The sequence below is a fragment of the Rhodococcus chondri genome (assembly GCF_036327435.1).
In the GTDB taxonomy this organism is placed as follows: Bacteria; Actinomycetota; Actinomycetes; order Mycobacteriales; family Mycobacteriaceae; genus Rhodococcus; species Rhodococcus chondri.
Genome location: NZ_JAUZMZ010000020.1, coordinates 1 through 45,445 on the forward strand (window position 1 = coordinate 1; position 45,445 = coordinate 45,445).

37 protein-coding genes, 1 tRNA gene and 1 pseudogene are annotated in these 45,445 nt (G+C 67.4%); 16 read left to right on the top strand and 23 right to left on the bottom strand.

The features are described from left to right. Positions 1-260, top strand: a 260-nt coding sequence (locus tag Q8814_RS05685; RefSeq protein ID WP_330151048.1) for an enoyl-CoA hydratase/isomerase family protein, incomplete at its 5' end; no start/stop codon positions are given. A gap of 7 nt (positions 261-267) precedes the next feature. Here Q8814_RS05685 and Q8814_RS05690 read toward each other — a convergent pair. Both Q8814_RS05690 and Q8814_RS05695 read right to left on the bottom strand, forming a co-directional pair. After that, positions 268-849 carry a hypothetical protein gene (locus Q8814_RS05690; RefSeq protein WP_330151049.1) on the bottom strand — a complete coding sequence of 194 codons (582 nt, stop codon included), beginning with the start codon at positions 847-849 and terminating at the stop codon, positions 268-270. Positions 850-959: 110 nt separating this feature from the next. Continuing rightward, positions 960-2,660 carry a peptide chain release factor 3 gene (locus tag Q8814_RS05695; protein WP_330151050.1) on the bottom strand — a complete coding sequence of 567 codons (1,701 nt, stop codon included), beginning with the start codon at positions 2,658-2,660 and terminating at the stop codon, positions 960-962. A 180-nt stretch (positions 2,661-2,840) separates the two neighbouring features. Between Q8814_RS05695 and Q8814_RS05700 the strand changes: the two genes are divergently transcribed. Then, positions 2,841-4,475, top strand: coding sequence for a fatty acyl-AMP ligase (locus Q8814_RS05700; RefSeq protein WP_330151051.1), 1,635 nt, complete (start codon positions 2,841-2,843; stop codon positions 4,473-4,475). Positions 4,476-4,538: 63 nt separating this feature from the next. Here Q8814_RS05700 and pth read toward each other — a convergent pair whose 3' ends face one another. From pth to Q8814_RS05715, 3 genes are all read right to left on the bottom strand, one after another. Beyond that, a complete protein-coding gene (pth, locus tag Q8814_RS05705) occupies positions 4,539-5,111 on the bottom strand; it encodes an aminoacyl-tRNA hydrolase (RefSeq protein ID WP_330151052.1) in 573 nt (190 codons plus the stop codon). Between the two features lie 86 nt (positions 5,112-5,197). Then, positions 5,198-5,809 carry a 50S ribosomal protein L25/general stress protein Ctc gene (locus Q8814_RS05710; protein WP_330151053.1) on the bottom strand — a complete coding sequence of 204 codons (612 nt, stop codon included), beginning with the start codon at positions 5,807-5,809 and terminating at the stop codon, positions 5,198-5,200. A gap of 217 nt (positions 5,810-6,026) precedes the next feature. Next, positions 6,027-7,205: an aminotransferase class V-fold PLP-dependent enzyme gene (locus Q8814_RS05715; RefSeq protein ID WP_330151054.1), complete on the bottom strand. Its 1,179-nt coding sequence runs from the start codon at positions 7,203-7,205 to the stop codon at positions 6,027-6,029. A gap of 164 nt (positions 7,206-7,369) precedes the next feature. Here Q8814_RS05715 and egtA point away from each other — a divergent pair, with 164 nt between their 5' ends. The 5 genes from egtA (at position 7,370) to Q8814_RS05740 (ending at position 12,925) form a co-directional block, all read left to right on the top strand. Continuing rightward, positions 7,370-8,596: an ergothioneine biosynthesis glutamate--cysteine ligase EgtA gene (gene egtA / locus Q8814_RS05720; protein ID WP_330151055.1), complete on the top strand. Its 1,227-nt coding sequence runs from the start codon at positions 7,370-7,372 to the stop codon at positions 8,594-8,596. Continuing rightward, positions 8,557-9,906, top strand: a complete 1,350-nt coding sequence (egtB, locus tag Q8814_RS05725) for an ergothioneine biosynthesis protein EgtB (protein WP_330151056.1) — start codon at positions 8,557-8,559, stop codon at positions 9,904-9,906. Before egtA ends, egtB begins: the two co-directional genes overlap by 40 nt. Next, positions 9,899-10,648 carry an ergothioneine biosynthesis protein EgtC gene (egtC, locus tag Q8814_RS05730; RefSeq protein WP_330151057.1) on the top strand — a complete coding sequence of 250 codons (750 nt, stop codon included), beginning with the start codon at positions 9,899-9,901 and terminating at the stop codon, positions 10,646-10,648. Before egtB ends, egtC begins: the two co-directional genes overlap by 8 nt. Continuing rightward, positions 10,645-11,631: an L-histidine N(alpha)-methyltransferase gene (gene egtD, locus Q8814_RS05735; RefSeq protein ID WP_330151058.1), complete on the top strand. Its 987-nt coding sequence runs from the start codon at positions 10,645-10,647 to the stop codon at positions 11,629-11,631. Before egtC ends, egtD begins: the two co-directional genes overlap by 4 nt. A gap of 67 nt (positions 11,632-11,698) precedes the next feature. Then, positions 11,699-12,925, top strand: a complete 1,227-nt coding sequence (locus Q8814_RS05740; RefSeq protein WP_330151059.1) for an MFS transporter — start codon at positions 11,699-11,701, stop codon at positions 12,923-12,925. A gap of 62 nt (positions 12,926-12,987) precedes the next feature. Here the strand turns inward: Q8814_RS05740 and Q8814_RS05745 are convergent, their stop codons facing one another. Further along, the gene (locus Q8814_RS05745) at positions 12,988-13,953 is read right to left on the bottom strand and encodes a TIGR03557 family F420-dependent LLM class oxidoreductase (protein WP_330151060.1); all 966 of its coding nucleotides are present in this window, start codon (positions 13,951-13,953) and stop codon (positions 12,988-12,990) included. A 223-nt stretch (positions 13,954-14,176) separates the two neighbouring features. On the opposite strand from Q8814_RS05745, the gene Q8814_RS05750 reads away from it, so the two are divergent. After that, complete coding sequence (locus Q8814_RS05750) at positions 14,177-15,208, top strand: hypothetical protein (protein ID WP_330151061.1); 1,032 nt, start codon at positions 14,177-14,179, stop codon at positions 15,206-15,208. 13 nt (positions 15,209-15,221) lie between these two features. On the opposite strand, the gene Q8814_RS05755 is transcribed toward Q8814_RS05750, so the two are convergent. The 5 genes from Q8814_RS05755 to Q8814_RS05775 form a co-directional block, all read right to left on the bottom strand. Then, positions 15,222-15,893: a hypothetical protein gene (locus Q8814_RS05755; RefSeq protein WP_330151062.1), complete on the bottom strand. Its 672-nt coding sequence runs from the start codon at positions 15,891-15,893 to the stop codon at positions 15,222-15,224. Between the two features lie 177 nt (positions 15,894-16,070). Next, positions 16,071-16,700 (bottom strand): DUF2461 domain-containing protein, encoded by a 630-nt coding sequence (locus tag Q8814_RS05760; protein ID WP_330151063.1) that lies wholly within the window; start codon positions 16,698-16,700, stop codon positions 16,071-16,073. A gap of 27 nt (positions 16,701-16,727) precedes the next feature. After that, positions 16,728-17,705: a ribose-phosphate diphosphokinase gene (locus Q8814_RS05765; protein WP_330151064.1), complete on the bottom strand. Its 978-nt coding sequence runs from the start codon at positions 17,703-17,705 to the stop codon at positions 16,728-16,730. Beyond that, complete coding sequence (glmU, locus tag Q8814_RS05770; protein ID WP_330151065.1) at positions 17,702-19,177, bottom strand: bifunctional UDP-N-acetylglucosamine diphosphorylase/glucosamine-1-phosphate N-acetyltransferase GlmU; 1,476 nt, start codon at positions 19,175-19,177, stop codon at positions 17,702-17,704. The genes Q8814_RS05765 and glmU overlap by 4 nt, the downstream gene beginning before the upstream one ends. Positions 19,178-19,251: 74 nt before the next feature. Continuing rightward, positions 19,252-19,323: transfer RNA gene (locus tag Q8814_RS05775), tRNA-Gln, on the bottom strand. A 234-nt stretch (positions 19,324-19,557) separates the two neighbouring features. On the opposite strand from Q8814_RS05775, the gene Q8814_RS05780 reads away from it, so the two are divergent. The 6 genes from Q8814_RS05780 to Q8814_RS05805 all read left to right on the top strand — a co-directional run bounded on the left by Q8814_RS05780 (position 19,558) and on the right by Q8814_RS05805 (position 26,475). Further along, positions 19,558-20,151, top strand: a complete 594-nt coding sequence (locus Q8814_RS05780; protein WP_330151083.1) for a TetR/AcrR family transcriptional regulator — start codon at positions 19,558-19,560, stop codon at positions 20,149-20,151. Between the two features lie 188 nt (positions 20,152-20,339). Beyond that, positions 20,340-20,975: a ScbR family autoregulator-binding transcription factor gene (locus Q8814_RS05785; RefSeq protein ID WP_330151066.1), complete on the top strand. Its 636-nt coding sequence runs from the start codon at positions 20,340-20,342 to the stop codon at positions 20,973-20,975. A 78-nt stretch (positions 20,976-21,053) separates the two neighbouring features. Next, positions 21,054-21,407: a helix-turn-helix domain-containing protein gene (locus Q8814_RS05790; protein ID WP_330151067.1), complete on the top strand. Its 354-nt coding sequence runs from the start codon at positions 21,054-21,056 to the stop codon at positions 21,405-21,407. Positions 21,408-21,444: 37 nt separating this feature from the next. After that, entirely contained in the window at positions 21,445-22,029 is a 585-nt protein-coding gene (locus Q8814_RS05795) for a PIN domain-containing protein (RefSeq protein WP_330151068.1), read from the top strand. 93 nt (positions 22,030-22,122) lie between these two features. Then, complete coding sequence (mfd, locus tag Q8814_RS05800) at positions 22,123-25,776, top strand: transcription-repair coupling factor (protein WP_330151069.1); 3,654 nt, start codon at positions 22,123-22,125, stop codon at positions 25,774-25,776. Between the two features lie 24 nt (positions 25,777-25,800). Beyond that, the gene (locus tag Q8814_RS05805; protein ID WP_330151070.1) at positions 25,801-26,475 is read left to right on the top strand and encodes a MazG family protein; all 675 of its coding nucleotides are present in this window, start codon (positions 25,801-25,803) and stop codon (positions 26,473-26,475) included. Here Q8814_RS05805 and Q8814_RS05810 read toward each other — a convergent pair. The 12 genes from Q8814_RS05810 to Q8814_RS05865 form a co-directional block, all read right to left on the bottom strand. Continuing rightward, positions 26,459-29,170: an HAD hydrolase family protein gene (locus Q8814_RS05810; RefSeq protein ID WP_330151071.1), complete on the bottom strand. Its 2,712-nt coding sequence runs from the start codon at positions 29,168-29,170 to the stop codon at positions 26,459-26,461. The two genes, Q8814_RS05805 and Q8814_RS05810, sit on opposite strands and share 17 nt — an antisense overlap. Beyond that, positions 29,167-30,279: a GNAT family N-acetyltransferase gene (locus Q8814_RS05815; RefSeq protein WP_330151072.1), complete on the bottom strand. Its 1,113-nt coding sequence runs from the start codon at positions 30,277-30,279 to the stop codon at positions 29,167-29,169. Before Q8814_RS05815 ends, Q8814_RS05810 begins: the two co-directional genes overlap by 4 nt. Before the next feature lie 80 nt (positions 30,280-30,359). Beyond that, the gene (locus Q8814_RS05820; RefSeq protein WP_330151073.1) at positions 30,360-31,259 is read right to left on the bottom strand and encodes a glycoside hydrolase family 16 protein; all 900 of its coding nucleotides are present in this window, start codon (positions 31,257-31,259) and stop codon (positions 30,360-30,362) included. Positions 31,260-31,269: 10 nt separating this feature from the next. After that, positions 31,270-32,283 carry a beta-propeller fold lactonase family protein gene (locus Q8814_RS05825; protein ID WP_330151074.1) on the bottom strand — a complete coding sequence of 338 codons (1,014 nt, stop codon included), beginning with the start codon at positions 32,281-32,283 and terminating at the stop codon, positions 31,270-31,272. Beyond that, positions 32,273-33,355, bottom strand: coding sequence for a GNAT family N-acetyltransferase (locus Q8814_RS05830; protein WP_330151075.1), 1,083 nt, complete (start codon positions 33,353-33,355; stop codon positions 32,273-32,275). Before Q8814_RS05830 ends, Q8814_RS05825 begins: the two co-directional genes overlap by 11 nt. Next, positions 33,352-34,347 carry an NAD-dependent epimerase/dehydratase family protein gene (locus Q8814_RS05835; protein WP_330151084.1) on the bottom strand — a complete coding sequence of 332 codons (996 nt, stop codon included), beginning with the start codon at positions 34,345-34,347 and terminating at the stop codon, positions 33,352-33,354. Before Q8814_RS05835 ends, Q8814_RS05830 begins: the two co-directional genes overlap by 4 nt. Before the next feature lie 2 nt (positions 34,348-34,349). Then, on the bottom strand, positions 34,350-35,195 hold the full coding sequence (locus Q8814_RS05840; RefSeq protein ID WP_330151076.1) for a polysaccharide deacetylase family protein: 846 nt from the start codon (positions 35,193-35,195) through the stop codon (positions 34,350-34,352). Beyond that, entirely contained in the window at positions 35,192-35,629 is a 438-nt protein-coding gene (locus tag Q8814_RS05845; RefSeq protein ID WP_330151077.1) for a hypothetical protein, read from the bottom strand. The genes Q8814_RS05840 and Q8814_RS05845 overlap by 4 nt, the downstream gene beginning before the upstream one ends. Further along, positions 35,626-40,971, bottom strand: a complete 5,346-nt coding sequence (locus Q8814_RS05850) for a glycosyltransferase (RefSeq protein ID WP_330151078.1) — start codon at positions 40,969-40,971, stop codon at positions 35,626-35,628. The genes Q8814_RS05845 and Q8814_RS05850 overlap by 4 nt, the downstream gene beginning before the upstream one ends. After that, complete coding sequence (locus tag Q8814_RS05855) at positions 40,968-42,371, bottom strand: glycosyltransferase (RefSeq protein WP_330151079.1); 1,404 nt, start codon at positions 42,369-42,371, stop codon at positions 40,968-40,970. The genes Q8814_RS05850 and Q8814_RS05855 overlap by 4 nt, the downstream gene beginning before the upstream one ends. Then, positions 42,368-43,102: a glycosyltransferase family 2 protein gene (locus Q8814_RS05860; protein WP_330151080.1), complete on the bottom strand. Its 735-nt coding sequence runs from the start codon at positions 43,100-43,102 to the stop codon at positions 42,368-42,370. The genes Q8814_RS05855 and Q8814_RS05860 overlap by 4 nt, the downstream gene beginning before the upstream one ends. Positions 43,103-43,269: 167 nt before the next feature. Beyond that, positions 43,270-44,523: a class I SAM-dependent methyltransferase gene (locus tag Q8814_RS05865; RefSeq protein WP_330151081.1), complete on the bottom strand. Its 1,254-nt coding sequence runs from the start codon at positions 44,521-44,523 to the stop codon at positions 43,270-43,272. A gap of 243 nt (positions 44,524-44,766) precedes the next feature. Between Q8814_RS05865 and Q8814_RS05870 the strand changes: the two genes are divergently transcribed. Further along, positions 44,767-45,225, top strand: coding sequence for a GyrI-like domain-containing protein (locus Q8814_RS05870; protein ID WP_330151082.1), 459 nt, complete (start codon positions 44,767-44,769; stop codon positions 45,223-45,225). After that, positions 45,222-45,445, top strand: a pseudogene (locus tag Q8814_RS05875) (hypothetical protein); the annotation flags it as partial. The gene Q8814_RS05870 and the pseudogene Q8814_RS05875, both read left to right, overlap by 4 nt.

Here is a 45,445-nt window from a genome sequence, read left to right on the forward strand (position 1 = left end):
CACAGACCCGGGACGTGTTGCGGGCATCGTCGCCGACGAGTGTGCTGGCGACCGCGGAACTGCTTCGGCGCGGCGCCGAGAGCACGGTCCGCGAGTGCTTCGCGCGGGAACTCGAGGTGGCGGTGGGCATCAGCGCCACGCCCGATTTCGTCGAGGGTGTGCGGGCGGTGCTCGTCGACAAGGACCGCAGTCCGCAGTGGTCGCCGGCCCGCATCGAGGACGTGGATCCGGCGACCGTGGCGGCGTTGTTCGACGCCTGAGCGGCCGTCAGCGGTTGAAGCGCTGCGGGGCCTGCAGGTCGACGACGATCGGCTGGCCCCCGAGCGAGGCATGGATCTCGGGCTTCTCGAGGCCACCGGCGAGGAGGTATTCGCCGAGCAGCGTGAGCAGTTCGTCGTTGTCGATGGTCGGGTCGGCGTGTGATCCGGGGCCGCGTGAGGCGCGGGTGCTCATCTCGGTGTGTGCGAGACGGGCAGCGATGCGGACCGACGCCACACCCATCGAGTTGCGGCGCGACGGCGTCCCCGCTGCGGGCGTACCGAGTCCGGGCGTCACCGCGCCGAGTGGGTCGCTCGTGGCGCTGCCGGTTGTGGTGCCGTTGGTGCTGGTGCTGCTCACCAGGGAGGTCCCTTCGTTCGTGGTGCCGGCGCCCACCCCGCCGGCCGGGCTCACGTCGATCGCGGACTCACCCGCGGTGCTCGCCAGCGGTGTACTGCTCGGGAGCGGAGTGCTCGGCAGCGGGTAGATGAAGGTGCCCGACCGTTTCGGCGTGCCGCCTTTTGCGGCAGCATCGGTCTTCTTACCCGACGGCAACCCGTCCGTGGGTGAGGCCGATGAGTCGTCGTTCATTCTTGGGGCTCCCTGCTCCGCTCGAGCGTGCGTCGGCTCGACGGCAGCAAGGTACCAGCAATAGCCGCGGCCGTCACTACCCGGTATGTCCGGAATGCCCTCGCCGGTGCTCAGTCGGTTGCCGCGACCAACGGTTCGAGGGTGAGGTCGGGCAATTCCTTCTGGATGTACTGGAGCCGCCACTTGTCGCTGACGAGGGCGAGCAGCACTCCGTCGGACCGGGTGAACACCTCGACACCACGCTGGCGGTTGAGTTCGACCTCCGATGCGGGGTCGGTGCGGCGCGCGAGCGCGTATCCGAGCGGCTCGATCTTCGGGTCGACGTTGTACTCGGCCTTCATGCGTGCCGCGACCACCTCGAACTGCATCGGGCCGACCGCCGCCATCACCGGCGACGCGTCGCCGCGGATGTCGTTGCGCAGGATCTGCACGACACCCTCGGAGTCGAGCTGGTCGACGGCCTTGCGGAACTGCTTGTATTTCGAGGCGCTTTCGGCCCGCAGAATCGCGAAGTGCTCCGGCGCGAACGACGGGATCGGCGGGAACTCCACCTTCGGCTCCACGTACAGGGTGTGACCGGGGGCGAGCGCCGTCGCGTTGACCAAACCCACCACGTCGCCCGGATACGCGTTCTCGACCGTGGTGCGTTCGCGTCCGAACACGGTCAGCGCGTACTTGGTCGCGAACGGCTTGCCGGTCTGCGCGTGCGTGACGACCATGCCGCGCTCGAAGACACCCGACACGACGCGCATGAACGCGAGCCGGTCGCGGTGCGCGGTGTCCATTCCGGCCTGCACCTTGAACACGACGGCGCTGAACGCGTCGTCGACGTTGCGTGGTTTGTCGGCGATGTCGAGGCGCGCACCCGGCGGGGGTGCGAGTGCGACGAGGGTGTCGAGGATCTGCCGCACGCCGAAGTTGAGCATCGCGGACGCGAAGATCACCGGCGAGGTCTGGCCCGCGAGGAACATCTCCTGGTCGTGGTCCTGCCCGCTGGCCGAGAGCAGTTCCGCCTCCTCGGCGGCTTCGGTCCAGGTGTCGCCCTCCCGCTCGAGTGCCTCGTCGGGGGACAGGTTCTCCTCGGGGGCGATCTTCGCGCCGCCGGCGGTGCGGGTGAACCGGATGTACTCGACCGCTTCACCGGCCGCGTCGCCGGTGCCGCGACGCAGCAGACCGCGGAAGTCACCCGCGATGCCGACGGGCCAGAACAGGGGAGTGGGGGTGAGGCCGATGCGCTCGTCGATCTCGTCGAGCAGTTCGAGGGGGGCGCGTCCCGGCCGGTCCCACTTGTTGATGACTGTGATGACGGGGATGCCGCGGTGCCGGCACACCTGGAACAGCTTGAGGGTCTGCGGCTCGAGGCCCTTGGCCGCATCGATGAGCATCACCGCCGCATCGACCGCGGTGAGCACCCGGTAGGTGTCTTCGGAGAAGTCGGAGTGGCCGGGGGTGTCCACGAGGTTGATGACGTTGACGATGTCTGCGTCGCCGTCGGCTCCCGGCTCACCGGACTCGGGCGAGGAGTAGTTGAACTGGAGGGCGGTGGAGCTGACCGAGATACCGCGGGCCTTCTCCATCTCCATCCAGTCCGACACGGTGGATTTGCGTCCGGCCTTGCCGTGTACCGCCCCGGCCTCCGAGATCACCTTGGCGTGCAGCGCCAGCGCTTCGGTGAGCGTGGACTTGCCGGCGTCGGGATGCGAGATCACCGCGAAGGTGCGGCGTCGTCGCGCCTCGGCGAGGACCTCCCGCGAGGAGGCCGGTTTGCCGGCGTCGGTGGGACTGGCGGCCGGAGCCTGCGGGGTACTCAACGCGGGAAAACCTCTCGAAAATGGGGGTGTAAGGCCGGTCTATCGCTGACAACTCGTCTATGTTACTCGGCAATTCGGTGTCGTTTTCCGTGAGATTCGATCACGTTTACCGGCAAAGGCATTGCCAACGGCTCGTGCTGGCGCACTCTGGATTGCGACCACCGGATCGAGGAGTGTTTCGTGAGCAGATTCACCGACGAGATGTACGCGACGGCGCAGAGCAGCAAGCGGGCGCTTGTCACCGGCGAGCCGGATGTGCCGCTGCGACAGACCTGGGGGGAAATCCACGCGCAGGCCCGTTGCATGGCGGGAGCGCTCGCCGATGCCGGGATCGGCCACGGCGACGCGGTCGGAGTGCTGGCCGGTCTGCCCGTCGACATCGCCCCGGTATGCCAGGGGGTGTGGATGCGCGGGGGCAGCGTCACCATGCTGCACCAGCCCACGCCGCGCACCGACCTGGAGGTCTGGACCCGCGACACCGAGGTCGTGCTCCGGATGATCGACGCACGTGTCGTGGTGCTCGGGGCACCCTTCGACATCGCCGAGCCCCTGCTGCGTGAACGCGGCATCTCCGTCATCACCGTCGGGGAGATGCGTGAGGGCCGGCCCGTCGACCCCGTGGACACCGCCGAATCGGACATCGTGCTGCAGCAGCTCACGTCCGGTTCCACAGGATCGCCGAAGGCGGTGCAGATCACGCACGAGAACTTCTACGTCAACGCGTACGCGATGATGGACCGCGTCAAGTTCGCGCTCGACGACGACGTCATGATCAGCTGGCTGCCGCTGTTCCACGACATGGGCATGGTCGCGTTTCTCAGCGTCCCCATGCAGGTGGGGGCAGAGGTCGTGTCGGTCACGCCGGTCGACTTCCTGAAGGCGCCGCTGCTGTGGGCCGAACTGATCGGCAAGTACCGCGGAACCCTGACGGCCGCACCCAATTTCGCGTATTCGTTGCTTGCCCGGAAGCTGGCGCAGGCTCCGGACGGCGCCGTGGACCTGTCGTCGATGCGCTGGATGTGGAACGGTGCGGAACCCGTCGACCCCGAGACGATGGACACGCTCGCGGAGGCCGGTGCCCGCTTCGGTCTCGATCCCAGCGCCCTCGCCCCCTCCTACGGGATGGCCGAGACCACCCTCGCGGTGTCGGTGCCCGACCCGGGCCGGGGCATGGTGCTCGACGTGGTCGACCCCGACCTGCTCGAGGCCGGCGGTATGGCGGTGCCCAGCTCGCGTCCGCATGCCCGCCGGATGGCCACCCTCGGGCATCTCGTAGCGGGTCTCGAGGGCCGCGTCGTCGGGCGTGACGGGCAGGTGCTGCCCCAGCGCGGTGTCGGCATCATCCAGCTGCGCGGCAAGGCCGTCACGCACGGCTATCTCACCGTCGACGGCCCGGTGGCCGCGCAGGGTGACGACGGCTGGTTCGATACCGGTGACGTCGGCTATTTCACCGAGGAAGACCTCGTCGTGGTGTGCGGTCGTGTCAAGGACGTCATCATCATGGGCGGCCGCAACATCTATCCCACAGACATCGAGCGCGCGGCCTGCAGCGTCGACGGCGTGCGCCCCGGCAATGCCGTCGCGATCCGCCTCGACGCCGGCGACAAGCGCGAGTCGTTCGCGGTGGCCGTCGAAACCAACCGCATCGACGACCCCGACGAAGTGCGCCGCATCGAACACGAGGTCGTGCACGCGGTGTTCGCGGAGGTGGGGGCGCGCCCGCGCACGGTCGCGGTGCTCGGCCCCGGCAACATCCCCAAGACGTCGTCGGGGAAGCTGCGGCGCGGCAGCTCGGTGGCGCTGCTCGGCTACTGACGCTGCCCGTGCGCGGTTTCGGTAGTTCCCACTACCGGAACCGCGCACGGTCACGTCGGCCGGTCAGTGCACGCGGTTCTGCGCGCCCTCGAGGCCCAGCTTCAGCAGCAGCTCGGCCGCGTCGGCGCCCTCCTCGCACAGCACGTCCAGATCCTTGCGTTCGGCCGCCGAGAACGGCTTGAGGACGTAATCCGCCGGATCCTGCCTCCCGGGCGGGCGGCCGATGCCCATGCGCACGCGCAGATAATCCTTCGTACCCAGCGCCGACGACGTGGATCGCAGGCCGTTGTGGCCGTTCTCTCCGCCGCCCAGCTTGAGCCGAATCGTGCCGTAGTCGAGATCCAGTTCGTCGTGCACCACGATGATGTTCGACGGCTCGACGGAGAAGAACTTCGCCAGCGCCGCGACCGGGCCTCCCGACACATTCATGTAGGTGCGTGGTTTGGCAAGGATCACCTGCCGCCCGTCGAGGCGGGCCTGCAGTATGTCGGCGTTGCTGCGCTTGTGTGCGCCGAAGGTGCCGCCGACCCGGCCGGCCAGCGCCTCGACCACCATGAAACCGATGTTGTGGCGGGTCTTCTCGTACTTGGGGCCCGGGTTTCCCAATCCGACGACGAGTGCGGTGTCCTCGCTCACGTGCGTGTCCTTCCTGCAAAACGAGCACGCGGCGCGTCACCCCGTAGGGTGACACGCCGCAGGTGATCAGCGGGAGTCGTTGTGACTCAGGCCTCTTCGCTCTCGGCTCCGCCGGCCTCGGCCTCGACCTCGGCGCCCTCGAGCGCGTCGGCGGACGGCGCCTCGACGATGTTCACGAGCAGCAGCTCGGGGTCGTCCTGCAGGACCGCGCCGGCGGGCAGCTCGACGCCGCCGGCCAGGATCTGGGTGCCGGCAACGGCGCCCTCGATCGAGATCTCGACCTGGTCGGGAATGTTGAGCGCGTCGGCCTCGAGCTTGATGGTCGAGACCTCGTTGACGACGAGGGTGCCGGAGCCCGGGAGGCCGGAGACGACGAGGGGCACCTCGACGGTGACCTTCTCGCCCTTCTTCACCACGAGCAGGTCGGTGTGCTCGATGTAGCGGCGGATCGGGTGGACGACGACCGACTTGGTCAGCGCGAGCTGCTCGGTGCCGTCGATGTCCAGGGTGAGCACAGAGTTGGTGCCGTGGGCACGCAGCACGGCCGCGAACTCGAGGGCGGGCAGGCTCAGGTGCTGCGGATCGGTGCCGTGCCCGTACAGGACGGCGGGGACCTGACCGTCGCGGCGGGCGCGGCGGGCAGCACCCTTGCCGAATTCGTTGCGGACGCTGGCGACGAGACGGTTCTCGGCAGACATGATGTGACGGCTCCTACGCTGAAGGCTTGTTGCTGGTCGGGTGTTCTCGGCGAGTGGGCCGGCACGCGCGACCGGAGCGCACGCTCACAGGGCCGCAGCCGCGTCGATCACGGTGAACCAGCGCGTTCGCGGTTCGCCCTCGCCGAGACAACTCGAACCACTTTACAGGATGGCGCGGTGCAAAGCGAACAGCGGTCGACCGTCCGGTAGACGCCGGTCAACCTTGCGCAAGTTCGCGTACCGACGCCAGGAATCGGTCCACGTCCGCGGGGGACACGAAATAGTGCGGTGACGCCCGCACGACCGCGTCGAGCCGCCGCGCCGACATGTCCAGCAGGGTGGAGCTGCGGTGACTGACGGTCACCGTCACCGATCGGGCGGCCAGCTCGTCGCGCACCGACTGTGGGTCCCTCCCGTCGACGGTGAAGGACACGATGCCGCTGCGGGGGCCGCCCAGATCGCGAACGGTGACGCCAGGGATCCGCGCGAGCCCGTCGCGGGTGTGCTCCGCCCGGTACGCGACGGCGTCCGCGACGGCGTCGATCCCGAGCGCGAGCAGGTAGTCGACGGCGGCACCGAGACCGAGCCGGGCGGCCACGTCGGCCTCCCACATTTCGAAACGGGTCGCGTCGGGCGCGAGTTCGTACGAGTCCGGGGAGATCCAGGTGGCACTGTGCAGGTCGAGCATCGCCGGTTCCAGTTCGGCGATCAGTCGTGGCCGCACGTACAGGAAGCCGGTGCCGCGGGGCGCGCGCAACCACTTGCGTCCCGTCCCCGAGAGCGCATCGACGTCGAGCTCCGGAACGCTCACCGCGAGCTGCCCGACCGACTGGCAGGCATCGAGCAGCACCAGCGCGCCCACCGCGTGCGCGGCGTCGGCGACCTCGCGGACGGGGTTGACGAGCCCGCCGTTGGTCGGTGCGTGGACGACGGAGACGAGTTTGACCCGTTCGTCGAGCATGGCGCGCAGCGCATCGACGTCGATGCGGCCCTCTCCGTCCGACGGCACCGTCTCGACGGATGCGCCGGTGGCGCGGGCGCGTTGCAGCGCGGCCACGGCGTTCGCCGCGTACTCGGCCTGGGAAAGCAGTATCCGGTCACCCGGCCGTAGCGGTACCGCGTAGAAGAACGACGTCCATGCGCGCGACGCGCTGTCGGACAGCGCGAGGGTGGCCGCGTCCACGCCCAGGAGCCGGCCCAGGGACGACTTCACCGCGGCCAGGTCGTCGAGCCGCTCGTGTGCGGCCGCGTAACCGCCGACCTGCGCTTCGCGCTGCAGGTGCCCGATCACGGTGTCCAGTACCGGAGTGGGGGGCAGGGACGACCCGGCGCTGTCGAGAAACACTCGTTCGAAACACCCGGGGGTGTCGCGGCGGGTTTGCTGCAGGTCGAGCATGAACGTGCACCTCCGACTGGGGCCGAGCTCCGATGATCCGCGCGGGTACTCCGGAATCTAGCCGTCGCGACGCGACGCGTGGTCGTTCTCCGGGCGTCCGGCCGATGGGCGCGTTAGGCTCGTTCGTGACCTGGCCCAGTCGAGGGAGGGGGGACCGAGTGGTGATGGCGATCAACGCGGCGACGTCCCGTGTCCGCACCGAACTCCGCTCCCGGGCGGTCGCGGAGGAGCACGTGCGCCGCGCGAGCTTCAGGTTCGGTCCGCCGCGATTGATCGGGGTGGAGCTCGAGTGGCTCACGGCCCGCACCGATGGCACCGCCTCCCGGCCGGAGCTGCACTCGATCGTCGAAGCGCTCGGACCGCACGCCCCCAAAGCGGTGATGCCGTCGTCGTCGGAGCGTCCGTTGCCGTCGGGGAGCATCGTCAGTCTCGAGCCCGGCGGGCAGGTGGAATTGTCGAGCGTGCCGTGCGCGTCCGCCCGGCAGGTCTGCGACCGGCTCGCGGCCGACACCCGGATGCTGCGCTCGCTGCTCGCCCGCCGGTCGGTCCTGATGCTCGACAGCGCGACCGACGAGGTCCGCCCCCCGCACCGCTTGTTGCGCACCCCGCGGTACACGGCGATGGAACTGCGGTACGACCGGATCGGTCCGATGGGCCGGCTCATGATGAACAGCACGGCCGCGGTGCAGGTCAGCGTCGATGCGGGTGCGGACGAGCGCGAACTCGCCGACCGCTGGGACCTCCTCCACGCGATCGGTCCGGCGATGATCGCCGCATTCGCGTGTTCTCATGTGCTGCAGGGAGTCCCGGAAGGCGAATGGGTTTCGCAGCGGATGCGGTCCTGGTTGACGCTCGATCCGGGAATCACCCACTCGGTACCGGATCCGGCCGCGTATCCGGCATGGGCGGTCGATGCGCCGCTGATGTGCGTCAAGTCCGCCGGCTCGGAGTGGCACGCCCCGCCGGGCGCCTCGTTCGCCGACTGGCTCAGTGGTGGGCTCGACAGCGAGATCGGCCGCCGGCCCACGGCCGCCGACCTCGACTATCACCTGACCACGCTGTTTCCGCCGATCCGGCCGCGCGGGCACCTCGAGGTGCGCTACCTCGACGCCCAGCCCGGCGACTCGTGGCAGGTGCCGGTCGCGGCGGTCGAAGCGCTCCTCAGCTCGCCTGCCGTCGTGGCCGAAGCCGCCGCCATTGCCGAACCGGTGCGCGAATTGTGGTTCGAGGCAGCCGAGAAAGGTCTTGCGGCAATGGAGTTGCGGGCCGCTGCCGTGGGGTTGCTCTCGCTCGCGGCGGAAGCGTCCCCGGACATGCGGTTCACGACGGCGCTCGACGCGGCTGCGACGCGATGCCTGCGCGGACTGTCTCCGGGGGTGGACGCCAGGTGACCATCACACGCGCTCGACTGCGACGCGACCTCGAGCGCGCCCGCGACCGCACCCGCACGCTGACCGAGATACCCGATTCCGAACTGGTAGCGCAACATTCACCGCTGATGAGTCCACTCGTGTGGGATCTCGCCCATATCGCCAATCAGGAGGAGCGCTGGCTGGTGCGCGCCGCCGCGGGCCGCGAGGCGGTGCGCGGCGACGTCGACGGGTTGTACGACGCGTTCCTCCACCCTCGCGCCACCCGCCCCGACCTGCCGTTGCTCGGCCCCGACGACGCACGACGATATGCGGCGCACGTGCGCGAAACGGTATGGGATGTGTTGTCGAGCAGTGATTTCGGGGACGAACTGACTCGCGACGGGTTCGTGTTCGCGATGGTGGCCCAACACGAGCAGCAGCACGGCGAAACGATGCTCGCGACCCATCAGCTTCGGGACGGCCCGCCGCTGCTGTCCGCACCCGATGCGCCCCGCACGGGAATCCGGCCGACCCCGGAGCGTGTGCTGATTCCGGCCGGGGAATTCGAGATGGGCACCTCGGACGATCCGTGGGCGCTCGACAACGAGCGGCCCGCGCATCCGGTGTACGTACCCGCGTTCCAGCTCGAGACGGTGCCCGTGACGAACGCCCGCTACGTCGAGTTCATCGACGACGACGGCTACGGCCGTCCCGAATTGTGGAGCGAGGAGGGGTGGCGGCATCGGCAGGAGGCCCGGCTCACCGCGCCGCAGTTCTGGACCCGCGACACCCAGGGGCACTGGTGGCGCCGCCGATTCGGCCGCACCGAACCGCTGCATCCCGACGAGCCGGTGGTGCACGTGTGCTTCTTCGAGGCCGAAGCGTTCGCCCGGTGGGCGGGAGGGCGACTGCCCACCGAGCCCGAGTGGGAGAAGGCAGCGCGGTGGCACGCGGCATCGGGCCGCAGTCTTCGGTACCCGTGGGGTGAGGCCGAGCCGGGCCCCGAACACGCGAATCTCGGTCAGCGGCACCTCGGTCCGGCGGTGGTGGGTGCGTATCCCGACGGCGCGTCGACGCTCGGAGTACAGCAGTTGATCGGCGACGTGTGGGAATGGACGGCCTCGCGTTTCGAGCCGTATCCCGGTTTCCGGGCGTTCCCGTACCGGGAGTATTCGGAGGTGTTCTTCGGAGGCGACTACCGGGTGCTGCGCGGTGGCTCGTTCGGCACCGATCAGGTCGCGTGCCGTGGCACGTTCCGCAACTGGGACCATCCGATCCGCCGGCAGATATTCTCCGGTGTCCGTCTCGCCTACGATCCGCCGGAGGCTTCCGGAGCGTCGGATGTGTAGGCACCTGGGCTATCTCGGCCCGGCAACGTCGATAACGACACTGCTCAACGATGGTCCGCGCTCGCTGATGAAGCAGTCGTGGGCGCCGGCGGACATGCGCGGGGGCGGCACCATCAACGCCGACGGGTTCGGTGTCGTATGGTGGCCCGACGAAGGGCAGCTCGGCCGCTATCGGTCTGCTTCCCCGGTGTGGGCCGATCCGTTTGTCGCCGAAGGGCTTTCGGTGATCAATTCTCGCGCCGTGATGATCGCGCTGCGTTCGGCGACCGTGGGGATGCCGGTGGAACGCTCTGCCGCCGCGCCGTTCACGGACGGCCGGTGGGCGTTCAGTCTCAACGGTTTGGTTCGGGACTGGCCGGGGTCACTGGTCTCCCTGGCTGCGCAGTTGCCCGTCGCCGAACTGCTGCAACTCGAATCACCCACCGACGCAGCCACACTGTGGCTGCTGCTGCGGTCGCGACTGCGTGCGGCCGAACCGGAGGTCGCGCTGCTCTCCCTCGTACACGACGTGATCGCGCTCGCTCCCGATTCGCGGCTGAACATGCTGCTGTGCGACGGGGGCGGGATCTGGGCCACCGCCTGGTATCACTCGCTGTGGACGCTCGTCGACGAAAACGTCGCCGTCGTGAGTTCGGAACCGTACGACGACGACGAACGCTGGCAGCAGGTTCCCGACCGACACCTGGTATGCGCGATGCCGGGCAAACTGATCGTCACCCCGCTGGAGGTGCCCGCTTCATGATCGTGGATGTGTATCTCGCCCCCGACGAGCTCGACGAGGCGTTGCGCGCCGACGCGTACCGCGGCCTGACCGCGACACCCAAGCACTTGTCGCCCACCTGGCTCTACGACGCGCACGGCAGCGACCTGTTCGAGCAGATCACGCGGTTGCCCGAATACTTCCCGACCCGAACCGAATTCGCTCTGTTGCGCGCGCATGCGGCCGACATCGCCGACATGTCCCGTCCCGAGATCCTGGTGGAACTGGGCTCGGGATCGTCGGAGAAGACCCGGGTACTTCTCGACGCGCTCGCGCCGCACATCCATACGTACGTACCGCAGGACGTGTCCGAACCGGCGTTGCGCGCGGCCGTGAAGCTGCTGACCGTCGAGTACCCGGACCTGACCGTGCACGGTGTCGTGGGCGATTTCACCGCGTCGCTCGAGCACCTCCCGGGCAATGCCCCGTCGCTCGGCTCGCCGGGGTCCCAGGGCCGGCGCATGATCGCGTTCCTCGGCGGCACCATCGGCAACCTCGTCCCCGTCGAACGCGCCGAGTTCCTGTCCGGACTCGCGGCCATCCTGCGACCGGGGGAGGGGTTGCTGATGGGAGCGGGGCTGGTGACCGACCCCGATGTACTGATACCCGCGTACGACGACGCCGCCGGCGTCACCGCCGAGTTCAACCGGAACGTGCTTCGCGTACTCAACCGGAAACTCGGTGCCGACTTCGACGTCGAACGATTCACCCACCGCGCCGTGTGGGATGCCGAGAACGAATGGATCGAGATGCGGCTCGAGGCGACCGCGGACATGTCCGTGCGCATCCCCGCCCTCGACCTCGAGGTGACCTTCGAGACCGGGGAGCAGATGCGCACCGAGATCTCCGCGAAATTCCGTCTCGACGGGCTCGGGCGGGAGCTCGATGCGGCCGGATTCACCGTCCGCCACGAATGGGTCGATCGGCACGGGCGGTTCGCGTTGTTCGGCGCCGTGCGTCGCTGATCTCTGCCGCGCCGCTGACCTCTGCCGGAATGGACAGACCGAAGCCGCACGGGCGAGGCTGGACGGCATGACTTCGGTCCGGCCCACCCTCACCACCCCCGTCCTGCTGCTCATGGCGGCGGCGACGGGACTGTGTGCCGGCGGCAACTACTTCAATCAACCACTGCTCGAGTCCATTGCCGCCGCGCTCGGCACGTCCCATGCGGCCGCCGCAGCGACCGTGACCATTGCGCAGGTCTCCTATGCGCTGGGTCTGCTGTTCCTCGTGCCGCTGGGCGACATGCTGCCGCAGCGCCGCCTCGCGGTCACCCTCATGCTCGCGGCCGCGGCGGGACAGGGCCTCAGCGGGTTCGCACCGAACATCGGCGTACTCATGGTGGGCACGGCCATGGCGGGTCTGTTCTCCGTCGCGGCACAGGTGCTCGTGCCCTTCGCGGCCGATCTCGCAACGCCCGAGCGGCGGGGCAGCGCGGTCGGCACGGTCATGAGCGGCCTGCTCGTGGGCATCCTGCTGGCCAGAAGTGTCGCCGGCATCCTCGCCGAACTCGGCGGCTGGACCACCGTGTACCGCGTCAGCGCGGTGATCATGGTGGTCATTGCGGTGGCCCTGTGGCGGGTGCTCCCGGCGACGACGGCCACCACCCGGCAGGGATATGGGCAGACACTGCGGTCCCTCGGTTCCCTCGTCCGGACCCACCCGCGGCTGCGCAGCCGCGCACTGCTCGGTGCCCTGACCTTCGCGTCCGTCAGCGCGCTGTTCTCGACCATGGCATTTCTGCTTTCGGGCCCACCGCACGGACTCGGTGACCTCGAAATCGGACTCGTCGGGCTCGCGGGTGTGGGCGGGGCGGTCGCGGCGAATCTCGCCGGGAAACTGGCAGACAAGGGCTACGGGGCGCGCACGACCGCGGCCGGGGTGGTGGGTCTGCTCGCCTCGTGGGGTGCGCTCGCGGCAGGCGCGTCGTCACTGCTGTGGTTCGTCGTCGGGATGCTGCTGATCGATCTGGCCCTGCAACTGGTGCACGTCAACAACCAGAACATCGTCTACACCCTCGACCCGGCGGCCCGCTCACGCCTCAACTCGGTGTACATGACGACCTACTTCGCCGGGGCTGCATCCGGCTCGGCGCTCGGCGCGATCGCGTGGACCAACGCCGACTGGACCGGGGTCTGCATCCTCGGAGTCGCCCTCGGATCGTGTGCCGTGGTGGTGTGGGCCGTGGACCGGCGGATCGCGGCCGGCGACGACAAGACGCGCGCCGCGTCCACCGGGGATGTCTCTGCACCCCGGTAACCGGCACCGGTGAAGCGCCCGCAGCCGCTTTGCCGCCTCGGAGACTGCCCGGCCGGTTCTGTTCAGGCGGTGTGGTCTGCGCGCAGCGCCCCGGCGAGCTCACTGCGGTAGAACGAGAGGAATCCGTCCGGGTCGGGCCCGGCATTCATGAACACCAGGTGGTCGTATCCGGCATCCGCATGCTCACGCGCGAGATCGATATACGCCTGCGGCTCCGCTCCGCACACGAACTTGTCGAGCATGTCCTCGCGGCGCACCGTCGTCGTGGCGGCTTCGAAGTTGACCGGATTCGGCAGCTCGCTCATCACCTTCCATCCGGTCACCCCCCACCGGTTCGTGGCGAGGGCTGCGTCGGCAGCCTCGTCGGGGTCGGCGGCCCACGCCACCGACATCTCGACATAACGCGGGCCGGACCCGCCGGCCGCGTGATACTGCTCGACGAGTTCGGTGGACGGTTCGGTGGTGAACAGTCCGTCGCCCAACTCGGCGGCGAGTGCCACGGCCTCGGTGCCACCCGCAGCGACCAGGAGCGGTGGAAGGGTCTCGGGAAGATCGAACACCCGCGCGTCCTCCAGGTGCAGATAACGGCCCGAATAACTGTGGTAGCCCCCGGACCACAGCAGGCGGATGATCTCGAGTGCCTCACGCAGCATCAGCTGCCGGTCGCGCACGGCCGGGTATCCCTGTCCGACGACGTGTTCGTTGAGTCGCTCACCGGAGCCCACCCCCAGCGAGAATCGTCCGTCCGACAGCAGCGCGACGGTGGCCGCGGCCTGGGCCACGATCGCCGGGTGATAACGCACGGTCGGGCAGGTCACGCCGGTGGCGAGCCCCAGAGTGTCGGTGCGCGCGGCGATCGTTCCGAGAACCGACCAGGCGAACGGCGAGTGTCCCTGCACATCGAGCCAGGGATGGAAATGGTCGCTGATCTCCACGAAATCGAATCCGGCAGCTTCGGCGGCGATGGCCTGACGAACGAGTTCGTTCGGCCCGAAGGCCTCGGCGGCGAGCTTGTAACCGATGCGCACGTTTCCTCCTACCTCGGCGGGGACGTGCCGCACGGATACCCGGGCGCGAGGGTGGAAAACCGGGACATGCCGAACGCAACACCCGCCGAATCTCCGCCGTGCCTGTGTAGGGTCGCTTGGCAATTGATTGACGGATTGTTGGAATTCGGAGGTCGGAGTGCTCGATGTCGCGCGGAGCCGCGGAACGCGGCGGCGAATCCGGGCGGCACTGTCGACTCTGGTGATGGGACTGATGACCGGCTGCGCGACCGTAGCCGCGAGTATACCCACCACTGCGCCGGCCGCGGAACCGTCGCCGGTCCACCCTCATACGTACGGCCGGGACATCGCCCCGCCGGACAAGATGCTGCGTGAGATCGCCGAGCGCGTGCGCCGGATCGATCCGTGCGCGCTGATCCCCGAATCGGTTGTCGCGCCCTACGGTGAGGTGCGCCAGTTCGGTCCACAGACCCGGCTGGACTCGTGCACGGCCGTGGTGCATCCCACCGGCGGTAATCCGCTCGACGAACTGACGGTCGCCGTCGAGTTGTCGCCGCCGTCCGGAGACGAGGGGGAACGGGTCTCGGGGTTCGGCCGGAACGAGGTGTATCGCGTGCACGACACGCACGGCCGCACGTCGCAGTGCACGCTGCGCTTCGCGTTCACCGTGCCGGTCACCGTGGCGGTCGACGGTGCACCGCCGACGCGGTTCGGCACCGTCGAGGCGCAGCACCGGCGTGCGGAAGACTCCGCGGCTCCCGGCGCGGACGTGTGCGAGATCGCCGGGGACACTCTGCGGGTGACACTCGCGCGGATCCCGTCGTTGCCGGCACGCCCGGGCACCGGGCCGGGCAGAATCCGGCTCGCGGCCGCCGACCCCTGCGAGGTCATCGGGGGCTTGGAAGAGACCGAACTCCTTCACTGGCATATCGACTCGGCCCCGTACCGATGCGCGTTCCGCACCCTTACCGCCGACGGCGGACCGACGACGTGGAGCGTGTCCTTCGGACTGGAACCGGAATACATGCTCGTCGACGGCGACCATGCACAAGAGGTGAAGTTCGACGGGCGCAGCCTGTTCGTGCGCGGCGGCGACGGTTACTGCCGCGTCGCGGCGCCGGTGGCGGAGGTCGTCGACACCAACAGGCCGGGTGTGGCGGAGCACAGCAAGCCGTCGGGGCGCAATGTGCCGACCGTCGTCCTGTCGAGCGACACCGCCGAATGTGACCGATTGGTGCCGCTCGCTGCCGACCTCGCCGACCTCGCCGTGACGTGAGGTCTCGGGCCGGTCAGTTCGATGTCGCGCTCAGCCGCGCTTTCTCGAGCGCGGCGAGAGTGCGCAGGATCGTGGCCTTCTGCTTGTCCAGGTCGCTGCGCCGGGCGCGGGCGGCCAGACCGCTCTGCTCGGCGACGAGCGCGAGCTGCGCGTCGATCGTGGAGAGCTGGTCGAGCAGCGCGAGCGCGCGGGTCTGGATCTCGGAGACATCGACGGCACCGGTCTTGACCGGCTCGGCGGTGCGTGGAGAGGCGGCGCGGGAAGCCGAGGTGCGCGGGGACGACGCGCGCGAGGCGGACGGACGGGAAGGGGCGTGCTCCTCGACCACTGCGGCGGCGCGGGGACGCAGGGCCTTGCGCACGAGGGCGGGATCGGGCTGCTCGGCGAGACGGATGTCGTTGAGGACGCGGCGCGCATCGCGGGCGGCCCGACGATGCTCGTATTCCTCTTCGTCGTCGGACTGCAGGGTGCCGCCGATGGGACGCAACCCGTACATGCCCATGAACTTGCGGGCCTCGTCGACGACCGTTTCGTGTTCACGGCATGTGGCACAGCGAGGTTCGTTGCGGAACACCTCGACCGCGTCGGTGTCACCGCACCAGACGCACGCGCCCGGCGACCATCGTCGCGCTTTCCGAATTGTCGCGGTTTCCATGGGGGCCTCGAGAGTCTGCGCGTCGATCACGAGGAGCCACCTTAGGGGAAAACGGGGGGACTCCGCCGTACCGGCTCGAACGTGACCTGCGCGGAAGCGGTAGGTGCGTGACGAAGATCATGCTTATCCGGAGGGGACGCAAACCACTGGGGCGCACAGCTTTCCATACCGCTCGGTTTGATCGGTCACCGGGCCGTCAGCTGCCCGTCACGTTGCGGTCGCCCGGGTGAGCCACTGCACCAGCGGGCGGTAGGCGCGCCACGCCGTACGCACCTCGTCGAGAGCGCGTGGGGAGTCGAGCCAGGGCGGCGATACCTCCGAACGCCCGGCACTGAGCGTCCGGTGGCGCAGCAGGTCCAGACGCGGATGGTCGGGGGAGACACCTCGTGGCCGGGTTTTCAGCCGGTCGCCGCCGATTTCGTAGCCGGCGCGTCTCAGCCGTCGCACCAGCTTTTCCAGTTCGGCACCGCGCCGCTCGTCGTCGACCGCCGCCCGGTACGCCGCGAGCTGCGCCGCCGAACCGGAATAGAACCCACCGGCCGTGCGGATACCCGCCGCGTCGATCTGGACGTAGAAACCCACATTCGGTCCGGTCGGAACGAACCCGCCCTGATGGGTCTTGTAGGGCTTCTTGTCGGTGCTGAAGCGCACGTCGCGATACGGACGGAACGCCTTTCCGGGGCCGAACTCGTCTTGCAGGTCGGCGAGCAGGGCAAGCACCGGGCCGCGCACGCAGTCGTCGTAGACGACCTTGTGCGCGGCCCAGAACGTTCTGCTGTTGTCGGCCTCGAGATCCTCGTAGAAGTCGAGTGCAGCGATCGGGAAGCCGGTGAACACGGTGCCGTGGTTATGCGACGCCGGGGTTCAGGCGACGCCGTTGAACAACGAAGTCACCGAGCCGTTTTCGAACACCTCGCGGATGGTCTGCGCGAGCAGGGGCGCGATGGTCAGCACGGTCAGCGCGTCGAACTGCTTCTCCGGGGGGATCGGCAGCGTATTGGTGACGATGACCTCCTTCGCACCGCACGCCGCGAGACGCTCGGCGGCCGGATCGGAGAGCACACCGTGCGTGGCGGCGATGATCACGTCGCCCGCACCGGCTTCCCGCAGGATCTTCACGGCGCCGGCGATGGTGCCGCCGGTGTCGATCATGTCGTCGATCAGGATGCAGGTACGGCCTTCGACGTCGCCGACCACACGGTTGGACTTGACCTGATTCGGGACGAGCGGGTCGCGGGTCTTGTGGATGAATGCGAGCGGCGCGCCGCCGAGGGTGTCGGCCCACTTCTCGGCGACACGGACGCGGCCGGAGTCGGGGGAGACCACGGCGATGTTGTCGACGCCGTACCTGCCGCGGATGTACTCGGCAAGCTGGCCCTGCGCGTGCATATGATCGACGGGCCCGTCGAAGAAGCCTTGGATCTGGTCGGTGTGCAGATCGACGGTGATGATGCGATCGGCGCCGGCGGTCTTGAGCAGGTCGGCGATCAGGCGGGCCGAGATCGGCTCGCGGCCGCGGTGCTTCTTGTCCTGGCGGGCGTACGGGTAGAACGGCAGGATCGCGGTGATGCGCTTGGCGGATCCGCGCTTGAGGGCGTCGATCATGATGAGCTGCTCCATGACCCACTGGTTGAGCGGGTACGGGTTGCTCTGCAGCACGAACGCGTCGGAGCCTCGAACCGACTCGTCGAAACGAACGAAGATTTCGCCGTTGGCGAAGTCACGCGCCGTCTGGGGGGTCAGGGGGACACCCAGTTCCTTCGCGACCTGCTCGGCCAGCTCGGGATGTGCCCGGCCGGCGAAGAGCATCAAGTTCTTCTGATTGTCGATCCAATTGGTCACTGGTCCTGGCCGTCCTTTTGCCGATCGTGGTCGTGCTGCTGCTGTGCTTTCGAGGCTGCCTCGGCAGCCGCGGTTCCGGCGCGGTTTCGCTGGACCCACCCTTCAATATTGCGCTGTGGCGCACCCGACACAGCAAGCGCCCCCGGCGGGACGTCGCGGCGGAGCACCGTGCCGGCACCGGTGTAGGCGCCGTCGCCCACCGTCACCGGCGCGACGAACATTGTGTCCGAACCGGTCCGGACGTGGGAGCCGACCACGGTGCGGTACTTCTCGACGCCGTCGTAGTTGACGAACACGCTCGACGCGCCGATGTTGGAGTGCTCGCCGATCTCCGCATCCCCGACGTAGGTCAGGTGCGGCACCTTCGAGTGCGCGCCGATCTGGGCGTTCTTCGTCTCGACGAAGCCACCGAGTTTGCCGCACGCGCCGAGTTCGGTGCCCGGGCGAAGGTATGTGAAGGGGCCGACGGTGGCCTGTGCACCGATCACCGCTTCGAAGCCGTGCGTCCGAATCACGGAGGCACCCGCACCGACCTGCACGTCGGTGAGTGTGGTGTCCGGACCGATGACAGCGTCCTCCGCGATGGCGGTGCGACCGTACAGCTGCACTCCCGGGAGCAACGTGACGTCGGCAGCGAGGGTGACATCGACGTCGACCCAGGTAGAGGCAGGATCGACGACGGTGACGCCTTCGCGCATCCACCGCTCGAGGATGCGCCGGTTCAGTTCCGCGGTCAGCGCCGCGAGCTGTAACCGGTCGTTGACGCCGGCCACCTGCACGGAGTCGTCGGTGTGTACCCCGCGAACGGTGCTCCCGGCTTCGCGGGCAATCTTGATCACGTCGGTCAGGTACAGCTCGCCCTGGGAATTGTCGTCGCTCAGCCGGCCGAGAGCCGATCTCAGCGAGGCCGCGTCGAACGCGTACACGCCGGTGTTGATTTCGGTGATCGCGCGCTGGGCCGCGGTGGCGTCTTTTTCCTCGACGATCGCGGCGACGTCGCCGTCGGTGGTGCGCACGATCCGGCCGTATCCGGTGGGTTCGGGCACCGTTGTGGTGAGGACGGTGACGGCGGCGGGATCGGGGTCGGTGTGGGCCTCGAACAGTTCGCGCAGGGTGTCCGGGTGCAGGAGCGGGACATCGCCGGCGGTGACGAGCACCGTGCCGTCGAAGTCCGCGGGGAGTCCACCGAGTCCGCACTCGACCGCGTGCCCGGTACCGAGTTGTTCGTCCTGCACCGCGACCCGGATTTCACGGTCGAGGGTGGAGGAGATGCTGCTCACCGCGGCAGAGACTTCCTCGCGCTGGTGCCCCACGACGGCGACGAGATGCGCCGGATCGAGTGCGGCAGCAGCATGCAGGGAGTGCGCGAGCATCGTGCGTCCGCCGAGTCGGTGCAAAACCTTGGGGGTTTTCGAGCGCATCCGCGTACCCGATCCAGCGGCCAGGACAATGATCGCGGTCTGCACCTGCATAAAGCTCCCTCGAAGCGGTCCGGCTCACGCGCGACGGCGTGTAGACAGGGCACGAAGGCCCCGATGATCACCCGCTCCGCCGCCAGGACTCGAACCTGAACTATCTGAACCAAAATCAGAGGTGCTGCCGATTACACCACGGCGGACTGCCACAGCCCGGGCGCTCGCACGCCGGGCATGCGCCCCCGATCTTTGCACGAGATGCGAACGGAGTCGAACCAGGGTTCCCCTTCCCGGTTCGCACCGAGACAGCCGGTATGTCGATAGGCTGACGCGAGCCCGACCATGTCCGAATTCCGGCGTGGTGTCGTCGGACAGGAAGAGAAACAAGCGTGCCGCGATCGACGCAGAACCCGGCCGAGCGCACCCCGCGGATCCGGATGACCGGAACGCAACGCCGGGAACAGCTGATCGAGATCGGTCGTGCCCTCTTCGCAGAGCGCGGCTACGACGGTGCGTCGATCGAGGAGATCTCCCAGCGCGCGCAGGTGTCCAAGCCCGTCGTCTACGAACATTTCGGCGGTAAGGAGGGTCTGTACGCGGTGGTGGTGGACCGCGAGATGACCATTCTGATGTCGATGGTCACCGAGAGTCTGACCCGCAATCGGTCGCGCGTGCGGGTCGAACGGGCGGCGCTGGCGCTGCTCACCTACATAGAGGAGCGCACCGACGGCTTCCGGATCCTGGTACGCGATTCTCCGGTGGCGGCGGAGGAGGGCACGTACTCGTCCCTGCTGAACGAGGCGATGAGGCAGGTCGGGCAGTTGCTGGCGGGAGACTTCTCCCGCCGGGGCCTGAATCCCGAACTTGCCCCGCTGTATGCCCAAGCGCTGGTGGGCATGGTTGCGACCACCGCGACATGGTGGCTGGACGAGCGCACACCGTCGAAGGAAGTCGTGGCCGCGCATCTGGTGAACCTGTGCTGGAACGGGTTGACGAGGCTCGAGGCCGATCCGACCCTCGGGGCCGGCTGATTCCACGGCTCAAGAATTGCGGATTCGGAACTTTGGTTCCTGAGTGGTGGCAGGCTGATCGGTGTTATGGTTGCGCGCTGCTTTTGCATGGCACATAACCCGGGTCGATGTGAGGTGAACGTGCTGGTACGAGGACATGGCGTCGATTCGGTGGGCGTCGGACGCGAGCTGTGGATGCGGGAGCACTGATGGCGCGACAGGTACGCGCCGAAGTCACTCGCGACGCGGTCCTCCGCGGTGCCGCCGAGGTTTTCATGCGCCTCGGGTACGCCAACGCGAGTCTCAACGAGATCATCGACCAGGCGGGCGTGACCAAGGGCGCGCTCTATTTCCACTTCGGATCCAAGGAAGAACTCGCCCGGGGCGTCATCGATGCCGGCGCCGCCCGGTTCGAGGAGGCGGCCCGAGCCAAGCTGAATCACCGTTCTCCCGCGCTCGAGACGATGATCGAGGTGTCGGTCATCAACGTCGACCTGTCCGATTCCGATCCGATGGTCCGGGCGATGTTCCGGTTGCTCGTGGAGATCGGCGACTACCGAGGATTCGAAGCACACCCGTTCGACGTGTGGTTCGCGGCGATGCAGGGACTTGCCCGTCAGGCGCGGGAACAGGGTGACCTGGCCGACTACATCGACCCCGATGCCCTCACACTGCTTCTGCTGCAGTCCCTGATCGGGGCCCGAACGGTGTCCGCGGCGCTGGATCGGACCGATGGGCTCACCGAGCAGATCGAGGCGATGTGGTGCATCCTGCTGCCGTCGCTGGTACCACCGAGCAAGCTCGGGTACTTCCTGCAATTCGTTGCGCGCCGGTTGCGTAGCTGACAACTCCGTCGCATTCGACCCCCTCGCATTCGACTCCCTCGCATTCGCCCGCGCGGCGTCGGACGTTGCGTTCGGTACGTGTTCGGTGACAGCATCGCGGCCGTGACCTTCGGACCGTTCGACGCCGAGCACGCACCGATTGCACTGGCGCGCGTGCTCGACGACCTCGGCGCCGATGCCGTCGTCACCTTTGCGGCGGTGCCTCCGCTGCTGACCGTCGGGCAGGCCGCGGATGTGCTCGGCAGTTCCCGGAGCCATGTCGCACGCCTGATCGACACCGGTGCGTTGCCCGCGGAATTCCACGGTCTGCACCGCAGGGTGTCCCGCGCCGATGTGTCGGCTCTGGCCGACCGGCAGGATCGGATCAGGACCCAGGTGCTCGACAACCTGGCTGATCTGTCCCGCCGCGAGGGTCTGTACGACGAGTTCTGACACTTCGAGTAGGCAATTCGAGTAGGCAAGGGGTCCGATGCCGGTACGGGTGGTGTTGGGGGCGACCGCGCTGGCTCGCCCACGCGTGCGCGACGTCGCGCTGGCATTCGCGGAAGACGGGCTGTACCAACCTTTCTGGAGCGACGGCATCATCGCCGAGGTGGATCGCCGGTTGCCGCCGGAGTTGACGCGCCCGACCCGCGACTATCTGTTCGCCGAGCTCGACCGGGCCTTTCCCGACGCTCGTGTCACCTGGCCGACCACTGTGTTGCGCGAAGTGCCCTACGTCGTCGACCCCAAGGAGACCCACATGGTGTCGGTGGCGCTGCTCGCGCATGCCGATGCCGTGGTGACCGAGACGCGGGCTATCGCGGAAGCCCTCGAACGGGTCGACGTCGAGCCCTGGACGGCCGACGCGTTCGTCACCTTCGCCCTCGATGCCGACCCCGTGCAGGCGCAGCGGTCGCTGCTGAGAATGGTGCGGCGGCGCTGGCTCCCCCCAGCCGGCGACACGGCCGGGCCCGACGACGCCGAGCTGCTGCGCCGCGTCGCCGGATGGGCGCGCCGAGCTCTGGGCGACAGCAGCGCCGATCTGCTCGCGGGCTACGCGGCGGCACGGTGAGTTCGCCCGATACCCGTGCCGCTCCCGTGCCGCGTGTCGCGGGCACGGCCTAGACTCGACACGGTCTTCGTCTCACACTCAGGAGCGCCTTCCTTGTCTGCTGTGTCCCCGGCCGCCACCCCACTGTCCGGACTGGCGCGGATCGCGCTGGCCGACCCCCGGTTCCAGAGGGTCGCCCAGCTCGTCGGGTCCGCCGAACAGGCGCTGGTCGCACCACCCGCCGCCCGCCCGTTCGTCGCCGCGGCCGTCGCGGAGAAAGCGCCGCTGCTGGTCGTCACCGCCACCGGGCGCGAAGCCGACGACCTGACCGCGGAGCTGAGCGAGATGCTCGGCGACAGCGTCGCGCAGTTCCCCTCCTGGGAGACGCTGCCGCACGAAAGGCTGTCGCCGACCGCGGACACGGTCGGCCGTCGCCTCGAGGTGCTGCGCCGGCTGGCCCGCCCCGACGACCGCGACCTCGGACCCGAACTGCGCGTGATCGTCGCGACCGTGCGCTCGCTGGTCCAGCCGATGGCCCCCGGGCTGGGCGAGATCGATCCGGTCACGCTGCGTGTCGGTTCGGAACACGACTTCGACGGCCTGATCAACCGGCTCGTCGAGCTCGCCTACGACCTGGTCGACATGGTGGGCAAGCGCGGTGAGTTCGCGGTGCGCGGCGGCATTCTCGACGTGTTCCCACCCACCGCCGACCATCCCGTGCGCGTCGAGTTCTGGGGCGACGAGGTCACCGAGCTGCGGCCGTTCTCGGTCGCCGACCAGCGGTCGATTCCCGAACTCGAAACCGCCGTGCTCATCGCCACCCCGTGTCGTGAGTTCCTGCTCACCGACACCGTGAGGAAACGCGCCGCGCAGCTCGCGAAAGACAACCCGGCCGACGCATCGCTCGTCGACATGCTCGACAAGATGGCCGAGGGCATCCCCGTCGAAGGCATGGAAGCGCTGCTCCCGGTGCTGCAGACCGACGAGCTGCAGTTGCTTACCGACGTACTGCCGTCCGGCACGCACGTGCTGCTGTGCGATCCCGAGAAGGTGCGGACCCGCGCGAGCGACCTCGTGCGCACCGGCCAGGAATTCCTCGAGGCGTCGTGGACGGCCGCGTCGATCGGCGGTGCCGCACCGCTGGACGCCGCGAACCTCAACGGCGGCGACGGCAGGAAACTGGATCTCGGGGCGTCCGCGTACCGGTCGCTGCGGCAGGTCCGTGAGGCAGCGCAGGCGAGCGGTGTCCCGTGGTGGACGCTCAGCCCGCTCGCGTCCGGCGCCGACACCGAGACGGTTCTCGACGTGCAGTCGGCGCCTGAGGTACGCGGTTCCGAGGAGCTGCTGTCGATGCTGTTCGTCAGCCTGCGCGCGCACGTCACCACCGGCGGACGCGCGGTGATCGTCGTCGCCGGGACCGGCACCGGACTGCGGGTGCTCGAGCGGCTGAAGGAGAACGAGGTTCCGGCCGCGAAGCTCGAGCCGGGCGACGAACCCGTGCGCGGGCAGGTGGCCGTGGTCCGCGGTGCGCTGCACGAGGGGCTGGTCCTCGACGGCGACCCGGACAACGGGGTGCCCGGACTCGTGGTCGTCACCGAAGCCGACCTGACCGGCAACCGCGTCGTCACCGAGGCGCGCAGGACCCCCGTCAAGCGTCGCAACCAGGTCGATCCGCTCGCACTGACCGCAGGCGACTACGTCGTCCACGATCAGCACGGCATCGGCCGGTTCGTGGAAATGGTCGAGCGCACCATCGGGGGAGCCCGCCGCGAGTACCTGGTGATCGAATACGCCCCCGGCAAGCGCGGCCAGCCGGGCGATCGGTTGTTCGTGCCGATGGAATCACTCGATCAGCTCTCCCGCTATGTGGGCGGCGAATTGCCCGCCATCAGCAAGCTCGGTGGTTCCGACTGGGCGAATACGAAACGTAAAGCGCGCAAAGCGGTTCGGGAGATCGCGGGCGAGCTCGTGCGGCTGTACGCGGCGCGCCAGGCTTCGCCCGGTCACGCGTTCGCGCCGGACAGCCCGTGGCAGAAGGAGATGGAGGACGCCTTCCCCTTCACCGAAACCCAGGACCAGCTCACGGTGATCTCCGAGGTCAAGGCCGACATGGAGAAGCCGGTGCCGATGGACCGGGTCGTCATCGGCGACGTGGGATACGGCAAGACCGAGATCGCGGTGCGTGCGGCGTTCAAGGCCGTGCAGGACGGCAAGCAGGTTGCCGTCCTGGTGCCCACCACGCTGCTCGCGCAGCAGCACCTGCAGACCTTCACCGAGCGGATGGCGTCGTTTCCCGTCACGGTCAAGGGCTTGAGCCGGTTCACCGATCCCGCCGATTCGCGGGCCGCCGTGGAGGGGCTGGCGGACGGCACCGTCGATATCGTCGTCGGGACACACCGGTTGCTGCAGACGGGAATCCGGTGGAAGGACCTCGGCCTTGTGATCGTCGACGAGGAACAGCGCTTCGGTGTCGAGCACAAGGAGCACATCAAGGCGCTGCGCACCCACGTCGATGTACTGACCATGTCGGCGACACCGATCCCGCGCACGCTGGAGATGAGCATGGCCGGCATCCGTGAGATGTCGACAATCCTCACTCCGCCCGAGGAACGGCACCCGATCCTCACCTACGTCGGTGCCTACGCCGACAAGCAGGTGGCGGCTGCGATCCGGCGCGAACTGCTCCGCGACGGTCAGGTGTTCTACGTACACAACCGTGTCAGCTCGATCGACAAGGCCGCCAAGAAGATTCGCGACCTCGTTCCGGAGGCGCGGGTCGTGGTGGCGCACGGGCAGATGAACGAGGACACCCTCGAGAAGACCGTGCAGGGCTTCTGGGAGCGCGAGTTCGACGTGCTGGTGTGCACGACGATCGTCGAGACCGGACTCGACATCTCCAACGCCAACACCCTCATCGTCGAACGCGCCGACGCACTGGGCCTGTCGCAGCTGCACCAGCTGCGAGGCCGTGTCGGCCGCTCCCGCCAGCGTGGTTACGCGTATTTCCTGTATCCGCCGGAAAAGCCCCTCACCGAAACCGCCTACGACCGGCTCGCGACCATCTCGCAGAACTCCGACCTCGGCGCCGGCATGGCCGTGGCGATGAAGGACCTCGAGATCCGCGGCGCCGGCAATGTGCTCGGTGCCGAGCAGTCCGGGCACGTCGCCGGTGTCGGCTTCGACCTGTACGTGCGACTCGTCGGAGAAGCCGTGGAGGCGTTCCGGGCCGCGGCCGACGGCACACCGATCACGACGGACGAGGCGCCGAAGGAGGTGCGGGTAGATCTTCCGGTCGATGCGCACATCCCGGCCGACTACGTCACCTCCGACCGGCTGCGCCTCGAGGCGTACCGCAAGCTCGCGGCCGCGAACGACGACACGGCGATCACGGTGGTCGTCGACGAACTCGTCGACCGTTACGGTCCGCTGCCCCAAGAGGTGGGCCGACTTGTGTCGGTGGCGAAACTGCGCCTGCTGTGCCGCGAGTACGGCCTCGAGGAGGTCGCGGTGGCGGGCAGCCAACTCAAGATCTCGCCGATGGAACTGCCCGATTCGAAGCAGATGCGCCTGAAGCGAATCTATCCGTCGGCGCAGTACCGCGCGACCAGCGGTGTCGTGCAGTTGCCGCTTCCGCGCACGGGCGGTGTCGGCTCCGATCGGGTGCGCGACGTGGAACTGTTGCAGTACATCGCCGACTTCCTGCTTGCGATGGACGGTAAGCCACAGGGATCGGTCGATGTGCGTGTTGCCACTCCGGCGAATGCGTGAGGCGGGCGAACTCGTGAGGCGGAGATGACAGAGCCGGGGCGCAAACTGCGTGAGGCAGCCGAGGTCATGGACCGGCTGTGGTCGTTCGGCGGCTGGGAGGTCACCCAGACGCACGAGAGCCTGCGCCGCTACCTCGTCGAGGAAACGTACGAGGTGCTCGACGCCATCGACTCGGGCGACGCGGATGCCCTACGCGAAGAACTCGGAGACCTGTTGCTGCAGGTTCTTTTCCACTCGCGCATCGCCGAAGCATCGGGGCAGTTCACGGTCGACGACGTCGCCGCGACCCTCGTCTCCAAATTGTCTGCGCGCAGCCCCCACCTGACGAACGGCCACACCGGACCGGTCGACGTCGCCGAGCAGGAAGCCGCGTGGGAGACCGCCAAGGCAGTGGAGAAAGCGCGTCCGAGTTGCCTGGACGGCATTGCCATGCAGCAACCGGCGCTCGCATTGACCGAGAAGGTGCTCGACCGAGCGCGCCGAGCGGGTTTCCCCGACGATCTGGTGCCCGATGAGCTTCGCGTCGTGCGCATCGACGGTTCCGGCGACACCGAATCCGTACTGCGCAGCGCCGTCCTCGCCTTCGCGGGCCGCATCCGCGCGGCCGAACGCGCAGCCGCCGACGCCGGCGTCGCACCGGGAGGTTCGACGCCGGAGGTGTGGGGCCTGTACTGGGAATGTGTCACGCCACCGGCGTGAGCCCGAGCCGGGCTCCTTTCGACGCCCACGACGGCCGGGTAACGGACGCGGCGAGGCGACCCACGCGTGGTACGAACCCACGTAGCCCGTCCTCACGCAGTCCGAGCACCGCACACAGCACTTCGGTGCGCGCCGGGACATGCGGAGGAGTACACCGCCGACACGCACCGGGACGATGGCCGAGAAGATCGGCACATGCGTCTGCGAGTCCGGCCTGGTACGAATGGCGGGTGACCGTGATCCCGGCGCTTCGGACGGCGTCGCCGGCGTTCCGAGGTGCCCGGCGCAGTGCGGCACGCTCGAGCACGCTCAAGTCTTCGATCGAATCACCGACTGCCAAGGCGACAGACCCGCCGATGCGTTGGATGAGTTGCTGCAATCCCGTCCCCTTGTCGATCTCGCGAGGCACGAAATCTGTCTGTCCTTCCCCGTGTACGGCGCGCACCGCGCCGCGCGTCGCCGTCACGACCGTGGCCGCGACATCGTCCGATACCGGGCCGCGACGCGAGCGGGCGCGGACGATGAACCTGTACCGCCCGTCGACCTCCACGTTGTCGTGCTCGGCGAGCAGTGCGCGCACCCACGCGAGCGCGGCGACGGCCTCGCTTGCGCGCAGATCTGTCCAGCGGTGCGTGTGCGCCTCGTACACGACCGCACCGTATTCTGCGACCGCGCCATCCAGATCGAAACTGCGGCAACGCTCGATCACGTCGTCGAGGCAACGGCCGGTAACCGGTATCGGACGGAATCCGTGCGCGGTCAGTGCTCGCAGGCTTACGGCTCCGGCAGGGGTCGTGCAGGGATATCCGAGCAGACCGGTTTCGAGTACTCCGTCGAGATCGATGGCGCACAGCGGTCCGCTGTGGTCGTCGGACGCCCGATCTCCCGGGGGAAACACGGCAGTCAGGTAGTCGTGCATTGCGTTCGCGGACCGCGTGGCGGCGGTCGCGCGGTCCATGTCGCCCGTGCGTCCGAGTCGCCACAGCAGGATCAGGCGGTAGAGCAACCACCGCTCGGGATCGATTCGCACACCGGTGCGTTCGGCGTAGCCGACGCGCAATAGTCGCTCGAAATCGCCGTCGGGTGGCTCGACGGACGCTCCGGCAAGATCGAACACAGGGTCGTAGCACGTGATGTCGCGATTGCTGAACGAGTTCTGGTGGAAGTCGACCTTGCGCAGGGCCTCTCCCGGTGAGGACCGGTGCCAGTATCGGAGTCGCGTCTGGCCATCGGGCACGCTCGGCACGTCGGCGCGCAGCAGGGCGCGCGTGATGCGGTCGAGTAGAAGGTATTGCCCGACAGGGGCGAACCTTCCGAAGATCCTGCTGAGCAGACAGGCCGCGGCATCGGCCGACGTACCCCGTCCGCGAAGCCGTTCGGTGGGGTCTCGTGGAACGCGAAGGGCACGTCCTCGGGCGACCACATAGTCGGCAACGGATTCGGCCAGTTCTGTGACGTCGCCGGATACTTCGGATCCCGGAACCCAGTCGCGGTACAGCAATCCGTCGGATAATCCGTACACCCGCGGAAAATGGTCTTCCAGAGATGTCGCGACCGCTACGGCATGACGTCCGAAAAACCCGAGCCCGGCACCTTCGACGACGATCTGGCGTCTGGTGGTGGTCGTTGCAGTGGAGATGGTGACGGAGAACCGGGCGCGGATACGCGCGCGGTTGTCGGCAGCGAGCCGGTGTGGGCCCGAGGCCGCGACATGGTGACCGGAACCGAGCAGGCCGGCCAGCGTGTCGGCGATCGCCCCGCGGTTCAACCGGCGGTGTACCGACCAACGAGACCACGGCAGGTACACCCCTGCCCACCGATCGAGCGCGGGTGGGGGCACATCACCGGAAAGGGCTGCCACGACGATTATCTGCCGGGCCGGTACGCCGAAGTTCTCGAGCGAGCGGGCCGTGTCGGCGATAGCACCCCCCGTGACCGGGGGGTCGTCGACGATGAGGAACATGCCGCCGGCCGCAGCCGTCTCCCGCACGGTCATTACGTCGGCGCGTCCCCATGAACGCCCCGGCCGGTACGTCAGGAGGTCGATCGACGGGATGCCACCGAGTTCCAGTGCTGCGCCGACAAGCGGCGCGAGGTAGCTGCCGGAGGTACGTACTCCCACCACACAGAGCCGTGACGGACGCTCGCCCTGGTCGAGATACCTGCGCGCGAGTTCTCTCATGTCGTCCGGATGTTGATCGAAACTTCGGAAGCACGCCGGGACACGGAGTACGTCCGGCTCCAGATATACAGCTGCACAGAGCGACCGGTCGAGATCCGGCGGCAAGGTGGGCGCATGCCGGCCAGGATCGAGAACCATGTGCGCCAGGGCGAGCGTCGCGACATTCAGGCACGTGCGCAGTCGCAGCAGTGATCGCCGATGGAGGCCGACGGCGGCGGGGGAGAGTGCCATTCCCGACCTCCGAACCAGGGCTCCGGCGATCCGAATGCCCCCGGAGCCATGGCGCTCCAAGAAATTTGCCGCGCGGTAGAGCTGTAGGGGATCGGGCCGCAGCCGGTCCTCGACCATCTGGTTCAGCCCGGCAGCGAGGAGATACGCGTCCAGCCATTCCTCGTCGGCCAGTGCTCGACGCAGCAGACGCACGAGTTCGGTCCCGGTGAGCAACAGGTCGACGGGCGTGAGCTGTTCGGATCGAGGCAGGATGGACTGTGATGCCGGCAGGTCACACGTCATGATTTCTGTCCGCTCCGGAGACTGGGCAGCGCGAGGGTTGCGAGCTCGACCCGGCGGCGGACGCGGATGAATCCCTGGCCGATCCGGGAGAGGGGAATCTGTTCCCATGCGAACTCGGGGGCATGATGGGCGACACCACCGAACCGCCGTTTGACATGTTCGAGTCCGGCGACCCCGCCTGTCGGCCCCATGTCGAAGTACCTGCATCCGAGCAGGCACGCGTGTTCGACCGCGCGTACCTGTAGCAACTCGTGCGTGCGCAGCGTCCCGGCGAGAGCCCGATCGCTGAAGGCGCGCCAACCCATGCCGATGGCGCCGTGATAGACGGCGTAGGCAGCCGCGACCGGTACCCCATCGAGGTAGGCGACCCAGATGCGGCTGCGATCACCGAAGACCCTGGCGACCGTCTCGAACCTGCGGAACGGCTCGCGCCGGCACCCCGCCCATCGCGCCACCGCGCGAGGCGTATGGCGTTCATATGCCCGGCGATCGAGCCACCGCAGGTAGACGTCGTAGAAATCGTGGACCAGTTGGGGCGAACTGCCGCACTCGATCACCAGCCCCGCTGCCTCCGATTTGCGCTGGGCATTGCGGATTCCCGATCGAGCCTTCGAACCGAAGCGCTTCTTCCACACCTCCTCGAATCCGCCGTCCAGGTCGAGAATGTATGTGGGCTGGCGAGTCTCGCTGCATCGACGAGGTGAACTGCAAAAGGTGCGCGGCAACGCGTCGACCCACACCGGTGCCGCCGAAAAATCCGGCCGGATCAGAATTCGTGCACCGGGCGTGGACGCGAGGTCCGGCACCACCGCCATGACGTCCTCGGCAGTGGCGCCGCCGGGCGCCACGATGCCCCCGACGGACCACCCGCGGGGCATGGACGCATATGTGTCGAACAGCGCCGGTAGACCCCCGATCGGGACCAGCGTCCGGCGCACCATCGGGGCGACCACCCGGCGGCCGCTGCTCAGCTCGTAGAGCCGGCTCGCGTCGGTCCATCCCTCCGCGTGGCACGCGCAGTCCAGCCATTCCGGCACCTGGGAAGGCCCGGCGAGTGGGTCGGACCGGGCGATCTGATTCCAGATGTCCCGCGGCGCCGGACTCGTCACCTGCATCGGACCGTATCGACCGGGGGCGGTCCACGTCCGGGGGGCGGCGCGACCAGGTCCGGGATCGGTGAGCGACCGGGTCACGGCGCACTCTCCGGTCCGTATACCCGGATGTAGTCGATGAACATCCGCGCCGGGAATTCGGTGCTCGAATCCGGGGATCCCGGCCACTCTCCGCCGACGGCGAGGTTGAGCAGAATGAAGAACGGTTGATCGAATACCCATCCAGAACCTGCCTCTTCCCGTGTGAGAGTCCTTGTCGTGCTGCCGTCCACCTCCCAGGAGACCTCGTCGGGCGTCCACTCGACCCCGTAGGTGTGCCAGTCGGAGACCGATTGCCCAGGCGGGAGAATGTGTTCGGCGCCGAAGTGCAGTCCGGGACCGTGGGCGTGTTGCTCGACCTCGTCATCGCGCCGTCCGATGACTTCGACCACATCGATCTCGCCTGCTTCCGGATGTCCTACCGCGTCGATGTTCTCGCCCAGGAGCCAGAAGGCCGGCCACAACCCCGTTCCGGTCGGCAGCTTCATCCGAGCTTCGAAGCGTCCGTATTGCTGCGCGAATGCGATTTCGTCGTCGGACCTGCGGGTGGTGAGCTTTCCGCTGGTATAGCGACAGCGTCCGTACCAGCACTTGTGGCCCTCCGATCCGGTTCGGGCCTCGATCACGAGGTTTCCGCGGCCGTCGAGAAATGTATTGTCCCCGTCCGTGTAGTACTGCAGTTCGTCGTTGCCCCAGCCTGTTCCGCCCACATCCGGTACCCAGACGGATCGATCGGGTGCTCTGCCGCGGCGCCCGTCGAACTCGTCGCCGAAGGTCTGCACCCATTCGATGTCGGACGGCCAGGGCGACGTCGGCGGCGGCTCTCCTTCGAACCGTGTCGACGCAGTGGTGTTACCGCACGCGGTGAGAGACGTGAAAACGATCAGTGCCTGCACCACACCGAGTAGCGAACTCGTGCCGCGGGTGAACGGAGGCATCTCGGGCTCCTCAGGTTTCCGTCACGGCGATACCGCGCGGCGTGGAAGCGAACGGGTCGGACTGCACAGGCTGCAGGGTCGATGTGTCGATTACGGTCACGTCGTTCGAGTACATGTTGGTGACATAGAGGCGACTGCCGTCGATGCTCTCGGCCAGGCCATCGGGTGCCTCGCCGGTCGGGATCGGAGCACCGACCACCTGCAGAGTGCGCGTGTCGAGTACACGCACATCGTTCGAGTTCTGTCCGGCGACGAAAACCCTGGTGCCGTCCGAGCTCGCGAGCACGGCGCTCGGAAAGTTGCCGACGGGGACGGGGGCGCCGATCACCGTCCTCGTCTCCGTGTCGATCACCGTCACGTCGCCGGAGTACTGGCCGGCCACGTAGACCCGCTTGCCGTCGGGGGCAACCGTCATCGCGGCAGGTGCCCGTCCGACGGCGATCGGGTTACCGACGACTGCCCACGTGGCGGTGTCGATGACGCGGACGTCGTCCTGGTACACGCTCGACGCGTAGATCCACTTCCCGTCAGGTGTCAGGGCGAGTCCGCCCGGTGCATCCCCGACACGCAGCGGAGCGCCCAGCTGGTCTCCGGTTGCGATGTCGTACGCTCGCACGTCGTCGGTTTCGCCGCCGGTTACGTACAGACGGCTGCCGTCGGGGGTGACGGCCAGATCCGAGGGATAGTTGCTCACCCGGAGCGGAGCACCGACGGTGCGGCAGGTGGTCGTATCGATCACGGTCACGTCGTTGGAGGTCGGGCTCAGGACATACGCCCGCGTTCCGTCCGGGCTCAACGCGATGTCGGACGGAACCGGCCCGACACCGATCGGGTCGCCCACCGGAGCGAGGGTGGTGGCGTCGTGGATGCGGACATCGCTCGACTGCGCGTTCACGACGAAAATGTGTTCGCCGGCAGGGATCGGAGCGCCGGGTGAAGGTGGGTCTTCCGTCGAGCATGCGCCGAGTGTGGCGGCCGTCAGAAGAGCCGACACGATGAGGGGAGCGAGCCTGTCACTGGGCATCGACGAATCCGATCGCTCGTTTGACGTATCCGCGCAGCAACCGGTCTGCTCGGTGAAACGGGACGCGTTCGATCCAGTACTCGGCGTAGTCGACCGGCGTCGCCCCGAAGTTGGCTTTGAACCGGGACAGCGACTGCGAACTTCCGGACTCGCCCATGTGGTAGTTACGGCAACCGGCCCGGCACGCTTCTTCGATGGCCGTGCTGTGCAGGAGGTAATTGGCTCTGACCGGCGACGCCAGCTCCTTGTCCATCGCCCCGCGGGTGTAGTGCGCATTGACGCCGTCCTGTAGCACGAGGATGGCGGCCGCGGGCCTGCCGTCCATCCACGCCACCGAGATCCGGCACAGTGGCCCCATCTGCTGCGCGATGACGCGGAACTTGCTCAGTGGGTCTCGGTGACGGCCCCGGAAACGCGCGAGCCGCAGGGGTTCGTGCTGCTGCTGCGCCCACCGATCGAACGACCGGAGCAGCAGTTCATAGAACACCGGGACCAGTCGGCCGGTGTTGTCGGTCTCGATGACGACCCCGGATTTCTCGGCGCGGCGCACCGACCTGCGCGTGGAACTCGACATGCGTTCCGTCCATACCTGCTCGAACCCACCGTCGAGATCCAGGACATGCGCCCGCGCGGGAATCGCGGTGACACCGGCACGTCCGGCCGTAGCTTCTTCCCATGCGCCGGCCTGCAACGGATTCGGACGTATCCGAACACGCAATGCCGACGAGCGGTCCAGGTCGTCCAGGATGGAGGCCACCAGTCGGGGCGTGACACCGTCCGGCGCGATCAGGCCACCGAAACCCCAGCTGCTCGGCATCGACTGCACGATCGCCGCGCCGCCCGTCGGGTAGGTGCGGCGGACCATCGGAAGAAGCGCCGCTCCGCCATGCGGCGCTGCGTACAGCCGGGTCGTGTCCTGGTATCCGCTACCTGCGGTGAGAGAGTCCATCCACTCGGGCGACTGGGTGGGCAGGGCGTACGGATCCGACCGGTGTAGTTCGCGCCACAGACCCCGGGGGACTTCACGGCCCGACGCGAGTCGCTGCGCCGGACGGTTGAAGGTAGTTGTCATCGCCGGCTCCCTTCGGGTCCCGTCGCCACCGACGCTGCGCCGACCGGCGCAACCGTGATCTCGCGCAGCCAGTCGACCGTCCGCCGCAGGCCCTCCCGCATATCGACGCGCGGATCCCATTGCAGGGCAGAATGCGCCGCGGTGTGGTCGAGAGCTATCGCTTGAATTTCACCCGTGCGGCTGCCCTCGTGCCGCGGCGATTCGGGGTTGCCGACGACCTCGCACATCAGATGGTGCAATTCGGCCGTCGACGTCTGGATCCCGGTGCCGATGTTGAAGGTGCCCGTCAGCGGTGCAGGGGCCTGCCCGGCGCGGGTGAACGCCTCGACCACGTCCCCGACATAGACGTAGTCGCGCGTCGCCTGTCCGTCGCCGTAGATCACCGTGGGTCGTCCGGCAAGCATTGCGGACCCGAAGATCGCGACCACACCGGCTTCGCCGTGCGGGTCCTGCCGAGGGCCGTAGACGTTCGACAGTGCCAGGTTGATCGGCGCAAGTCCGTACATATCCGCGTAACAGGCGAGATACATCTCGGCAGCGACCTTTCCGGCGGCATATGGCGAAAGAGGGTGGGCCGGCACCTCCTCTCGCACCGGCAGTGTGGTCGGTTCGCCGTAGCGCGAGCCGCCGGAGGCGGCAAAGACGATTCGTCGGGTACCCGCCCGCCGACAGGCCTCCGCCAGGTTGATCGTGCCGAGAATGTTCGTCGAAGCGTCGTAGCGTGGATCGGTCACCGATTTACGGACGTCGACCTGCGCGGCCAGATGGAAGACGGCGTCGGGTCGGACCCCGGCGACGACGGCCTGGAGATCGGGCAACGCGATGTCGGTCTCGACGAAGGTGAAGTGGCGCGACAGGAGGGCGCCGTCGAGGTTGGCGATGCGACCGGTGGACAGATTGTCGACACCGACGACTTCGTGACCGTCGGCGAGGAGTCGGTCGACGAGATTCGATCCGATGAAACCGGCAGCTCCGGTGACGAGAGTACGCATGGTCACTGACTCCTGTTCGAGGTTGGGGCCTGCCGGGACGGCTTGCCGGGGGGACGCACGAAGACGCCGCGTGAGGACCGGGTGCCGCGCAACCGGCGGTAGGTACGCCACGCTCCTGTGCGCCACCGCTCGGGATATGGGGCGATCGGGGCACCGCATCCCGCCAGCCACAACGCGATCTCCGCAGACGGGGTGTCGGCGCGAACCGTGAGCCGCGCGAGGATCAGCGGACGGTCCGAACTCGAACTGAGGGCATTCATCACTGCGCAGGCAGAGGTGCAGCCTGCACGCGCGACCGCGGCGTGGACCCGCGCGGAGTGGAATCCGTGGGGATAGGCGAAACTCGGCACGGGCCGGCCGAGAAACTCTTCGAGAAGTCCTTTGCTGCGCTGCACTTCGTCGGTCACTGCCGAGGTGGGCAGGATGTCGAGCTGCGGATGAGTGTGGGTGTGTGCTCCGATCTCGACGCCCAGCCCGTCGAGCTCACGGAGTTGGGACCAGGCGAGCATCGGCGCGGGCGGGATATGCAGCGGGGTGGGCGGACGGCCTCGCAGCGCGCCGGTCGTGACGTACAGCGTGCTGGAGATGCTTTCCGCGGCAAGTATTTCCGCGGCCCACGGAAAATCCGCGAAACCGTCGTCGAACGTGACGACCAGCGGCCGGTCCGGCAACGTACCGTACCCGCTCGATGCGGCGACGAACTCCGACACCGTCATCGGGGTTCGCCCGCTCGCGGCCATCGCCTCGACCTGTCCGGCGAATGCCGTTGGGGTTACCGAGTACGGGGCGATCCACGGCTCCGGATCCGAGGAGACCGAGTGGTACAGCAGGATAGGGACAACAGTCATCGGAGCACCGCCTCGTCCGAAGTCGTCGAACGGATCGCCCGATACATCGCAGCGACCGACGCGGTAGTGGCGATTGCGGCGAGGATCACCAGACGCAGCTCCATCGAATCGTTGCGTGCGAACGTGAACCCGACGGAGACGAGCAGCACTGAGGACATGCCGAATGCCACCGCCACCACCCATCGCTCGAGGGTGGTCTGCAGTGGAATACATTTCGCGACAGCCCATCCCGGTCCGATAAGGACGAAGGCGAACACCGCGACGGGACGCAGCACAGCGATTGTCGAGTCGGGGGTGATGACCTTCGTGCACAGCAGCGCCAGCCATCCCGCCACTGCGGTCATCCACAGCCCCGGCGGGATGGCGCGGACGGATTGCCGGAGCCTCGACAAGTGGTGTGGTACGCGGAGTCCGGTCGTGTCGATTCGGGTCATGATCCCTCCGGCCGGGGCTGGGTGAGCGTGAATACGACCGCGTCGGGGTTGCGGTAGACCAGAGTGAATCGGGGAGAGGCCTCGAGTGTCGCCTCGATTCCGGGCAGCGCATCCGCCGGCAGATCGCCGGACAACTCCATGTCCTCCTGCTGGCTGCGGGTGATGATCAGGTAGGAATGGTGGTGATCCACCGGATTCATCATGTCGGCGAAGATGCCTTCCGGATCTGCGAGGATGTCTTCTCGGTCCTCCACTTCGAACGTCGAGAACCACATGTGGTCGTAGAATTCGAAATTCTTGAATGCCCAAGGAAATCCGTTTGTCGCACCGACGATGAGCGAACCGCGCGGGGCTACGCCGTAGACGAACCGGGCGGCCGCGTGTTCATCCGTGGTGAAGTTCGCGGTCTGCTCCTTGCCGTAGTAGCCGAAGACGAAGCCCGTCACGAGCAGCACCAGAGTCAGAGGTAGAGCAATCATGCCGGCGCGGCTCTTCCAGCTGTGCCTGTCGATCCGGCCGGCCTCCTCGTTCGGGAAGAACGCGGCCGCCGCATAGAACGCCGCGAACGGCAGCCCCAGCAGATAGACCCGGAAGATCATCTCTCCGCCGTAGTCGTTGCCCAGGACCAAGGGGATCGGCGCGACAGCCAGCAACGGCAAGGCCAGGTCGGGGTGGCGGAAGAAACCGCGGGGTGTCCGGATGCGTCGCGCGAAGCCGATCGCCGCCAGTGCCCACACACCGGCGGACAGAGCGCGATCGAATTGTGCGACGACCACCTGGCTGCGACTGCCTGCCGCCAGGTCGATGAAGCCGGATCCGGCGTTCGCGCTCGCGTCACCGAATGCCGACATCAGCCCCGCCATGTCGGCTGCGAGCCAATCCCCGGCGACCAGGATGTCCCACGCAAGTGTCATCGTGAGCATCAGCGCGGTGAGCACCACAGTTTTTCTGGCACGGAAGACGGCGAGGAGGCCGAGCGCACCCACCATCATCAGCGGAGTCAGTTGATGGGTCGGAACGATCCCGGCCATGATCGGCACGATCGCGAATGTCGCGACCGAGCGGCGGACTGCGGGGCGCACCTCACGTCGCTGATACCGCAGGACAAGTGCCAGCACCGTCGTATACAGGAAGAACACGACAGCCTGCGGAGCGAAGTAGTCCTGGCCCACCCACGAACCGAGATAGAAGATCGTGATGCCCGCCCAGATGAGGCGCCGATCACGTGTGAAGGTGCTGAAGATCAGGAACAGGGGACCGAGAAGCAGAACGTTGAAGAACGGTGGGGCCCAGGCCGCGTAACCGAGGGCGGAGTCGAGACCACCGTTCTCGACGAGTGTCGCATTGGCGTTGAAGAAGGCCGGCCAGAGTTGGTACGCCGACAGTTCTCCGAACGTGGTGTCGATTCCGGCATTGCGCTGGAAGTAGTCGACGATGCCGATGTGCTTCCACGCCCAGGAATACCGCAGGGTGTCGTACAGGATCGACGGTGTGGCATGCAGGATCGCGATCAGCACGACGACGTGGGATGCATGGAGCCACGTCGGAGTCTGCGGGCGTCGCACAGTCAGACCGAAGCTCACCAGCAGCACCGCGAGCGCAGCCCAGAAGGTGATCGGCAGCACCGGTAGCAATCCGTAATCGCCCATCGCGCCGATGTCGATGCGCGGCAGCGAGAAAGCCCACAGGACCGTTGCCACCAGGGGGCCCAGGTATGAAAGGGTCGCGAGCGCTCGCATACGGCGCTCCCGAGGTTCCGGTATGTCGGTGCGTCGTAGTCCGGTCGAGCGCCCCACCAGATAACCCGTCATCGTCGTCGTCACCCCCACAACCATCGCGAGCGCTGCGGCGAGGCCCCAGAAGCGCCCACGTGCAACTTCGCCCAGTCGACGCGCGAAACCCTTCGGAATGGTCGAGGTCAGATATCGCTGCTCGCTCGACAATGCTCGTGCGTTGCCGGTGCGTGCGCTCACGGCAGCTTTCGACAGGCCTTCCGCGTAGCAGCGCGACCGGAAGTACGCCCAGGTCGCGCGCTCCTCGGGGACGCTGTGGCGTACTCGGGCCGCGGGCTCGTGGAGGTGGAGGCCACCCGGATGGTTCTCCGCCAGCCGGATGCAGAGTTCGGTTTCCTCGCATCCGAGCGGCCGGGTGCCGATGCGGCCGAGCCCGGTGGCGAAACCGCCGGCGTCGACTACCAGTTCGCGTCGCAGCGACATGCTTGCCCCGATCATGTTCCGCACTCGGGCCCGTTCGGTCGGCAGACCGCGGTAACTGCATCCGACCACCCAGTCGAATTCGGGCGGGAACCATCGGGGCCGCGCGGTGGCCCACTCGGCGACCACCAGCCCGCCGACCCCGAGGACGTGGGGATCGGCGTAGGGATCCACCAACGCAGCGAGCCAATCGTCTTCTGCGGCCGCATCGTCGTCGAGGAAGGCCACGATCTCTGCGGTTGCCGCGGTCGCGCCGGTGTTGCGGGCTCCCGACAGTCCCTTTTCGTAGAGATTCGGCATCACGGTGACACCGCGCAGTTCATTCCTCGCGAGGGCCAGCAACTGCTCGTTGTGGTCGATGACGACGAGGATTTCCTCGGCGGGATGCGTCTGGGAACGGACAGATTCGACGGCGCGCGACAACGCCTCCCAGCGACGTTCCGTGTAGGCGCAGATCACCACGGAGGCGGCGATCGTCTGTTCCGAGCGAGAGGCACACAGAGTCGCGCCGGGTGGCCGATGATGTTCCTCGGCAACCGACAGGGCGATCCCGGCCATTTCGGAGCGATCTCCGCGACCGTCATGGGCGAGGCCGGGTGCCGTGTCGGTGCCCGGATGCTCGGTGTGGCGAGACATCGCCGGCTCGGTTGCCCCCTCGAGGTGATGTGCCACCTCGCGGAACGCCCGGAGCACGGGAACCACGTTGAGAACCCACCAGACGCGGTTCTCGTGGTGGGCGGTGCATGTGCGACCGAGCAATGCGACGTGATGGAGCCATGTGAGCAGAATCATGATCCGCTCGTCGGGCTCCTCGCCGCGGAGCACCTCGGGCGCAGCGCTGTACGCGGCCGCACGGATCCCGCGTTCTCGTTCCGAGAGGCCGCCGCCGCGCAGTCGCCGCCGCACGACGGTGCCGAATTCACTGTGCTGCACCAGGCATGTCGCCGTCAGCAACATGAAGTAGTCGTCCAGGATCACCGGGAGGTCGTCGCGGGCGCCGCCCCAGTCGATGATGCCGGATATTTCACCGGTGTCAGTGATCCGTACATTCCCGGGGTGGAAGTCGCCGTGGGTCCAGCCTGCCATGACGACCCGCTCGTGCAGTGCCCGGCGCAGAACGGAACCGAGTTCGGCGACCGTCGGCAGATACGACGGTGAAATGGTGCGGCACATGTCCGTGAGCGCATGAAGCGGTTTGTCCACCCAGGTGTCCAACGCTCCGTCATTGACAACCACGAGTTCACCTGTTACGGAGTGCATTTCGTCGATGGCAGTAATGGCTGCCGTCACCGGTGCTGTCGCGTATCCGGTCCGGCTGTCCAGCGCCGTCGCCAAGTCGCTCCCAGGAATGAATGTTTCGACCGATTCGGTGTAACCCGGTTCGGTGCGGAAGGACAGAATCCGGGGGAGGTGAGGCTGCCAGTGCCGCAAACGTTGGTCGGAATGCAACTCGGCCAGAACGGTCTGCTGGGCGCACAGTTCTGCGGCCGGGGACTCGGATCGTGCGATCTTCCCCACCGCGGTGGGGCATTGGAGATCTCGGCTCAAGACCGCGACGTCAACGTCGGTGTCCGTCGGAACCGGCTGCACATGCGACCATTCCGACAGGGTAGAGATGCCCGCGAAACCCTCTACCCGCGCTTGCGCCTTGCGGTCTTTCCGGTGGGGGACCGTTGAACCGAACGGGCGCGCGATCCGGTCGACTGCGCGGGACCTGCGAATCGCGGCGGCCACGCGGATGGCGGATCCGGGGACGATGCGCACGACCGAGGCGCGACGAGAAGTGGGGCGGCGATTGGTTGTCGGCCGGACGGTCAGCCAGAGGTCGCGGCGGAGTACGAGCACCGCGGCGATCAGGGACTGGCTTGTGAGTAGCGCCGCCCCGGCGCCGGCCAGGCCTAGCGGCTCGAGCAGCACCGATGCGAGCCCGAGAGTGAGCACGATGTTCGTCACCTGGATCGAGAGCAGCAACTTCAGGCGGCGGTGTGCACGCGCCGAGCTGATCGCGGTGGCGACAATGATATTGGGAATACCGGCGAGCGCCATCAGACGGAGCACGTCGCTTCCTGCCCGGTATTCGGCGCCGAAGATGCTCAGGACGAAGGGGGCGAAGACCAGGACGCCGGTGACAACGGGGATCACCAGCCGGGCGCTGTGCAGCATCACCTGCCGGGCCTTGCGCGCGAGCTCAGATTGGTCGGCGGCGGTCTCGACCATCAGCGACATGCCGAGGTTGACGTTGACCAGGTGGATGGTGTTCGCGATCGCCCATGCGATCGAGAAATATGCGGTCTCGACCGAACCGAGCTGGCTGAGCACCACGATCGGCATGAGTGTGGCGGCACCGATGGAACAGACCGCGCCGATGTAGTCGACCGTCACGAATCGGGACAGTTGCCCGAGCGGTGGCAGCGACTCGTCCTCCCCGGCCGCGGCGGCGTGCCGGGGTATCGCCCACAGGAAGAGATAGACGCCGAGCACGGGAATCGACAGCAGGAGCGACGCGGTCCAGGACAGGAAGATCCCTGTCGCCGGCACCATCGCCGCGAACACCACAACCATGACGATCTTGACAACGGCCACGGCGACGTTCTCGACGGGCACCAGTGCTGTCCGTCGGAGGCCGGTCAGCACGCCGTCCTGCAGGACGAACAGGGTGCAGCCGACCGTGCCGACGACGAACAGCACCTGTGTCGCGGGGTTGTCGAGGAACGAGGTCTCGGGTGAGACGAACGGAACGACGAGCACGACGGCGACGGCCACGACAAATGCAAACGACGTGGTCACCAGATAGGCGCTTGCGACCAGACGCCGGGTGCTCCGCCCGGCGGTCGGGACGAACCGAGCCATCGCGCTCGACAGGTTCAGTTGCGCGATGGCCGCGGTGAGCATCGCCATCGAGATCGCCGCCGAGTTGGTGCCGACCGTCGCTGCGTCGTAGTGGCGCGCGACGATCGCCCAGTACCCGAAACCGATCGCGGCGGACATCACGGCGCTCAAGGTCAGCAACATGCCGTTGCGCAGCAGCGGACTCTGCAGATCCTGCACGAAGGACCGCAGGGAGGGGATTTTCGGCGCCGGGACGCGGAGGTCAGCCAATACGCGGTGACCGGAGGGGATGCCGCTCACCGCGTACCGTCCGTCCTTGCGGTTCGACCGCGAGTGGACGCTCGCCGGCCCCGCCACCGGCTCACCGCATAGGCAGCGGGACCGAACAGCACTCCGCGTCGCTCGAGGCGTGCCAGGCCCTCGGGCAGATTCTCGTACCGTGTGCGGTTGCGCTCTGAAGTGCCACTGAACAGGTACTCGGCTCCGCGGGGAAGACGACGCAACAAGCCGAGCAGAATCTTCGGATCATTCACCACCGAACTGGCGACAAACGCCCCGAACCCGACCCCGTAGCCGTAGGCCTGGTTCCGCAGAGCAGCCATGTCGCGGTGGTGGCGGTGCCATACGATCGCGCCGGGTTGATAAACGAGGCGGTGCCCGGCCGTCACCACACGGAAGAACCCGGACAGGTCATCGCCTCCGCGGGCGAAGGTACCGGCCCCGATGGCCGGATCGAAACCGCCGAGACGCCGCAGCACATCGGTGTCGAACGCCATGTTCGCACCCGACCCGAATTGACCTGCAGTGAACGGGAACAGCGGATCCCCGGGGTGGAGCCTGTCGTTGTCGAAGCAGCGCACCTCGAATCCCTTGTCGAACCCGCCGTGTTGCTCGAGCAGGAGTTGGGCGGGGGTCTCGAGTTGCGCCGGCAGAATCAGCCCGGTCACGCAGCCGACGTCGTCGGAGGAGGCGAAACCCTCCGCGACGGCGGTGAGCCAGTGCCGGTCGACCACGACATCGTCGTCGACGAACGCGACGATCTCGCCTCGGGCGGCGGTGAGCCCGCAGTTGTGCGCAGACGACAAGCCGCGACGATCCTCGCGAAGGTATCGCACGCGGGTGTCACCGTAGGAAGCGACCATCCCGGCTGTGTCGTCGTCGGGCGGGTCGTTGTCCACGACGACGATTTCGAAGGTTGGGTATTCCATGGCAGTGAGGGCGTCCAGACAAAGGCGGGCACTGTCGGGCCGGTTCCGGGTCGCGACGACCACGGTGACGAACGGCGCATGCCGGAGCGCTGTCTCGCGAGTGACCTCACAATGCGGCCGGGTGTTCCGAGTTGATCGAGCCCGGCTCGCGCGAGGCAGCAGGGCATTCGGATGGGAGACCGGTTCGAGACCGTCGGCGGCAAGATGTGCATTCGCTGCCGGTCCGACGGCCTTCCATACGGTGTCCGCGTGGGTGTCCCAATTCGCACCGAGTGTGCCGTCGAGGACGACGACGCCCACCGGGTAGGTGTGCACGCGAATCAGCGCCAGGATCTTCGCCGGCGAATCCTTCCCACCCGTGAGTTCGAGGCGGGTCGGCGGGGCAGTCAGTTCGATGTCCGTCCGTGGGACGGGGAGGTCGTCGAGCAGCAGCATGCGCGCGGTCGCGCGGCCCTCCCCGGGGCCTTCCAGGACATGCTGCATGGTGCTCATGTCGGACCGAGCGCCGTCACGGCGATCTCACTCGAACCCCGGCGGCGCGGGTGTGCCATCCGTGCCAGCAAGTCCGAGTGTTCCCTGCCGTGTGCGTCGAGGACGGCCTGGAGAACTCGTGTGCCGTCTCGCAACGCATGGAGGTTGGATTTGCCGCTGCGACGGGGCATTTCGAGGCTCGGCACCTCGGCGATGCGCAGGCCGGCCCGCATCGCCGCCGCGATCATCTCCGCTTCGATCTCGAAGCCCGTTGCCGATAGTTTCAGGTGCTCGAGGTAGCGACGGTGAAAAGCGCAGAATCCGTAACACAGATCGGTGAGGTGCGTGTCGTACAGCGAGTTGAAAACTGTGAGCAGGAACCGGTTGCCGAATGTCCGGAAACGAGTGATGTCGAGCGATCCCCCTCCGGCCACGAAGCGGGATCCTTTGACGAAGTCGTAACCGTTGGTGAGGAAATGCAGATAGTGGGGGATCTCCTGCGGGGCCATGCTCCCGTCGGCGTCCATCATCACTATGAGGTCGCCGCGCGCGGCGAGGAACCCGGTACGCAGTGCGCTGCCCTTGCCTATGCCTTCCTGTTGTACGACGCGGATGTCCGGTCTTACACTGCGTGCGGTCACGAGAGTCGCATCGGTGGAATCCCCGTCGACGATGATTATTTCGGTGACGTCGTCGGGCACCTGGTCGAGAACCCACGCGATGTTCCTGGCCTCGTTCCGTACGGGAATCACCAGGGTTACGGTCGGCCGGACCCTCGATGTGGGGGATACAGCGGATGAAGTGTCCGGAGACGACGGGGCGCCGAGCGCGCTCGCAACAGGCGTAGGAGACATCGGGATTCCAATCGGGTTGTGGTGCGGGTGGATTGCCGGAGGTCGCAGGTGCGGGCTGTTGTCGCTCATTCCATTACGCTCCCGGATAAGCCCGGATAAGGCTGTGCGCTCGGGGTGCGGGCGGCGGGGGCCGGAAAGACGAGCCGGCCTCCCCACGAATCGATGTACTGCAAGTGGTCGGCCGGTTCCCGAACCGGTCCCCAGGGCAGTACGACGACGACGTCGGGATGATCCTTCCTGATCTGTTCCGGTCCGCACACGGGCATTCGGGTACCGGAGGTGTAGCAGCCCTGGCGGAAAGGATCATGATCGACCGTGTAGGACATCAGGTCGGGCCGGATTCCGCAGTAGTTGAGAACTGTGCTGTAACACCCAGTGCCGTAACCGATCACGCTGAGTTCGCGGTCCTGGCAATCGAGTAGGAACCGCAGGAGCCCGCTGCGGGTTGCACGGGCATGTGCTTCGAGTTCGCGGTACCCCTCCGGCGTGTGCAGGCCGGCGGCACGCTCCTCCTCGAGGATTTCGTCGACACGGGGGCCCGGTGGAGCCGAAACTTCCTCAGGCCGAGCCCAGATTCTGATCGAATCTCCTTGCAGGTCGACGGGTTCCACGTCGAATACCGTCAGTCCACCACTCGCGAGCGCCCGCATCGCCGTGAGGATGGTGTAATACTGCAAACGGGCGTGGTCGATCGTGTCGAATCGCCTGTCGCGGACAAGGTGCAGGGCATGGTCGACCTCGATCGAGATCCGGCCGTAGTCGGCGACGAGGGTCCGAAGGGCACGAGCGAATCCCTCGACGTCCGAAACGTGGGAGTACATATTGTTTGCGACGATGAGATCGGCCGCACCGTACTCCTGGTACAGGTCTTCTGCCATTCCCTCGTCGAAGTAGCCGGTGACGGTTGGGACCCCGAGCGCGCGTGCGGTGGTACCGGCATTCGCCGACGGTTCGATACCGAGGCACGGGATGCCGGCCTCGACGGCGTGGCGCAGCAGGTACCCGTCCCTGCTTCCGATCTGGACGATCGACGAGTGCGATCCCAGCGCGAAGTCTCCGATTGCACGGTTGAAGAAACTGCGCGCGTCTGCGTCACTGAGCTCATGCGCCGGCGCCGGATAGCGCGCCGCCATGTCGTCGCGCATGACATACGCCGGTACCTGCAGTAAGAGGCAGCTTTCACACAGCCGCAAGTGCAGAGGGTAACTGGTCTCGGGCAGGTCGAGTTCGTCGAAGGTAAGGAAGCGGTCGCTCGGCGGTACGGCTCCCAGATCGAGCACGCTGAGCATCCGCTCCGATGCGCACAGACGACATTTCATCGTGACACCCCTGCAGAGTGGGCGGGTCCCCGAACCCCGCGGGAAACCTTGGGTCCGTAATGATGATGAAAGCATACTGAAGGAAGGAGGAGGAAGGCATTCGCAAACCTAAAGTTTGTTTTGTGGGGGTTTTGATGTGTAGCGAGGAAGTTCTAGACTTTGAAGTCACAACTATCGGATTCGAGTCGGGCGTGCCGAGGTTGCCAGGGATATGACAGGGGATATTCCAGCGGAGGTCGCCCGATGCCGTTCGAAATCGTTCACCGCAAGCAGACGCTTGTTGCAGGCCTGCCTGTCCGGAGCCCGAAGCGGGCGCTGGGCAGACCCCGCGATCCGGGACTCGAGCGCGCGTGGTCGGCAGTTCTCAAGGAGGAACTCGGCGGACCGCTGGCTTCTGCCTACACCGACCATGCGGTCGATATCGGGTCGTACTACACCCAGACGGTCGGGTACCAATGCGAGTCGCTCGATCAGGTGACCGAAGGGCATTTCGTTGCCTGCGTGCCTGCCGGGACCTACGCGAAGTTCAGCTCGACCGGCAACTTTCCGGAGGTCGTCACCGACCTCTGGGACCAGGTGCGCGAAGCGGAGGGGTCGAGCAGGATCGTGCGTTCCTTCGTCGGTGATTTCGAGTACTACCCGAATGCCTTCCGGATCGACCTCTACGTGTCCGTCCTCGCGTCCGAGAAGGCCGATGCATGATGCCGTTCGGGATCACCAAACTGCATGAGCGCTACGTCTGCGGACTCGTTCTGCCGGACGTCGAACCCGGCGGGATCGGACAGAAGGCCGAGTTGATGATGTTCACCCAGGAACGCATCCGGTCTCGTGGGGTCCGGGACGTGGTCGTTGTCTACGTGTGCCACGCGGAAATCGGATGGTCCGCACTTGTCGGGTTCGAGTGCGACGGGCTGTCCGATAT

What these genes read in the sequence shown, in the direction of transcription:
- Q8814_RS05780 (WP_330151083.1), top strand. Translation starts at nt 19,558, where the DNA reads ATGACCGGAACGCAACGCCGGGAACAGCTGATCGAGATCGGTCGTGCC.
- Q8814_RS05810 (WP_330151071.1), bottom strand. Translation starts at nt 29,170, where the DNA reads ATGACGTGTGACCTGCCGGCATCACAGTCCATCCTGCCTCGATCCGAA.
- egtC (WP_330151057.1), top strand. Translation starts at nt 9,899, where the DNA reads ATGTGTAGGCACCTGGGCTATCTCGGCCCGGCAACGTCGATAACGACA.
- egtA (WP_330151055.1), top strand. Translation starts at nt 7,370, where the DNA reads ATGGCGATCAACGCGGCGACGTCCCGTGTCCGCACCGAACTCCGCTCC.
- Q8814_RS05740 (WP_330151059.1), top strand. Translation starts at nt 11,699, where the DNA reads ATGACTTCGGTCCGGCCCACCCTCACCACCCCCGTCCTGCTGCTCATG.
- egtB (WP_330151056.1), top strand. Translation starts at nt 8,557, where the DNA reads ATGCCTGCGCGGACTGTCTCCGGGGGTGGACGCCAGGTGACCATCACA.
- Q8814_RS05805 (WP_330151070.1), top strand. Translation starts at nt 25,801, where the DNA reads ATGACAGAGCCGGGGCGCAAACTGCGTGAGGCAGCCGAGGTCATGGAC.
- Q8814_RS05795 (WP_330151068.1), top strand. Translation starts at nt 21,445, where the DNA reads ATGCCGGTACGGGTGGTGTTGGGGGCGACCGCGCTGGCTCGCCCACGC.
- Q8814_RS05825 (WP_330151074.1), bottom strand. Translation starts at nt 32,283, where the DNA reads ATGCCCAGTGACAGGCTCGCTCCCCTCATCGTGTCGGCTCTTCTGACG.
- Q8814_RS05820 (WP_330151073.1), bottom strand. Translation starts at nt 31,259, where the DNA reads ATGCCTCCGTTCACCCGCGGCACGAGTTCGCTACTCGGTGTGGTGCAG.
- Q8814_RS05870 (WP_330151082.1), top strand. Translation starts at nt 44,767, where the DNA reads ATGCCGTTCGAAATCGTTCACCGCAAGCAGACGCTTGTTGCAGGCCTG.
- egtD (WP_330151058.1), top strand. Translation starts at nt 10,645, where the DNA reads ATGATCGTGGATGTGTATCTCGCCCCCGACGAGCTCGACGAGGCGTTG.
- Q8814_RS05865 (WP_330151081.1), bottom strand. Translation starts at nt 44,523, where the DNA reads ATGAAATGTCGTCTGTGCGCATCGGAGCGGATGCTCAGCGTGCTCGAT.
- Q8814_RS05830 (WP_330151075.1), bottom strand. Translation starts at nt 33,355, where the DNA reads ATGACAACTACCTTCAACCGTCCGGCGCAGCGACTCGCGTCGGGCCGT.
- Q8814_RS05840 (WP_330151076.1), bottom strand. Translation starts at nt 35,195, where the DNA reads ATGACTGTTGTCCCTATCCTGCTGTACCACTCGGTCTCCTCGGATCCG.
- Q8814_RS05690 (WP_330151049.1), bottom strand. Translation starts at nt 849, where the DNA reads ATGAACGACGACTCATCGGCCTCACCCACGGACGGGTTGCCGTCGGGT.
- Q8814_RS05855 (WP_330151079.1), bottom strand. Translation starts at nt 42,371, where the DNA reads ATGAGCACCATGCAGCATGTCCTGGAAGGCCCCGGGGAGGGCCGCGCG.
- Q8814_RS05785 (WP_330151066.1), top strand. Translation starts at nt 20,340, where the DNA reads ATGGCGCGACAGGTACGCGCCGAAGTCACTCGCGACGCGGTCCTCCGC.
- Q8814_RS05845 (WP_330151077.1), bottom strand. Translation starts at nt 35,629, where the DNA reads ATGACCCGAATCGACACGACCGGACTCCGCGTACCACACCACTTGTCG.
- glmU (WP_330151065.1), bottom strand. Translation starts at nt 19,177, where the DNA reads ATGCAGGTGCAGACCGCGATCATTGTCCTGGCCGCTGGATCGGGTACG.
- Q8814_RS05750 (WP_330151061.1), top strand. Translation starts at nt 14,177, where the DNA reads ATGGGACTGATGACCGGCTGCGCGACCGTAGCCGCGAGTATACCCACC.
- Q8814_RS05835 (WP_330151084.1), bottom strand. Translation starts at nt 34,347, where the DNA reads ATGCGTACTCTCGTCACCGGAGCTGCCGGTTTCATCGGATCGAATCTC.
- Q8814_RS05715 (WP_330151054.1), bottom strand. Translation starts at nt 7,205, where the DNA reads ATGCTCGACCTGCAGCAAACCCGCCGCGACACCCCCGGGTGTTTCGAA.
- Q8814_RS05710 (WP_330151053.1), bottom strand. Translation starts at nt 5,809, where the DNA reads ATGTCTGCCGAGAACCGTCTCGTCGCCAGCGTCCGCAACGAATTCGGC.